Source organism: Metabacillus sediminilitoris (assembly GCF_009720625.1).
In the GTDB taxonomy this organism is placed as follows: domain Bacteria; phylum Bacillota; class Bacilli; order Bacillales; family Bacillaceae; genus Metabacillus; species Metabacillus sediminilitoris.
The window spans coordinates 2,932,030-2,989,700 of the sequence record NZ_CP046266.1 but is presented as its reverse complement, the minus strand read 5'-3'; the positions used below and the strand labels follow the sequence as shown (position 1 = coordinate 2,989,700).

Sequence of the window (57,671 nt, the reverse complement as noted above, 5' to 3'; positions counted from 1 at the left end):
AATCATCGGAGAAATTGACAGAAATTCAGATGACCAATTTGATTTTACACCGATTCATAAAGCGCTTGATTTACTAACTGAACAGGTAAAAACACTTTCGGATACAGAAATTGAACATGCTGATGCATATAACAACATGATAAAAGTAGTTGGTGGAACATTAAATAGACTAATGTTTTCTTATTCCAGCAAGTATGAATACGATAATACCTATCCATTTCAACCATATCCAGGTTTAGCAAAAGTGAGGAATATTTACTCAGGAAACGTATCATCAGAAGATTTTTTGTTTACAAAGACTTATTTTGTTAGGCAAAGAAATCGTTTTGTGAATGAAGTAAGAGAGGTATGTTGTAAGATTGATGATTATATAAAGAGTTTTTTCTGTGTTTCATAATTTGAGATTGGTTTAAATAATCATTATTTATTAGATAGGCTACACTTAGTTGGACTGTTCTTTTAAGGTCAGTAGACTACATATAATACATTTGAGGAGAATCTACAATGACTAAAAAAGAACGTTGAACATTTACTGAAGAATTTAAACAATAGATTCCAATTTTATTAACAGGGGATTTCAATACTAGTCCTAATAGGCTTCCACATCAAACACTAACAAGTGATGGAGCATTTGCTGATCTATGAGTAACTGCTCAAACCTGAATTAATGAAGATCTTGGCTTGGAACTTTCAATGGTTTTGATGATCCTACAGAGTGCGGACCGGAAAGACGACTTGATTGGATTTTTGCAAAAGGAAATGTCTTAACAAAAACTATTGAAATAGTAAATTTTTATAAAAAAGGCTAATTCCCAAGTGATCATTATCTTGTTATTGTTAATAAGTGGAAATGTTTTTTGATTTGTCTTTCGTACTTAGCTAGCGTGCTTTGGTTCATTGCCTAGCAACGGAGCAAGCGTACAATAACAGTTTTTTGTGATAATCGTAATGTTCAAAACTTGCTCTAAGATTTAGCAGCTCATAAATTGATAGTAAAGGTCACCATCAATTTATGAGCTGCTTATATATGTCAAGTCTGCTAACGAAATTCTACTATCAATTGTAAACAATTCACATTGCTTTTGGTCACATCGAATTACTAAAAACCTTAATAAACATATTTAAAGCACAAACTCTTTGTTTTAATCCACTTCTAGCAGCTCCCATTCAACCGAGGTAACAATTCTTGGGATGATATCGAAAGGTATTGTTCGTTCAGAATATGTATCATTTTGGTTCCCATCATAAAGAGTAAATGTGATACCCTGTTTCATCATTTGCGACTGCATAGAAAAATTTCTCTCTGTTACCTCATCAATTCCCATTCTAGAAAATTGTTGAAAAAGTTTCTCGTATGGCCCTCTTACTTGTCCTTTGTGATCAAACATCTCATCGTAAAATGAATGTTTAACATAATCTGAAAATATTTGTTTGTTTTTCACTGTAAGTACTGTCACCTTTTTATTCCTCCAAATTTTCATCTACAGTCACCCTAAACAATGTTATTTTTAGTTACATTAAGAACAACATTGTTTAGTATAAGGAGTCAAACTAGATAAGTATGTCGAAAAAAGGTCGGAAAATGTGTCGATTTTGTGTAGTTGTATGTTTTAGTAAATAACATGTTCCAAAATATGAGATTTAAGATTGTTAAATTAATGTAAATAGTTGATATTTTGTAAGAAAATATAACAATTGTTGTTATATTTTATAACTTAATAGTTTATAATTTATTTAATTGTTCAGAAAACAAATAAAATTCACTAATTAAGGAAAATCATGATGATACATAGAAGAGGAGGACTTGATGAGGTTTACAATTAGTAAAAAACTAATCATAGGATTTTTGATTGTAGCACTTTTCTTTGGAGCAACAAGCGGAATTTTTTATTATAACTTAAGTAAGGTGAACAACTCCTATTCTGATTTGATTAATCGACGAGTCAATATTTTAAATAATGCTAAAGATATACAAATATTAGCACACCAACAAACTAGTAGTTTAAGAGGGTATCTTTTAACAGAAAGTCCTGAGTTTATAACAGAGCTTCAGAATGCGAATGCTGAAATGAATATGTTAATTAATAAAACAAGCTCACTAGCTATTGAGCCTGAAAGTAAAGCTACTGTTTTAAAGTTAGGAGAACTTAATCAAAACTTTAATAATAAATATGAAGGTTTATTAATGATGTTTGAAGAAAATGCCAGTAAACAAGCAGCTTCAGAATATTTTAAGACAGATGTGCTACCTATCGGGACTCAGTTTTCTCCATTAACGAAGTATCTTACTGAACGACAGCAGCAATTGATGAATGAATCAAGAGTGGAAAATACCGAACATGTAAAACAAATGAAAAAGATGACTATTTTTTTCAGTGTACTAGCATTATTATTAAATATTTTGATTGGACTTATTATATCTAAGAATATTACAAATAATCTTACTAAAATTACAAGAGTTATCAAAAGGTTGACTACTGAATCTAACGCTGTTAAGCAATTGCCCCAGATTGAGGTAAAATCACGTGATGAAATTCAAGATATTGCTATGGCGTTTAATAATATGACACAATCCCTCAAGGAAAAAAGCTGGTTAGAAACAAGTATTGCAGAAATGGCAACTATGTATCAAGGAATTCATGATCTTCAAACATTGGGGCAACAATTTATTAATAAAATCACACCAATGATTGGAGCAAATTACGGTGTTTTTTATGCTAGACAAGGAACAGTAGAACAGAGGTTTTATACGATTGCAGCATATGCATTTAATGGACAAGAGATGGGGGCATCAAGCTTCCGTTTCGGTGAAGGAATTGTAGGACAAGCAGCCCTTGAAAAGCGGACGATTCATCTAACAGATATCCCTGAAAATTATATAAAAATTGCCTCTGGTGTAGGTGAAGCTGCACCAGCAAGCATAATTGTAATACCGGTTGAATTTGAAGGAGAAATTACAGTCGTAATTGAAATAGCATCATTTAAGAAATTTACTGCTATTCAAGAAACCTTATTACAACAAGTAGCTAACCAAATTGGGATCACAGTAAAAAGTGTTAATGGACGTATGCAAGTAGAAACTCTACTAATTGAATCGAAAGCATTAACGGAAGAATTGCAAAGTCAGTCTGAAGAGCTGCAGCTGCAACACGAAGAATTAATTAGTATGAATGAAAAGCTTGAAGAACAATATAAGAGGTTAGAGCAAAAAACGAACGACCTAAACAATACAAAAATAGAACTTGAAGAAAAGGCTTTACAATTGGAACTTAATTCGAAGTATAAATCTGAATTTCTTGCCAACATGTCTCATGAATTACGTTCACCGTTAAATAGCTTACTAATTCTTGCTCATTTGCTTACAGAAAATAAAGAAGGAAATCTAACAGATCAACAAGTTATTTTTGCAGACACAATATATAAGTCTGGAAATGAACTTTTACAGCTAATCAACGAAGTGTTAGATTTATCGAAAATTGAATCAGGTAAGATCGACATTTTTCCTAATAAAGTCAATTTGAGGGATGTCTGTCTTTTTGCAGAACGTCAATTTCTTCAACTTGCTAATCAGAAAGGACTAAAGCTATCAATTTCTATTGAGGATAATCTCCCGGAAAGTATTTGGACTGATCAGCAGAGATTGCAACAAGTAATAAGAAATTTACTTTCAAACGCTTTTAAATTTACAGATAAAGGCGAAATCACAATGCATATCCATAAAGCAAAGATCGATATTCATCCTGCGATTCATACGATCAAAACGATTTTGGCCTTTTCAATAAAAGATACTGGTATCGGGATCTCAAAAGAGAAACAATCGCTAATTTTTCAAGCTTTCCAGCAAGGAGACGGGACAACAAGTAGAAAATATGGTGGAACAGGATTAGGTCTATCCATTAGTCGAGAAATTGCTCACTTATTAGGCGGAAGTATTGATGTTGAAAGTGTTCCTGAAAAGGGAAGTACCTTTACACTATACTTACCAGTCTTCGAGAAAAATAGCTTGAAAGAAACAGATCCTCATAGATTAGAAGCGGCAACATCATTAGAGATTGTTGATGAAAACAAGGAGCAGGATATCACTTTACAAAAAGAAGATTCCTTGTTAAATGGTAAAAAAATTCTTATCGTAGATGATGATATGCGTAACATCTTTGCTATCACGACGGCACTCGAAAGTAAACAAATGACCGTTGTCTTTGCTGAGAATGGTAAGAACGGAATTAATGTTTTAAGACAAAATCCGGACGTTGATATTATTCTAATGGATATTATGATGCCTGAGATGGACGGATATGAAACAATACGTACAATTCGTAAGATGCCCGAATTCGAAGACTTACCAATTATTGCATTGACGGCTAAAGCCATGAAAATTGACAAAGACAAATGTATTGAAGCCGGTGCATCTGACTACATTAGCAAACCAATATTTTTAGATCAGTTACTGTCATTAATTCAAGTTTGGTTATACAGATAGGTGGTAACAATGGTTAAAATGATAACGAATGAAATAGAACCTAACGATCTTGAAAGAATCGAAATTGACTTATTATTAGAAGGTATTTATCGACATTATGGATTTGATTTTCGAAATTATGTGTTATCTTCGATACGCCGACGCATTTGGCATCGGATGTATACTGAAAATTTATCAACAGTTTCGGCGTTACAAGAAAAGGTACTACATGATCCATTATTGATGAAAAGTCTTCTGGAAGATTTCTCAATTACTGTAACTGAGATGTTCCGTGACCCTAGTTTCTACATAGCATTTCGAAAAAAAATTATTCCGATATTAAAGAAATATCCTGAGTTTCGGATATGGCATGCAGGTTGTTCTACAGGTGAAGAGGTTTATTCTATGGCTGTTCTTTTATATGAAGAGGGTATTTACAAGAATGCTAGAATTTACGCTACTGATATAAATGAGTCAGCATTAGAAACAGCTAAGCAAGGTGTCTTTCCACTAAAAAAAATGAAAATATACACTAAGAATTATTTACACTCTGGTGGGACTAAAGCATTTAGTGAATATTACACCGTCAAAGATGAGAACGCAATTTTTCATACTTTTTTAGGAGAAAATATTGTTTTTGCTCAACATAACTTAGCGGTAGACCACTCATTTAATGAGTTTCACGTAATAATTTGCCGAAATGTCATGATTTACTTTAATTCAACATTACAAAATCGTGTGCACGAATTGTTCTATAATAGTCTTGTTTTATCTGGAGTATTAGGAATAGGTAAGAAGGAAGATATAGCATTTACCAGCCACAGTATGTGTTATGAGGAGATGGATTCTAATGAGAAACTATACCGAAAAATGGATCAAGCCTGATAAAAAAATAAATATATTATTAGTAGATGACCGTCCTGAAAATTTACTAGTGCTTGAAAGTGTACTTTCCTCACCGGAATATCATTTAATTAGTGTTAATTCAGGAGAAGAGGCATTAAAGTATGTACTAATGTACGATATAGCGGTTATTTTACTTGATGTACAAATGCCAGGATTAGATGGATTTGAAACAGCAAAAATGATAAAGTCTCGTGAGAAATCAAAACAAATTCCTATTATTTTCATAACAGCTATTAGTCAGGCTTTAGAGCATGTTAAAGAAGGATATCATGCTGGTGCGATCGATTATATATTTAAACCATTCCACCCAGAAACATTAAAGATGAAAATTGAGGCTTTCATTAAAATTTACAAATACCAAGAACAAATTAAGATGCAAAATGAAGTATTGAATGTAATCGGTGAGACGTTGGAGGATACACTTGTTACATTTGATGAAACAGGCAGAATGGTAACAATTAACCCAGCAATTACAAAAATGTTTGGCTATACAGAAGAGGAATTAATTGGTCATCCAATTAAAGTTATTGTTCCGGATTTATCAAGATTTTTTACGAAATCAAAGAAACTAGGGAGAATTATTGAAGTTTCTGCTTCTCGAAAGAATAAATCCATCTTTCCTGCAGACATCCAAATAGGTGAGGCAAGCATTGAAGATCAACTTATTTATGTTTGTTCAATTCGAGATGTCACTGAGAGAAAACTGCTTGAGGAAGAACGTTTTCGTAAAATATTTGAAGCAACACCTTGCCTTGTATCGTTACAATCAGTAGTTGATTGGCGCTATATTAATGTAAATAAGAGTTGGTTAACATATTCTGGTTATAACGAATATGAGGAAGTAATTAATCAAACATCTGTATCTCTAAAATATATTTTTCATTTAAATGAAAGTGGTGAAACAGTTGTCGATATGTCAGATCTTCACCATCCTGTCCAGAGTAGTAGGATTAAATATCTAAACAAATCTGGAGAATTACGAGAAGGGTTATTGTCGACTGAGTATATGGATTTACACGGAGAAAGATGCCTTTTATCTGTCATAACAGATATTACTGAAAGAGTATTGGTTGAAAAAGAAATGGCTCGATTAGATCGTCTAAATTTGGTCGGTGAAATGGCATCAGGGATCGTTCACGAAGTACGCAATCCGATGACAACTGTTCGTGGATTTTTACAAATGTCTAAGGATTTTCCGTCACATGAGTTTATAGATATTATGATTGAAGAGCTTGATCGAGCACATAATATTATTACTGAATTTCTTTCTGTATCAAAAACGAACAGCGTTGAACGAATTTCAAAAGATCTTAATGAAATTATCGAGCTCTTGTTTCCACTAATCCAGGCGAAAGCCCTGTACTCAGATCTTCAAGTGCATCTTGATTTGAATTTATGCCCTGTATTACAAATAAATGAAAGGGAAATCCGACAATTAATCTTAAACCTTGCACTTAATGGACTTGATGCAATGTCAGCTGGAGGTACATTGACAATCAAAACATTTCAAGAAGATAATGAAGTAATTTTGGCTATACAAGATGAAGGTTGCGGAATAAAGAAAGAAGTTATAGATAAAATTGGTACACCTTTCTTTAGTACTAAGAAAGATGGCACAGGTCTTGGTTTATCGATTTGTCATAAAGTTGCTTCTGAACATAACGCTACAATTAAGATTAATACGAGTAACCAGGGGACAACATTTTTTGTTCATTTTATCATTAAAGGAAACCAAGTTAATGTGGTATCATAATCCATATGTCAATCTTTAGTGATAAACTTTAAAGAATTAGATGGAATTTTATATAAAATTATAATTTCATTGTTTTTATTATGTAAAATAATGAGAACTAACCAATCAATAGAATGACTAAGCCGCTAATTAAAAAAGCACTGCCTAAGGCGTGCTTTTTTGAGTTCCTTTCCTCTATCAGCTTCGAAAAATAAGTACTCTTCATCTAAATTGGATTTATATTTGCTTTCAAATTTAATCGTGAAGAATTGTTAATGTGTGTGATAAAAATATGGTTCGTAACTTTTATATATAAGTGATTCGAAAAATCGTACTATTTTGATTTATGCTAATAAAGAAACAGTTTGGAATGCTATACTCATGAGGAAAATATTTCTCAATGCTATTCACCTGGGTACACTTGAGATATTCCCAGCTTGAAAGTTAGAGAAAAAATGTCACTTTTACTTAATGCCTAGCATCCAGAATAATCTAACTGAACAACTTCCTATGACAGCAATAATACAAAATTAATCGTGAATTTACTATTTATTTTGACTCGCAACAAATTCAGATAACCTTTCTATTAGCTGGAGAAAGCAATAGAACAAGAGTGACAATTAAGGGAAAGAGATCCATAATATGTAAACATTTCATAATCAAATACTTACATATAGACCATTCAAGTCACGCTCACGGAAAGTGTATCTACCAAAACGATCCGAATCCTTTTGATAACCAATTTATTTTCATTCTTTAATCGTTGAGTTGACTTCCAAAAAAGTGAATAAATTATTAAAAAATCAAAGAAATAATAACAAAAATAAATTGAAAGTGTGCAGTGAAGTATCCATCCCTAGATTTTTCAAGAAAGGAAATGTACAATATATAATGCGGAAAGTGTAATTATGAAAAAATATATAAATGAGTAGGGGAAAAAATGATTGCAAAGACAGAAGAAGATTTTAAATGTTTGAAAGAAATAGGCGCAATAGTAGCAGCCATTCGTAATGAATTGGTTAAAAGAACAGTTCCTGGTATAACGACCATAGAACTTGATGATCTTGCCGGAGAGCTTTTTGAAAAGGCCGGTGCAATATCAGCTCCAAAAGGTGAATATGATTTTCCAGGTTATACGTGTATAAGTGTCAATGACGAGGTGGCACATGGTATTCCGGGTAAACGCGTTATTCAAGAAGGGGATCTTGTTAATATTGATGTGTCTGGTTCTAAGAACGGTTATTTCGCAGATACAGGGATTTCCTTTGTTGTTGGTGAAGGTGAAGAAATTTTAACTAAAGTTTGCGAAGTGGCTAAAAAAGCATTTGAAGCAGGACTAAAAAAAGCAAAGCCTGGTTCTAAAAAGAGCGGAATTGGAAAAGTCGTATATCAAACAGCTAGAGAACATGGATTAACAGTGATCAAAAACCTAACTGGACATGGAATTGGGCGCAGGATTCATGAAGCACCTGATCATATTTATAATTATAATGATACATGGGACGATGAGTTATTAAAGGAAGGTATGGTTATTGCATTTGAACCATTCATTTCCACTCTTGAAGAAGAAGTATTTCAAAAAGATGACGGGTGGACATTTGCTACTGAAAAAAGCTATGTAGCACAGTTAGAACATACTATTATTCTATCTAAGAATGGACCCATTATCATAACATTGTAATTTTTCATTTGAAATTATCTGATTTCTTTTCTTATTAAAACAAATCAATGAAGATAACTCATCTTTCAGTTAAGACCGCTATGATATACAGTTTTGTCTTCCCCCATATATTCTAACCTCTAGGAGGTATGGTAGATGAGAGAGCAAGTAGGCCGATGTGTTAAATGCAATAAAACAATCTATTGCTTGGATGGTTTTTTAGACGGAATTATAACAGAAGATAAGATCCTTTATTGTTTTTCATGTCGTTCAGATTCTTATGAGATTTTAGAAGAGTGAAGTTTTATTTGCATTAGAAAAGTTAATAGGGTTTTTATCTTAGGCTCTTTTCTCCCGAGCGAAAACATTTGAGATTGATTGGAGCAGATTGCGAGACTCCTGCGAGAGCAGCGGGGAAGGTGAGACTCATGCAGGCGTTTACGCCGCGGAGGAAAGCGAGCAACTGAAGGGAAATCAACCACACCGTATTACTTGGTAAATAGCAACAAAGTATAAGAAAAAACAACCTTATCTTATATCATTTTTTGTTGAAGCTATATACTTATTTAATAGCACGTTAACGACATTAGATACTGGTTTGAAAAATTACTTTTCAGACCAGTATCTTTTCGTTTTACATAAACTCTTTATTTACATGAATGGATACATATTTAGGTAAAATAAGTGTATGATTCATTAGAATTTTAATGAATAAAGGCAATTAAGCTATTTTAAAATTTCAAATTTTAGATAAGTTTAAAGTCCTTAAATAAAGTGTATAGAACAATAAGGAGTGATAAAGATTCGAAAATGGTTTAGTAAAATAATATCATTACTATTGATTATCTTTATATCAATTGCCATCATCATTCACGTAAATATATCCAAAGCCTCAGAAGCATCTAAATTTGCCTCAGAGGAAGAAGCGATCATCACGATTTATTTAGCAGGGGATTCTACCGTTTCACATTATGGAATTACTTTAGCTCCTAGAAAAGGATGGGGGCAAGAAATAGCACAATTGTTTAATGAAAATATTATCATTAAGAATCATGCGGTTCCAAAGCGAAGTTCAAAAAGTTTTATTCATGAAGGCAGATTAACTGATTTACTCAAAAACATTAAAAAGGGAGATTATCTTTTCATTCAATTTGGACACAATGATGAAAAGGAAGAAGATCCCACAAGATATACATTACCTGATACAACATATAAAAGTTACTTAAAACAGTATATCAATGGTGCTCGGTCAAAAGGTGCAATACCAGTGCTTATTACCCCTGTCGAGAGAAGGCGTTTTTCTCCGGATGGACATGCTTTATATTCTCATGGAAAGTATCCTCTTGCTATGAAGGAGTTAGCAAAAGAAGAGAATGTTCCTCTTATCGATTTAACAGAAAAAAGCAAAGCGATGTATGATCGATTAGGGCCCAAAAAAACCAAAAAGGTTTTCATGTGGTTAGATGCTGGAATGAATCCTAACTATCCAATGGGGATAACAGATAATACACATTTTCAAGAATATGGGGCCCAACTTATCGCTTATTTAGTTGTTGAAGGAATCTATGAAGTAGATTTGCCTCTTAAACATAATATTGATCAGGATATAATCATAAAATTAAACAGCAAAAAATAACTAGTAATAGCTGTGATATTTATTTCTATATATTATAATAAGAAAATCAACAGCTATTTTAAAAGGAGATTTTAATATGCAAAATAACGATCAAAACCAAAATGCAGATACACAACCAACAGAAAAAAAGAAAGTTAGCTTACAGGAATTAATGAAAAAACAACTTGAAAATAAAAAACAAGCTCAAGGAAATGGGAAACAATTAAATAAGGGAATGGCTGCAAATCAAAAGATGAAAAGCCAGCAAACAAAAAAGGCTAGTAATACACGTAGAAAAATGGGAAGCTAATGATGAGTAACTGAAAAACCGTGAGGATGTATAATCTTCACGGTTTTTTTAGGCGTATAACTATTTATGTACGACTTTAAGATCGATACTGGCTAAAGCTGTAGGTAAATCTGCAAATGTAGTGATCCCCTTAAAGTTAACACCTATTGATACGATGGTTTGAGCAATTTCTGGTCGTATTCCTGTAATAATTGTCTCTACACCCAACAATCTAAGCGCGTTAATAACCTTAAATAAATTATCAGCGACCATTGTATCAATTACAGGGACTCCCGTTACATCTAAAATTAAATATTCGAGTTTGAGTCTTGAAGATTCTTCCATGGTTACTTCCAGTATTAATTGAGAGCGATGTGTATCTATTTCACCAATAATCGGAACAACAGCCACACTTTTATTTATTGGCACAACTGGTACGGAAAGCTCTTCCAAGGCTGTATAGGCAATTTTCATTAATTTATTACTATATTCTTCATAAACCCTGCCAAATTCTGCACTAATTTCATCAAGTAATGGGTCAATGATTTTACTAACATCTAACATGGTGATAGCAGCAAATTGTTTTTGTTCTAATTCAACTGTAAAAACATCCCAAATCACTGTTCGATAAAATGCAAGTGATCTTAGTGCTCTTGATAATGAAATGTTATTGACCAGATAACCCGCTTCAGAAGTAGCCCAATCCTTTAATTCCTCTGATACTTGCTGAGAATCTATTAGTGATTTACCCAATATTTCAATCAAATTAGACGAATGTTTATTAAAACTTTCATCTTCGAGGTTCATAAATTTATTTACATCATTAGAATATAACTCATTAAGTAATTCAGAAACATTGTTAGCTAAAATTTCTTTATTTTTGATTATTTTCTGACCAATATAATATAATTCGTCTTTCAATTTACTCACCCTCTATTTTTTATCCACGATATTATCATAACATAATTACCATTATTATATAGGAGAGGATGTGAAAGAAAAATTCATTTTGTTGTGTACTAATTAATAATGTAACAAAAACTGAAAAATACTAATCAATATGCTATAGTAAGTAAGCCTTTGTATGAATGGACGTATTACTAAAAGAAATGAGACGTGATTACCTTGACTGATTTTTTACAACTCGGAATTAGAAAAGAAATAAACTATACATTAAAATCATTGGGACTAGTGACACCTACTCCTATTCAGGAAAAAACAATTCCTACGATTATCTCTGGGAAAGATGTTATTGCACAAGCACAAACTGGTACAGGTAAGACACTAGCTTTTGTCCTGCCAATTTTGGAAAAGATTGATACGAACAGCTCTGATATTCAAGCACTTATCTTAACTCCAACACGTGAATTAGCGCAGCAAATTACAAAAGAAATAAAAAAAATGATTGAGAACTTAGATGAAGTGAATGTATTAGCTGTTTATGGCGGTCAGGATGTAGCACATCAGCTGAAAAAATTAAAGGGTGCCCAGCATATTGTCGTTGCGACTCCTGGACGGTTATTGGATCACATACGTCGTGAAACAATTGATCTTTCTACTGTTCAGATGTTAGTTTTAGATGAAGCTGATCAAATGTTGCATATGGGATTTTTACCAGAGGTTGATGATATTATTTATGAAACACTGTCTACTCGTCAAACGATGTTATTCTCTGCAACGATGCCAAGTGAAATCAAAAGTCTTGCAAAAAAATATATGATCGAACCTGAAAATATTCAAGTGAAAAAGACACGAATAACAGTTGACGAGATTAAACAAGTGGTCGTCGAAACAACTGACCGTCGAAAACAGGCAACATTATTTCATTTATTACAAGAACACCGTCCATTTTTAGGAATTATCTTTTGTCGAACTAAAATTCGTGCGAAAAAGCTTTATGATGCTTTAATTGCAAACGGGTATGAAGCTGACGAACTACATGGTGATTTAACTCAAGCCAAACGTGAAAAAGCAATGAAGCGTTTCCGCGAAGCAAAGATTCAATTTTTAGTCGCTACAGATGTGGCTGCAAGAGGTATTGATGTAGAGGGTATAACACATGTATTTAACTATGATATACCTCAAGATGTTGAAAGCTATGTGCACCGCATTGGGAGAACTGGACGTGCAGGAGGAGACGGAGTTGCTTTCACGTTAGTTGCTCCAAAGGATTATGACTTCTTACATATGATTGAGAAGGGAATTAATCAAACGTTAGAAAAACAAGTAATTAAAGGGATTAGCATTCCTGATCGTGAAGACTATCAAAAAGAGAGACAAGAACAAACGAAAAAAGCAGGCCGTTCCATAGCTATGAGGAATGAGGGAAGAAAGGATTCTCATAAAAATTCAAATAAGAAACCGATTGTTCAAAGACAAAATAAGAAGTCAACAAATTCCAAGAATTCAAGAAGAAGAACTCGTTAAATAAGTTTAAAAAGAGGATGTCAAAAAATTATTTGACATCCTCTTTTCTTATCCCGTAATAAACGGCAGTAGGGATAACAGTTCAGTAAATGTAAATGTCCAACAACGCAGACAAGCTACAGGATATGGCATTTTAAGCGTGATAAACTAGCTTTATTTTTGCATATCCTTCTTAGTTATTTCACTTCTAATATTTGTATCCTTTGAAAATTCTGTATCCTGTTTTTTGTTGTTAGGATACTTGTTTTTACGTTCACGGTTATCGTTTCGGTTTGTCATCTTGCTTACCTCCCCTCAGGTAGTTTCATCACTAATTTGCCCAATGAGGAGGTTTTTATTTATTATAGAAACTGTCTTTATGTCGCAAGCTTTGTCCTAAAATCCACCTTCACCTGGAGTAAATGGTAGACTGAATTTTTGTTCAACAGCACGAAGTCGTTGATTTAATCGATTGAGACGACGTGTATGTTGTTCAACTCTTTCATTTATTTGTGTTACTTGGTCATTTAAACGGTTGATTTCGCGGTTTATTCTATTAATTTCTCTATTCATGCGGTTATTCTCTTCATTTTGTCTTTTCACTTCATTATTAAGTCTTGTTAATTCTCTTGCTTGTCGTTCATTTTGTCTTTCAAGTGCTGATAGTCTTCTTTCAACTGCTGGTGGCTGTCTAAAGGAATCAACATTGGCTTGGTATGGAAGATAAGGATCAGCTTGATAATGAATATATTGATTATCTTGCAGCGGATAAAAGTGATTATAAGGACCATATGGATTCATGAAGGAAACACTCCTTAATTTTTAATTGGATGAAATCCATATATGTGTATGTAGGTGAGTGCGGAGTGCCACGGCAAATGCCTAAAAAAGCAAACAAGATGAATCACTTGTTTGCTTTTTTTACTTTGAGAATTTACCAAATTTTCTATTGCTGTTCTTTTTGGACGATCATTTTTTCCTTTTGCTTTCTAAATGAGATTGCTCTCTTTTTCATCGACTTTGTTAAATAGCCGCCTTTGAAAGATCGTATCTCATACGACATTAGAAATGCTGTGGGTTCATAACTGTTAATTATTTCCAGTAGCTCATTTTCTCGAGACCGCTTTGCAACGATATCTAATCGATAGCGTACTGTATTGATGCCTTCTCCTTCAAAAACAGTAACACCAAAACCAGCTGTACGTAACGCATTTATAAGGTCAAGATTTTTATTAAGAATATTAGCTTGATAGGTAATAAAACCAATGGCTAATTTTCTTTCCAGCATGCCGCCTAATAGTAAGCCAATACTGAAACCTACAACATAAGCAATGATGTTATATAAATTAGATAGATCTTGAAAAACGATTGCTAAGCTAACGATATAAATGATTCCTTCTAACAAACCGACGCCAGCTGCTGACTTTGTTTGGTTTTTTACAAGAAGAATTGTCCTAATCGTTAAAATTGGTACATAAATTAGCTGAAGGATAAAAATCAATAAAGCTTCTAATAACACGATGGAATAACCCCTTCTTTATGTAATAATGAACACATATTACATTTAAATGAATTGGAAAAAATGCTAGAACTTCAAAAGCAGATCTACATAGATTACTCTTTTTTATAGCATTAAAGTCCTAAGATCATACTAATAATTTATTGTAAAAACAAGTGAATTAATATTTATATTCATTTAATAAAAAACTAGTCATTTTAACAAGTGTATTTTTACTTATTTTATTTTGTACGAATAATGGTCTTTCGCATAGGGACAAATCTTAAAATTGAAAAATATTATTAGAAAAACCTTGCTTAATCTCGAAAAATGGTATAATCTAAACCTCAAGTTTTAATATTTCAAAATTTAATAATGTTCAGGCAATGGGTGTTAAATGATTAAATTCTTTTAACTTAAAAGGGAAGTCGGTGTAATTCCGACACGGTCGCGCCACTGTAAAGGGGAGCTTCTTATCATAAACCACTGTTTCATAAAGAAATGGGAAGGGATATGAAGTGAGGAACCTAAGTCAGGAGACCTGCCTATTGTATGCACTTATTACCTACGCGAAATAGGGAGAGTGGTGGTCATGTTGAAAAAATCGATTTATTTCAACTCTAGTTAATTATGTCTATCAATCGTCTCTCTATTCATTAGAGAGGCTTTTTTGTTGGATAAATTGACATGGAGGAGTAAATAAGATGAAAATAAAAAATTCAAATATAGGTTATCCAAGAATTGGTGAGAACCGCGAGTGGAAAAGGGTTTTAGAATTATTTTGGTCAGATCAAATAAATGAAGAACAGTTCAACAATGAAATGGTAAAAATACGCTTATCACATCTTGAAAAACAACAAGAAAAAGGAATCGATCTCATTCCAATTGGGGATTTTAGCTACTATGATCAAGTATTAGATACTGCCGTTATGTTTGGTTTAATACCTGAGCGATTTAAAAATGAAGTGCAAAACGTAACACTAAAAACATATTTTGAGATTGCAAGAGGCAGCAAAGGTAAAGTGGCTGCAGAAATGACGAAGTGGTTTAATACGAACTATCATTATATTGTACCTGAGCTAGAGCACGCAAAACCTAGATTACTAGAAAATCGTATATTATCATTATTTCAAGAAGCAAAAGAAAAGTTAGGTATTAATGGAAAACCAGTTATTCTTGGTCCAATTACCTTATTATCTTTATCTAAAGGATATAATGAGCAACAAAAAGCGGAGTTATTACATTCGTTAATTCCGTTGTATCTTGAGGTATTTAATCAGCTTAAGGATGCTGGGGCAAAATGGATTCAAATTGATGAACCTATTTTAGTTAAGAATGTTGAGAAAGATTTAATCAATGAGTTTAAAGAAGTTTACACTGTTTTTCATGAAGGTCTAAAGGATGTAAATATTATCCTTCAAACCTATTTTGAAAAAATTGAATTTTATGAGGAAATTATTCAATTACCTGTGCAAGGTATCGGTCTTGATTTTGTACATGATGACGGGGGCAATCTCGAACAAATCAAGAAACATGGATTCCCAAGTGATAAAGTCTTGTTTGCAGGTGTCATTGACGGTCGTAATATTTGGAAAGCTAATCTGGTGGAAAAATCAACATTACTTTCAACTCTTACGGAATTCATTGATGAAGAACGTCTATTTATTCAACCATCATGTAGCCTGCTACATGTTCCAGTAACTGTAAAAAATGAGCACTACTTAGACACTCAAGTGAAAAATGGACTCTCATTTGCAGATGAAAAATTAGAAGAAGTTGTACTGTTAACAAATTTTGTAAATAAAAAAATATCTGTTACTGAACTGGATCAGCATGATCATTCCATACGTTCTCTAAAAAATTCTGCCCATCGAAACGTAAAAGATGTAAAAGAAAAATTGAAAAATCTTAAAAGCTTTTCTGCAACACGTATTGATGCTGCTGAAAGAAAAGAATTACATGAAAATCGCTGGAATTTACCTATCCTGCCTACGACAACGATCGGAAGTTTTCCGCAAACAAAGGAAGTTCGCAGCCAGAGGTTAAAATGGAGAAAAGGTGAATTATCTAATGATCAATATGAAGAATATATTAAAAAAGAAATAAAAAAATGGATCGAAATACAAGAAGAACTTGGATTAGATGTCTTAGTTCATGGTGAGTTTGAGCGAACAGATATGGTAGAGTTTTTTGGAGAGAAATTAGAAGGAGTTGCCATCACCAAATTTGGCTGGGTTCAATCATATGGTTCACGATGTGTGAAACCACCTGTTATTTTTGGTGATGTGTATTGCTTAGAAAATATGACTGTTAAGGAAACCGTATATGCACAATCACTTACCAAAAAACCTGTAAAAGGAATGTTGACAGGTCCTGTTACCATCGTAAATTGGTCATTTGTGAGGGATGATATTAGCAGGGTTGATGTGTTAAACCAAGTAGCATTAGCAATACGAAAAGAAGTTGAAGCACTTGAGGAAAATGGAATTACTATGATTCAAGTTGATGAAGCAGCATTACGGGAAGGGTTGCCCTTAAAAGAAGAAAAGACAGAAGATTACTTAAATGCTGCTGTTTATGCGTTTAAATTAGCGACATCCTCTGTAAATGATGATACACAAATTCATACGCATATGTGTTATTCAAATTTTGATGATATCATTCATGCAATTGATGCACTTGATGCTGATGTTATATCCATTGAAACATCACGGAGTCATGGTGAATTAATTACATCTTTCGAACAACATCATTATAACAAAGGGATTGGTTTGGGCGTATACGATATTCATAGTCCGCGTGTTCCAACATTAGAGGAATTATCACAAAATATAAAACGAGCTCTTGAAGTCTTGGATTATCGTGCTTTTTGGGTTAACCCTGATTGTGGGTTAAAAACAAGAGGTGAAGTAGAGACAGTTGAGGCGATTAAAGTTATGGTTAAAGCTGCACAAATTTACCGTGAAAAACTTAATACAGTTTCTATATAGAAGGAATATGCTTGCACCTTTTAACACTACTACTATTAAGTAAGTAGTGTTTTTTTTTTTTTTTACAAGATAGGGAAATCATTTTTCAAGTATTACACCAATAATGTAGTAATAGAGTTCTGTTTCTATTCATAGTATAAGTAGTGTTTATCAAAAAATTGGTAATTTAAAATGATTTAATAATGATTTTAAATATTAAATTATAATTATTATAAAAAAGTATTGATTTTTAATTAATAGATGATATTATAATACACATATTCAAAAAATTTATGAGGTGATTTTTACATGACTAATAATAAACTTACTACAAGTTGGGGTGCTCCTGTAGGGGACAACCAAAATTCAATTACAGCAGGAGGGCGCGGCCCAACATTAATACAAGATGTACACCTTTTAGAGAAATTAGCACATTTTAATAGAGAACGTGTTCCAGAGCGTGTTGTTCATGCGAAAGGTGCTGGAGCTCACGGTTACTTTGAAGTAACAAATGATGTGACAAAATATACAAAAGCTGCACTTTTTTCTGAAGTAGGAAAGCAGACTCCTTTATTTGTTCGTTTTTCAACCGTAGCTGGTGAATTAGGATCAGCAGATACTGTTCGTGACCCACGCGGATTTTCAGTTAAATTTTATACAGAAGAAGGTAACTATGATATTGTAGGGAACAATACACCAGTATTCTTTATTCGAGATGCTATTAAATTTCCTGACTTTATTCATACACAAAAAAGAGATCCACAAACACACTTGAAAAATCCAACTGCTGTATGGGATTTCTGGTCATTATCTCCAGAGTCTTTACACCAGGTAACAATTCTAATGTCTGATCGTGGAATCCCAGCTACATTACGCCACATGCATGGTTTTGGGAGCCATACATTCAAATGGACAAATGCCGAGGGTGATGGTGTGTGGATCAAATATCACTTTAAAACAGAACAAGGTGTTAAAAACCTCAGTCCAGAAGTAGCTGCACAAATCGCAGGAGAAAATCCAGATTATCATACGGAAGATTTATTTAATTCAATTGAGAAAGGCGATTTCCCAGCATGGAAATTATATGTTCAAATTATGCCTTTAGAAGATGCAAACACATACCGTTTTGACCCATTTGATGTAACAAAAGTATGGTCACAAAAAGACTATCCATTAATTGAAGTTGGTCGTATGGTATTAAACAGAAATCCAGAAAACTACTTTGCAGAAGTAGAACAAGCGACATTCTCACCTGGTACAATTGTTCCTGGTATTGATTTTTCACCAGATAAAATGCTTCAAGGTCGTTTATTCGCATACCATGATGCACATCGATACCGTGTAGGTGCTAATCACCAAGCCCTTCCGATCAACCGTGCAAGAAATGAAGTAAAAAATTATCAACGTGATGGTCAAATGCGTTTTGATGGTAATGGTGGTAAGTCTGTATACTATGAACCTAATAGCTTTGGTGGTCCAACTGAATCACCTGAAGATAAACAAGCTGCATTTCCTATTACTGGGGTAGCTGAAAGTGTTACTTATGATCATAATGATCACTATACACAAGCTGGTGACCTATATCGTTTAATGACTGAGGAGCAACGTGCACATCTTGTCTCTAACATTGTTGGGGCTATGATGCCTGTAACAAAAGAGGATATTAAACTTCGTCAAATCGCTCATTTCTATAAAGCAGACCCGGAATATGGAACACGAATTGCTGAAGGATTAGGATTATCTGTTCCAGAAGCAGTAAAATAATTTACTAGATTAGTTGATCATAAAATTATTATCTTAATTCTCAATAAATACTCATTTATTCTCATTTAAAAGCACCCAATTTGATTAGGGTGCTTTTGATTATGGAAAAAGATAACAGAAAAATGAGCTTTTTCAGCTTCGTTTTGTGGTGAAATTAATGAATTTCAATTAAACTTCGTATCTAAATATGTAAGGAAGATTTTCCCCCATGTATAATAATAGACAAACAATAAATTTTTTATGAATACAAAATAGGAGGGTAATATGAAAAAGCTTTTTGTTGATAAATCAATTGAAATAAATACACCTGCAGAAAAGATTTGGGAAATTCTCACCATGCCTGAATATACAACAAATTGGGCGAGTGAATTTTCAAGTGGAGGCCCTCAGTTCCGTTTAGAGTCTGAATGGAAACTAGGCAGTTCTGTTCTATGGAAAGCGCAGGATGGCACAGTTATTGTAGAAGGAGCTGTAACATCTATTGAAAAAAATAAACTTCTTCGTTTTACTGTTTTTGATGTAAGAAGTGAGGAGAGACCAAAGGTTACTGATGAAGATGGGATTACCTTTCAATTAATTGGAAATTCAACTAAAACGACACTACATATATTACAGGGAGATTTTTCTGTCATGAAAGATGGAGAGAAGTACCGTGATTTAAGTGCAGAAATTTGGGACAAAGTCTTACCGATTGTAAAAGAGCTGGCAGAAAAGGGAGAAAAATAGTTAACCTAATTAGAATAAATTAGTTATTTCCAGTGTGAAGGATAACCACTCAAATGGTAAGTCTTCAAAAAATGCTCGTGTGTTAAATCTTAAAAAAATTTTCTTCTATATTTAAGGTGTAGCAAGCCAAATTCTCACTAATTAGCAATCGTTTGAGAAGTTTGGCTTTTTGTTATCAGATTTAATGATAAAATCTCTTATTATTACATATTAAAATCTCAGTTCATAATGTTACTACAGCAGCAAATGCTTCACTGTGTTCGCGACGTTCCTGGCGGACTTTAGTTCTCTGCGGTGCCGTATTATACAGCATGATTTCTTCATCAGATTCCGGGATGACTTTTGGAACTTGCACGGGTTTCCCTTGTTCATTTAATGCTACAAACGTTAAAAACGAAGTTGCTGCAAGCTTGCGATCACCTGATTTTAAATCCTCCGCAATAACCTTGACAAAAACCTCCATTGACGAACGGCCAACATATGAAACATATGATGTAACACTGACGGAATCGGTTTGCCGAATAGGCCTTAAAAAATCAACAGAATCTGTTGAAGCTGTGACAACATCAAAGCGTGAGTGTTTTGCTGCTGAAATGGATGCCACATCATCTATATAACTCATAAGTTTTCCCCCAAATAGGGTATTGTGATGATTTGTATCCAACGGGAATACTCGGCTAGTCTTAATGACAAGTGATTCTTTACATGTTTTAGCTGTTCTTTCATTCATGTGTGCTCGCTCCTGGTATATTTATATTTTTTAGAACGTCCAATACTGCGTTTATTGTTATTTTTTATGTTTTTGTGATTTTACCCCGAGTGGTAGCGAACCATTCGGGGTCTTCTTTTTATTATTTCCACCAAGTATCGAACATAGAAGCTGGAAGTTGACGTTTATGTTGAGTAATTAAATAGCGATTTTCAATTTTATCAGCAATTTCTTTCTCAACCTTCTTGCCTTCTAGGTAGTCATCTAATTGATCATAGGTAATGCCCAGCTCAGTTTCGTCAGCTTGTAGGGGAGTATGATCAAGTAAATCTGCTGTCGGTATCTTGAGATATAATCGCTCAGGTGCATCTAATTCTTTGAGCAAGCTTTTTCCTTGTCGTTTTGTTAAACCTGTCAGCGGAAGGAGGTCAGCTCCACCATCGCCATATTTTGTGAAAAATCCTGTAACAGCTTCTGCTGCATGGTCTGTTCCAATAACTAAGAGTCCATTTTGACCTCCAACTGCATATTGTGTGATCATTCGAACTCTCGCTTTTACATTCCCTTTATTAAAGTCTGAGAGGGCATCGTCAGTCGTTGCTTTATAGCTTTTAGTGAAAGAATCAACAGTTTCCAATATATCAAATGCAATGCTTTTATCAGGTTTAATGAAAGATAATGCTAATTGTGCATCATCTTCATCTTTTTGAATCCCGTAAGGAAGGCGAACTGCGATAAATTTAGCATCATAACCTTCTGTACGTAAATCCTCTACAGCAAGTTGTGCAAGACGGCCGGCAAGGGAAGAGTCTTGACCGCCGCTAATCCCTAATACAAACCCCTTTGCACCTGTTTTTCTTAAGTAATCTTTTAAAAATGTAATTCGAGCTTTTATTTCTTCTTTTGGTTCGATTGTTTCTTTTACATGCAATTCGCTCATAATTTGTTTTTGTAAATTCATTTCTGATTCCTCCTAAATGTATAAGGATTGTTCTTTAATATATCTGTAACACGCTTCAGGTAATAGATATCGCGGGTCTCCTCCTAACGAAAACTCGTCTCTGATATAGCTGGAACTTATTTCCATCGCAAGACCCTTGTCAATTAAATGAAATGTTTCGCCATCATCATTATTTCTTAAAATCGGAGAAGTACTAATGGCTTTCAACATGTTAATTCCATTTCTCGCCATGACAATGAACTTATTTTCTTTTACTAAAAGATCTGAATTACCCCATTTACCATTTCCGATATCAATTAATAAATCTGCACCCATTATAAAATAGATCGTATCATGTTTATATTTGCTCTTAAAGTATTTCAGTGTTTCGTAAGTCGAAATATTCCATGCATTTTGGTTCATTTCGTAATCATCAGCAATAAACTTTTCATTGTTCTCAATAGCAAAATGAAGCATATTAAGTCGGTGAACATCTTCTATCTGCATTTTTTTATCTCTCCGCTTACTTGAACAAGGTAAGAAAATAACTCGATCAAGTTTGCATCTGTTCAGGATTGTATTTGCAGTCCAAAGGTGTACATTTGTAATTGGATCAAAGGACGATCCGTAAATTCCGATTTTCCCCATTGTTCTCCTCCAAAATGTTGGTCATAACGAAAAAAGTCGAAGTATACTAGAAAGTCGGATTAATAAATCGATCTATTGCTTCATTTTGTATTTCTTGAGATCATCTCTGAAACCTTTTGTTGAACCTCATTAATATTTTTCATTTTGTTATCCCAGCATGCTTGACTTAAATCTACTGGATAATCTTCAGGGTGAAGGGAGCGCTTATATTCATCCCAGAGTAATTGTAAATTTTCCAGTGTATAATTTTGCATTTCCAATAAAGAGGGGGTATCGTATACGAGTTTCCCATTTTCAAATATTTTGTGATGTAGCTCTTTTGCATAAAAATTTGTAACAAATTTACTGACGAAAGTATGGACAGGGTGAAACATCTTTATTCTTTGTTCTCTTTCTGGGTTTTCATCGGAGAGAGTAATATAGTCACCTTCAGATTTATTATTTAACCTATTAATAATTCGATAAACTTTTTTCAGGCCGGGTGTCGATACCTTTTCTGGATTTGCGCTTATTTTAATTGTATCAATCATTTGTCCATCTTCATTCTCGATTGAAACGAGTTTATAAACAGCACCTAGAGCTGGCTGATCATATGCTGTAATTAATTTTGTTCCGATCCCCCAAATATCTATTTTTGCATCTTGTGATTTTAAATTGATTATTGTATTCTCATCTAAATCATTTGATGCAACAATTTTTGTATCTTGGAAACCAGCTTCATCTAACATAACTCTTGCCTTTTTTGAGAGGTAGGCTAAATCTCCGCTATCAAGACGAATACCGATAAAGTTTATTTTGTCTCCTAATTCCTTGGCAACTCTGATTGCATTTGGAACACCTGATTTTAATGTGTCATAAGTGTCGACTAGAAAAACACAATCCTTATGACGACGAGCATACTTATGGAAAGCAATATATTCATCTTTATAAGCTTGGATAAAAGAATGAGCGTGTGTGCCAGAAACAGGGATACCGAACAATTTTCCTGCTCTTACATTTGATGTCGCTTGAAAACCACCTATAAATGCAGCCCTAGTACCCCAGATAGCAGCATCCATTTCTTGTGCTCGACGAGTTCCAAATTCCATCACAGTATCGTTGCCGGCAACTTGTTTAATTCTTGCCGCTTTCGTAGCTATTAAGGTTTGATAATTGACAATATTTAATATTGCAGTTTCAATTAGTTGTGCTTCTGCTAGTGGTGCTTCAATACGAACGATTGGTTCATTTCCAAAAATCATTTCGCCTTCTAAGACAGAATAAACATTTCCAGTAAAGCGAAGGGTTTTCAAGTAAGATAAAAAATCTTCATCATAGCCTAATTCATCACTTAAATAGGCGAGGTCCGTTTCACTAAAATGAAAATTATTAAGATATTGAATAATTCTCTCAAGTCCGGCGAAAACAGCATATCCATTTCCAAACGGAAGCTTTCGAAAATATACTTCAAATACCGCTTTACGGTTGTGGATATCATCTTCCCAATATGATTCAGTCATATTGATTTGATAAAGATCAGTGTGAAGCGCTAAACTATCATCACTATAAGTGTTTTTCATAAAAATGTCCTCCAAGAGTTTCTAATTAAAAAATAGTAATGGGGATACCTAAACATATAAAATCAGTATTATACGACTTTTGCATTTAAACATGCTTTAAAATGAGTTATTGCCCAAAGATGACCTTGCTCTTTAAAGCTTGCAACTGCATTTTCATGTATAACAATTGAAAAACCTTTGTTATATGCATCAACAGCTGTATGAAGGACACAAATATCAGTACAAACACCAACAAGGTGGACTTCAGTAATTCCACGTTCTCTTAGTTTTATTTCAAGATTTGTTCCCGCAAACGCACTATAGCGAGTTTTATCCATCCAAAACACATTCTCTTTTTCTTTATTTTTTTCATAAGTATTAGCAAGTTTTCCAAATAGATTTCTACCTTCAGTGCTTTTTATATTGTGGGGAGGGTATAATGTGGATTCTGGGTGAAATGTATCATCGTTTTCATGCATATCGATTGCAAATACAACAAAATCCCCGTTTGTAATAAAATCATTTGTTACTCGGACAATTGCCCCTTCAATTTCCTGTCCGGGTTTACCACACGTTAATGCACCTTGATCAGCGACAAAATCATTTGTGTAATCAATATTAATTAATGCTTTTACCATCCTAAATACCTCCTCTTAATATCTTGCGGTATAAATCGGTCTAACAATATTTATATCATCAGCAAATCGATATAATTGGGTAGGGGTCTTAGAAGTTCGCTGCGTTTTTTGCCCTGAAACTTCCTCAATAAAGGGAAGAGTTTTGATTTTTCTAGAAAATGCTTGTTCACTTAAAACAGCAGGATCATTTGTAACAGTTTTTAATACTGCTTGTAATTCTGAATACGTAAATTGTTTCTGTAAAAAGTTTTTTGCAACAGTTGTGTGCAGTAAATCATGTTTAATAACGGCGATTGCGTCTTCAATAATTTCTTGATGATCAAATGCTAAATCAAGGTTTAAAACTTCTTCAACGGAAAATAATTTGACATCTTCTGCATCATCATTTGCTTTACGTCTTGATAATTCGTGTTCAGGTACGATGGCATAGTGTGCATTCGTAATAATCCATCCACGGGGGTCTCTACCTGGTTTATCATATACCCCAAAGTGCTTTAGATGAATGCAGTTTACATTTGTTTCTTCTTCTAGCTCACGCTTGGCTGCATCAAATCCTGATTCATCCGGCTGTACAAATCCACCTGGTAATGCCCATTTTCCGGCTTCAATGTTAACTTGACCTTCTGCATTATAGAAAGATCTTTTTATTAGCATAAGCATTAATGTCATATGCGGTGGTTTAAATTCACCAACCTTTGATGAAAGTATGGTAAAAACAGCAATGTCAGAAGTGTACCCATCAGGTGTGCGGAATGGTGTTTGATCATAACTTTCTAAAGCTTCTTTATTAGACATGGTACAGAGCTCCTATTAACCTAAAATTATTAATTAACAAACTGTTAATTGTTAATTGGATTATATGTTAAATTTTGCACAAAGTAAACCACAATAAACAAAAATAGGTGAAAAGTTTTGTTTGATCATATAAAAGTTGAGTTCGGAGAGATTTTTGTCTAATTACGAGGAAAGACGTTGATTTAGTTTATGTTAATTAGCATGATTCATACAAACATGTGAACTGCATTTTGAATAAGAATACATTAATCTTCGTTTTTATACATTAAAATGCACGCGTTTATCATGCATTTTAATAGAATTGAGTGGTTATTGGTAAGGTAAGCGCTTTCTATTAGAGAATTATAAAAATACAGAAAATATACTAGAAAAACTCTTGTCAAATCGACAAACATTAAATATAATAAACCCATGTTATAAAAATAGACATATGAATGAGAGGTTTTCTAACATGGCAGAAGCGGTTATTTCAAATGCAAAAAACGATACAGAAGTACTAGCACAAATTAAAGAAATTATAAATGTTAAAAATGTTGAATTAATTCATCTTCAATTTGTAGACATAGAGGGTATTTTAAAAAGTATTACAGTGACTGTTGAGCAATTCGATGATGTTGTTCAAGGTAAACAAATGTTTGACGGATCATCTGTTAAAGGATTTTCTCCAATCAATCAATCAGATCTTTACTTAATTCCAGACTATTCTACGTTTGCAGTATTACCTTGGACTGTTGAAGAAGGATATTCAGAAGCACGTTTCCTTTGTTCGGCAGCTAATCCAGACGGAACTCCTTTTGAAGGCGATACTCGAAACGTATTAAAAAAGACTGTTGAACGTGCAGCAGATAAAGGATATACAATTTCTGTAGGTCCTGAATTAGAATTCTTTTTATTCAAAACGGATGAAAATGGAAATCCAACAATTGAATTAAGTGATAATGGTGGATATTTCGAACCATCACCTAAAGATCTTGGTGAGCGTGTTCGTTTAGAGATCTACCGAGCTTTGAAAGCAATGGGCTTCACAATTGAAGCATCACATCATGAGGTGGCAGAAGGACAACATGAAATTAACTTTAAGTATGCAGATGCACTCGGTGCGGCAGACTTAGCGACTACTTACAAATGGGTTGTAAAAACAATCGCTCAAAAATTTGGATTACATGCATCGTTTATGCCAAAACCTGTTTTTGGAATTAATGGTTCAGGTATGCATGTTAATATGTCATTTTTCAAAGATGGTGAAAATGCATTCTATGATCCGACAGATGAACTACAATTATCAGAAGAAGCTTACAAATTCATTGCTGGATTAGTAGAAAACGTAAAAAGTTTTGCGGCTATTACAAATCCACTAGTAAACTCTTATAAACGTTTAGTTCCGGGATATGAAGCACCATGTTATATTGCTTGGTCGGCTTCTAACCGTTCTGCATTAATTCGTATTCCAGCTAAAAAGGGTATGGCAACTCGTGTTGAACTACGTTGTCCAGATCCATCAGCAAATCCATACTTAACTTTTGCTGTCATTGCTGCTGCGGGACTTGACGGAATTGAAAAAGATCTACAAGTTACAGCTTCAATTAATGAAGATATTTTCCATATGACGGAAGAGCGTCGAGCTGAATTAGGAATTGAAAATCTTCCAGGAAGCTTAGAAGATGCTGTTAAAGAATTAGTAAATGGTGAAATTGGTCTTAAAACACTTGGGCAACATGTGTTCGGTGAGTATGTTGCAGCTAAGAAATCAGAGTGGGACAGCTACCGTACTGCTGTACACACTTGGGAACTAACAAACTATCAAGCTAAATTTTAATTCTTTGAGTGATATGCTGGGAGCTAAAACTCCCAGCATATTTTTTTATTAATAATTAATTGAAACAACCGACCTTTTTCAACATATATTGTTAGAAAAGGGGTTTGGCTAATGGAAAAATATTATTGTGCAAAATGTATGCTATTGAATGATGAAAACATATCTTGTATACAATGTGGTAATCGCGAACTTAAACCAATAAGAATAAGTGTTCAAAATCAACAATCAAATGATGATAAAATAAAATGACAGTTATTGACTGTCATTTTTATGTAAAAAGGCCTAGCCAATCAGGAATTAAAAATGTATTATTCCTGATCGACTATTAAGGTATATGATAGGTTAAGGTGGTACTCCTTTTTGATCCTTTGTCAGCTATTAATCGTAATTTTGATGTTTTTATGATTCAATTGACCATCTTTGCAAATTTTGATCTCTAAAATTCCGTTAACTAATGTTGCTTTAATCACTTTTTCTTCTACTATAAATGGAAATTTAATGTTCCTTGATAATTCATCATTGATACTCTGTTCTTTATCTTGATTATTATTATCAGGACAGACTAAGATTTTTATTTTTTCATTACAAGTCGTAATTTGAATATTTTCTTTTTTTATCTTTTCTCCTAGTTCTGCTTCTATTATATATTCTTCACTCGTTTCAAATAAGTCGACTCGAAATGTGTGCTCATCCAGAAGGGTTGTAAACGGATCTGTAAAGAATTGAGTCATCCATTCTTCAATTCCATCAATATTCATTGGATTTGAACACTTTTTCATATTCATTTTGCTTGACCTCCATCGAACGAAAACTCCCTTTAATCAAAAAAGTAAATACCCCCAGTACCAATAATATTCAGAATCTTTTTTTGTGTGAGCGAAATTGTCCAAAGGAAAGTTAAATGAATAAATCGCTTAGAAGCAAGAGTTAATGATTTTAAATGAAGGCTGTTTTAGCATACTTTGTTGCCATTTACCAAGTAATGCGGTGTGGTTGATTGCAGCGAGAGATGCTCGCTTTCCCGCGGGGCGGGCGGTGAGCCTCCTTGGCGTAAACGCCTGTTCCGCTGCTCCCGCAGGAGTCGCGCAATCTGCTCCAATCAACCTTAAATAGTTTTCGTTTTAAAAACAACAATCTTTACGAAAAGAGCCTAAATGAAAAAGAAAAGGAACGGGGAGGCCCCATTCCTTACATATCGTGACTTGAATTATGTTTTTGACGTGTATGATTTGCGTTTTTAACTTTTTTTGAGCCATCTAGAGGTTCTGGTTGTCCAGGATTGTTCCCTTTAGGAGCGTTTTTTCTCATGTCTTTACCTGTATTTTTATTTGTCAATTTAATCCCTCCTAACAATTAGAATGGTTTAACTTCGTAAAAACATTCATATGAAAATGTGAATATTTTTTGTGTGAAAAGGACATAATAATATATGGTTTTATACATGCAATGAAAGGAATGTGACAATCAATGCCTTACAATAAAAACAAGCAACAATCTTTCCAAGCCGCTCAACAAGGCGCAACTGATGCGTTTGATGCATATGAAAATATTGTGAAAGATGGAGCGGATTATGGATCACAACTCAAACATTTGACAGAAGAAGTGAATGAAGCATATCAACAAATTAATAATGCTTTAGAAAATGCATCTGAAACACAAAGACAAAGACTTGAGCAATATCAACGAGATCTCCAAAAAATTGTAAATGATGTTAATCAGTCGAACACATAAAACAAAAAACGACGGTAATTCCGTCGTTTTTTGCCGATTAAGTACTATTAAAAGAAATATTATTGATTTTTCTTGCGTTTTTTATTATTTTGTTTTTGTGCTGCTGTTAAGGGCTCATTTGAAAACTCTTCATTATAACCTGTACCTACCCCTTGAGCGCTGGCATTATTCATACCTTGTATTAAGTGATTTGCTTTACGTTTAGCCATAAGTGTAACTTCACCCCCATAAAACTATTTTGCGTCAAAGGATAAATTACGATACAAAAAACTTACGTTTTTGTAAATTTTAGATATTTTTTTGAACAAACTATCCCTATATAGTTAAAAATTTGATATAGTAAAAAAGTAAAATTGTACGCTTACATAAGTAAAACTTATTAATATCAATAACATCATTGTTATTTACTTATGTTATAAGGTGTATTAAAATTTTATTGTAGAATTAATAAAATTCGGGGTATCATCCTTCGACAAGAGTCGATCTTGATCTTATTAAGGGGGAGAAAGTAAATGACTAATCAAGTAACTACAAAAACAGATGCTTACCAAGCACGTAAAAACTTCACTGTAAACGGAAAAACATTTAATTACTATTCATTACAAGCATTAGAAGATGCGGGAATTGGAAACGTTTCACGTTTACCATATTCAGTAAAAGTTCTTTTAGAATCTGTATTACGTCAAGTAGACGGAAGAGTTATTACGAAAGAACATGTTGAAAATCTAGCAAAATGGGGAACAAGCGAGCAAAAGGAAATCGATGTTCCATTCAAGCCTTCCCGTGTTATCTTACAAGACTTTACAGGTGTTCCAGCTGTCGTTGATTTAGCATCACTACGTAAAGCAATGGCTGATTTAGGTGGAGATCCTGATAAAATCAATCCGGAAATACCAGTTGACCTAGTTATTGACCATTCCGTTCAGGTTGATAGAGCTGGAACTGCAGATGCACTACAATTCAATATGGACCTTGAATTTGAACGTAATGCAGAACGTTACAAATTCTTAAGCTGGGCGAGAAAATCATTTGATAACTATCGTGCTGTTCCACCTGCAACAGGTATTGTTCACCAAGTAAACTTAGAATACTTGGCAAATGTAGTTCACGCAGTTGAGAATGAAAATGGTGAATATGAAGCGTTCCCGGATTCATTAGTTGGTACAGATTCACATACAACAATGATTAACGGTATTGGTGTTCTAGGATGGGGTGTTGGTGGAATCGAAGCAGAAGCAGGAATGCTTGGACAACCTTCATACTTCCCAGTGCCAGAAGTTATCGGTGTTAAATTAATTGGAGAACTTCCAAATGGAACAACTGCAACAGATTTAGCATTAAAAGTAACACAAGTATTACGCCAACAAGGTGTAGTTGGTAAATTTGTTGAGTTCTTTGGTCCAGGTGTTGCACAGCTTCCACTTGCAGATCGTGCGACAATTGCAAACATGGCTCCTGAATATGGTGCAACATGCGGATTCTTCCCAGTTGATGAAGAAGCACTTAACTATATGCGTTTAACTGGCCGTGACGAAGAACAAATTCAAATCGTTGGAGAGTATTGCAAAGCAAATGGATTATTCTTCACACCTGAAAATGAAGATCCTATTTTTACAAAAGTTGTAGAAATTAATTTATCAGAAATTGAAGCAAATCTTTCTGGTCCTAAACGTCCACAAGATTTAATTCCTCTTTCTATGATGAAGGATACATTCCATGAGCATTTAGTAGCTCCAGCAGGTAACCAAGGTTTTGGTTTAGAGCCTACTGAAATTAACAAAGAAATCACTGTTAAATTCAATACTGGTGATGAAGTTAATATGAAAACAGGTGCGATTGCAATTGCGGCAATCACAAGCTGTACAAATACTTCAAATCCATACGTATTAGTTGCTGCAGGTTTAGTTGCGAAAAAAGCAGTTGAATTAGGTCTTGAAGTTCCTAAATACGTCAAAACATCATTAGCACCTGGTTCAAAAGTAGTTACAGGGTACCTAGAAAACTCTGGCCTTCTACCACACTTAGAAAAATTAGGTTTCAATCTAGTTGGTTATGGTTGTACAACATGTATTGGTAACTCTGGACCTCTTGCAGATGAAATCGAAGAAGCAGTAGCTGCTAACGATTTATTAGTAACATCTGTATTATCTGGTAACCGTAACTTTGAAGGTCGTATTCACCCGCTTGTAAAAGGCAACTACCTTGCTTCACCACCATTAGTTGTAGCTTACGCATTGGCTGGTACAGTAGATATTGATTTACAAAGTGATTCTTTAGGTAAAACAAAAGATGGTAAAGACGTATACTTTAAAGATATTTGGCCTTCAACAAATGAAATCAATGAAGTTGTTAACAAAACTGTAACACCTGAACTATTCAGAAAAGAATATGAGCAAGTATTTGATGATAATGCTCGTTGGAATGAAATTGAAACAACGGATGAAGCGTTATATGTATGGGATGAGTCTTCAACATACATTCAAAACCCTCCTTTCTTTGAAGGTTTAGATGCAGAGCCAGGTAAAGTTGAAACATTATCTAATTTACGTGTTGTTGCGAAATTTGGTGATTCTGTAACAACTGACCATATTTCTCCTGCTGGTTCAATTGGTAAAGATACACCTGCTGGTCGTTACCTACAAGAGAATGGTGTAACACCAAGAGAATTTAACTCTTATGGGTCTCGTCGTGGTAACCACGAAGTTATGATGAGAGGTACGTTCGCAAATATCCGTATTAAAAATCAAATTGCACCTGGTACAGAAGGCGGATATACAACTTTCTGGCCAACAGGTGAAGTAAAATCAATTTATGATGCATGTATGAATTACAAACAAGATGGTACTGGACTTGTTGTATTAGCTGGTAAAGATTACGGAATGGGAAGTTCACGTGACTGGGCAGCTAAAGGTACAAACCTTCTTGGTATTAAAACTGTTATTGCTGAAAGCTTTGAGCGTATTCACCGTAGTAACCTAGTTTTAATGGGTGTTCTTCCACTTCAATTTAAAGTTGGAGAAAGCGCAGATGTATTAGGTCTTACAGGTAAAGAAACAATTGAAGTTGAGATTGATGAAACGGTTAAGCCGCGTGATTTTGTAAAAGTTACAGCAACTGATGAGGCTGGCAACAAGAAAGAATTTGAAGTATTAGTTCGTTTTGATAGTGAAGTTGAAATTGATTACTACCGTCATGGTGGAATTCTTCAAATGGTATTACGTGACAAATTAAAAGGCTAATTATGATCGTTAAAAGGAGCGGAAATTTCGCTCCTTTTTTCTATTAGCAAAAGCTCAAGAACTTTAATATGCTTCTGATTAATTAGTTTTCTGTGTCTACCTTATAACTAATCTTACTGGTTAACACGCTTATTCAAGTAAGTGATATACATTGTCCTTTTTAATTATCCATGATTAAATAAAAGAAGTAATAATTTCTTTCATATACATAAAGCTCATTTTTTCTTTTGGTTAAGGAGGTCATGATAAAAATGAAGAAAATAATAGCCATTTCAGTATTAGTTTTATTAGTGGGATACGGAATTTATCATGCCATTTCACCTGCTGATGCAAAGGTAGGTGTGGCAGAAGGAAAAGCTGCACCAGACTTTGAATTAACGACATTAGAAGGAGAACAAATAAGTTTATCGAGTCTAAAGGGGAAAAAGGTCATTATAAATTTTTGGGCAACTTGGTGCCCTCCATGTCGTGCCGAAATGCCTGATATGCAAAAAATCCATGATACTTATGGCGATAAAGTCGTCGTTGCAGCAGTCAATCTTACAAGTTCGGAAAAGAGTATAGATTCTATTAAGGGATTTATCGATGAACTTGGGTTATCATTTCCTGTTTTATTGGATAAAAAAGGTGATATTAATAAACAATATGAGGTAATGTCGTATCCAACATCGTACATTGTAAATGAAAATGGAATAATAACTACTAAGTTCATAGGTGCTATGAACTATGAACAGATGAAAGATTTTCTAAAGCTTAAGTAGATCGAGTATATGTCTCGGTCTATTTTTATTGAAAATAAAACAAAATGGATACTTCAAAAGTAAATTATCTATATCATCACACTTTCATTTATTTTCTAAAAATTGTATTAAATTGTTAAGATTTTGGGAATCCTTCTATTTACATAAGTGGAGGTGAACAGTTTGAGAAAAAATAAGAAAAGAACATTTGAAGAATTAGTCATGGAAAATAAACAACAACTTTTACAAGATCAAGCGGCACTCGAACGTATTGAGGATCGATGGGAGCAACGAATGCTAAAGAAATTAGATTAACAAGCTTTTCTAGTCATTTAATACCTTATAGAAGGGTATTCTATCCTTTGAGGAGGCGATAAAAATGACAAATTCAAATGATAAACAATCACATTTCAACCCAAATCATATTGGAACTAAATCACGTGGATTTGGTGGAAATAAAGGAAAAAAAATGCAAGATAAGTCCGGACATCATCCTCAAGTTATGCAAACAAAAGGTGAGTAATTTCTTTTAAACGTGTTTAAATATCCCTTCAAAATAGCAGACTAAAATTGTTCCATAGGTTATGATGAAAGGAAGGATGCATAATGACAAAACAAAATCGTCCAAACCCAGATGATCGTACAGACAACGTTGAAAAACTTCAAAGTATGGTCCAAAACACGATTGAAAACATTGAAGAAGCACATGATACACTACAATTTGCATCACCAGAGGAACGGGAATTAATCGAAGCAAAAAATGCCCGTCGTGAAGAAAGTATTCATGCTCTACGTGAAGAAATTAAAGATGAGGCTCAAGCACGAGAAAATGGTTATCGTAACGATCAATAAAAAATCAGGCTATAGCCTGATTTTTTTTATTACGTGAATTAGAACCCTCCGATACTTTGTAAAAGTCATTTTCGTTCATTAATAATTTGTTGTATGGTATGATAGTTAGAAGAATTTTCAAAATGTGTGCAACAAGGAGAGAAAAACATGCTTGTATCTAAAAAAGAAATTGAAGTACGATATGCTGAAACTGACCAAATGGGTGTCGTTTATCATGCAAATTATTTAATATGGATGGAAGTTGGCAGGACAAAGCTAATTCAAGACCTAGGATTTTCCTATGCAGGTATGGAAGAAGAAGGGATTATTTCGCCTGTTGTTGACCTTGAAATTTCTTATAAAAAGCCACTTCGGTATGGTGATATAGCAATAATTCACACATGGATCGATGAATATAACGGTTTAAAAAGTGTCTATGGTTATGAAATTTATACCTCAGCTGGGGAATTAGCGGTACAAGCTAAATCTAGTCATGTTTGTGTAAAAAAGGACACATTTAAACCAATAACTCTTAGAAAACGCTTCCCAGATTGGCATGAAGCATATGAAAAGGCGAAGAAATAAGTGGCTTTTGGTATTTCTCGCAAGGAGTTAACAAAGTGGAAAGAAGAAGTTCAAAAGGGTGAAATTTCATTTCTTACTCATTTTTGGCTAGATGATCGATTTCCGAATTCACACTGTGTAACAAAGGTAGGTTGTAAAGATATCGAAAAATTAGCTAATTGGGGTAAAAAATTCGGCTTAAATAAAGACTGGATTCATCATTATGATAACTATCCACATTTTGATTTATTAGGCGAAATACAATTAAAAATCTTAAAATTCTACGGACTTGATGATCATATTAAGCGTTTTAATTTACATAATGAAAAATGACTTATCAAATGTTTATGCGCAAGATGGTAAAGATCAATCATGTGTAATGAAAAACATAGGAAAAGAATGTGAACATTCAATTCTATTCATTTGCAGAGTTACGTGACATTAGAATGATGTATGGAAAATTGAGTGAATTAGAATCCTTAATAAAAAAGGTCAAAATCTATTTTTTATATAGACTTTGACCTTCATTTGGACTAATTTACAGGTTCTATGTAGTTAAATATTGGTTCATCAACTTCTTCATCAAGTTCAACTTGCAGGTTATGGTTGTCAAAATACCATAAATCACGATTTTCAACAAAAAAAGTGATACCTTGGGCAACGATACTAGAACCTACATCTTCAGGTTCTTGCTTGACAACTCCAAGTGAAAATCCTTTTTGGACATTACTACAACCGCCATAGCGCACAAAAAATTTTACAGTATCACCTTTTTGAAGCTGTAATTCATTTATATACCAGCTTGCAGCTTTATCATCAACAAATAATTCCAACGTTTTCACTCCTTGTACCTCAATACTTATTAATACCTGACAAACTTTTTAACAAAGCTATTTTGTATTTACAATTTTATATTAACATAAAGAATGATTATCGAAACTAATAAGGTCTTAAATCTTTAAATGAAATCGTTAAACTAGATAATTATTTATTTTTATTAAAAGATAACCATTTTACTTTTGGTTCAGTTTTATTCATAATTCTTTTAATATTAGCCCGATGTCGATAAATAACAAAGATCGTTAAGAGGGAAATAACGATTATTAATGGGATATCTTTTGTAAACAAGCTATATACAATTCCGTATACACCAGCAAGCATTGATGATAAAGATACATATTTTGTAATAAAAAGAATTAGGAAAAAGAATAAAATCATGGTAATAAACATGATTGGTTCACTAAACAAAAGCAATCCAGCAGAGGTAGCTACAGCTTTTCCACCTTTGAATTTCGCAAAGATCGGATATGTATGGCCAATTACTGCAAAGATCCCAACCAGCAATGGATGTAAATCTACATTTAATAATATTGGTAATGATGCTGCAAGAGTTCCTTTTAAAATATCTGATATGGTAACGATTAGACCTGCTTTAACTCCAAGCGTTCGAAAAGTATTTGTACCGCCTAAATTGCCACTACCATGTTCACGAATATCAACTCCATAGCCTACTTTTCCAACAATTAGTCCTGAGGGAATTGATCCTAGTAAATAAGCTAAAATAAATAGTAAGATTTCAATCATTTTGGTGCTCCTTTTTATAATCTCCCTATATTCTATCACGAGATATGAGAAAAACTCTATGAGAGAATAAAAAAACATGAAAAGATACAGTTTAATTGATAAGATAGTATAGAAAAGGAATTCACTCATATTATAAGTTTTTCCATACGAACTAATACATGACAAAAATTAAAGTAATCACAAATGAATAGTAAATATGTTGAATCGAACATGTGTTCCTGGTATGATAATTGAAAGGAGCTTGATGATTATGGCTATTGAATATCCAACAAGAGAAGAAACGGGTAATATTTTAAAAAAGAGTAAAACAATTGCTGTTGTAGGCTTATCAGATAATCCTGAAAGAACCTCTTACATGGTTAGTAAAGCGATGCAGGATGCAGGTTATGAGATTATTCCTGTAAATCCAACTGTTGATAAAGTCCTGGGTGTTAAAGCTGTAGGTTCTTTGAAAGATATTGATGGACATGTAGACATAGTTAATGTTTTTCGCCGATCTGAACACTTGTTAGATGTTGCGAAAGAATTTCTTGAAATTGATTCAGATGTTTTTTGGGCACAATTAGGACTTGAGAACGAGGAAGCATACGATTTATTGAAGAAGAATAATAAAACTGTTGTCATGAATCGATGTATTAAGGTTGAGCATGCTTTGACGAAATAAAGTTTATGTTCAATTTTGGAAAAATCCTTGTAATAAACAAGGATTTTTTACTTTATTACACGAATAATCTTTGCTAAATGTAAATTACAATATACAATAAAGCGTGGATAAAATGTAATTTGACCTAATCTTAATAAAAGTTGCGTAAGGATGAAAAGCCTTTCATTGAAAGTGCGGGTTGTCGTAAGATAAATTATTGTATAAAATACTAAAACATGCGTTCTAATGTTGAGCGTTAATTGATTGTTTGTTAGTTGAAAGGGGTTTAGTCGTTTGGGAAATAAGCAACAATTTGATTATAATGATGATGCTATACAGGTTCTTGAAGGACTAGAAGCCGTAAGAAAACGTCCCGGTATGTATATTGGAAGTACCGATAGCCGAGGTTTGCATCATCTCGTATATGAGATCGTCGATAACGCTGTTGATGAAGCTTTAGCAGGTTATGGTGATCAAATCATTGTAAAAATACATAAAGATAACAGTATATCTGTTCAAGATAAAGGTCGTGGAATGCCAACAGGCATGCATAAGCTTGGGAAGCCTACACCTGAAGTAATATTGACGATCCTTCATGCTGGTGGTAAGTTCGGTCAAGGTGGCTATAAAACAAGTGGAGGACTGCACGGTGTAGGTGCTTCTGTTGTAAATGCCCTGTCTGAATGGTTAGTTGTAACGATTCAACGTGATGGATTTATGTATGAACAACGATTTGAAGATGGTGGAAAACCTGCTACTACCCTTGAAAAAAAGGGGAAAACAACTAAAACCGGAACAAAGATTCATTTTAAACCAGATCCGGATATATTTAGTACAACAGTCTATAATTTTGAAACACTGAGTGAACGATTAAGAGAGTCGGCATTTCTGTTAAAAGGTTTCAAAATTGAGCTCATTGATGAAAGACATGACCAACACGAGGTTTATCATTATGAGACTGGTATTGAAGCTTTCGTCACTTATTTAAACGAAGAGAAGGATAGCCTTCATCCCGTTGTTTCTTTTGAAGGTGAGCAAAACGGAATTGAAGTTGATTTTGCCTTTCAATTTAATGATGGTTATTCGGAAAACATTCTGTCTTTTGTAAATAATGTTCGAACGAAGGATGGCGGTACACATGAAGCTGGAGCAAAAACTGCCATAACAAGAGCATTTAATGAATATGCAAGAAAAACTGCCCTGTTAAAAGAAAAGGAAAAAAACTTAGAGGGTTCAGATATACGTGAAGGTCTTGCCGCAATCATATCAGTCCGTATTCCGGAAGATCTTTTGCAGTTCGAAGGACAAACGAAAGGTAAGCTTGGTACAAGTGAAGCAAGGTCTTCTGTAGATGCGATCGTCTCAGAAAACATTTCTTATTTCTTAGAAGAAAACCCTGATTCAGGAACACTGCTTGTAAAAAAAGCTATTAAAGCGTTCCAAGCAAGGGAAGCGGCCCGTAAAGCTCGTGAAGAAGCAAGAAGCGGGAAAAAACGGAAACGTTCGGAAACAACATTAAGCGGAAAGCTAACACCGGCTCAATCCCGTAATCCATTAAAAAATGAATTATATCTTGTAGAGGGTGATTCTGCAGGTGGTTCAGCTAAGCAAGGACGGGATCGCCGATTTCAAGCTGTATTGCCACTAAGAGGTAAAGTTATTAATACGGAAAAGGCAAAGTTAGCTGATATTTTTAAAAACGAAGAGATTAATACAATCATCCATGCCATCGGCGGTGGTGTCGGTTCCGAATTCTTAGTTGAGGATATAAATTATGATAAGGTTATTATAATGACTGATGCTGATACAGATGGTGCACATATTCAAGTCTTACTCTTAACTTTCTTTTATCGATATATGAAGCCGTTAATTGAAAATGGAAAAGTATTTATTGCATTGCCGCCTCTTTATAAGGTCAGTAAGGGTTCAGGAAAAAAAGAAGTTATTGAATATGCATGGTCTGATGATGAATTAAATGATGCCATATCCAAAGTCGGTAAAGGGTATATGATCCAGCGTTATAAAGGTTTAGGTGAGATGAACGCTGATCAGCTTTGGGAAACAACAATGAATCCAGAATCACGAACATTAATTCGGGTAAAGATTGATGATGCAGCACGTGCTGAGCGTCGGGTTACTACCCTTATGGGAGACAAAGTAGAACCGCGACGTAAATGGATTGAAAATAATGTTGCATTCGGTCTTGATGAGGATACAAACATATTAGAAAACGAGCATTTATCGGTCGCAGAGGAGGTATAGATTTTGGCAGATTCAATTGAAATATTTCGTGATTTACCTCTTGAAGATGTAATAGGTGACCGTTTTGGACGTTATAGTAAATACATCATTCAAGATCGTGCACTTCCAGATGCACGAGATGGCTTGAAGCCTGTACAACGAAGAATCTTATATGCAATGCATGTAGAGGGAAATACAAATGATAAAAACTATCGTAAGTCAGCTAAAACAGTAGGTAATGTAATTGGTAACTACCATCCGCATGGAGATTCATCCGTATATGAAGCGATGGTTCGAATGAGTCAGGATTGGAAGGTTCGAAATGTACTTATTCAAATGCATGGAAATAACGGTAGTATTGACGGTGATCCACCGGCTGCTATGCGTTATACAGAAGCAAGGTTATCTGCCATTGCTTCTGAATTGCTTCGTGACATTGATAAGGAAACAGTTGAATTTGTCCCAAACTTTGATGATACAAGTAATGAACCATTAGTATTACCTGCTATGTTTCCTAATCTACTCGTAAATGGATCAACAGGAATATCAGCTGGATATGCAACAGATATTCCCCCTCATCACTTAGGTGAGGTGATTGATGCTGTGATAAAGCGAATGGACCATCCAACATGTACAGTTGATGACTTAATGACGGTCATGAAAGGTCCTGATTTTCCTACAGGTGGGATTATTCAAGGTATTGATGGCATTAAGAAGGCATATGAAACTGGTAAAGGCAAAATCATTATCCGAGCTAAATCAACGATTGAAGAAATACGCGGCGGAAAACACCAAATTGTCATTACCGAAATTCCTTATGAAGTGAACAAAGCCAATCTTGTAAAACGGATTGATGAATTCCGAATTGAACGAAAAGTTGAAGGAATTGCAGAAGTACGTGATGATACGGACCGTACTGGTTTACGAATCGTTATTGAATTAAAGAAGGATGCAAATGCGGAAGGTGTCCTAAACTACTTATTTAAAAATAGTGACCTGCAAATCACGTATAATTTTAATATGGTTGCCATCCACAATCGCCGACCAATGCAAATGAGTTTACCGGCAATCCTTGATGCTTACATTGGACATCAAAAGGAAGTTGTTTCAAATCGTTCAAAATATGAACTTCGAAAAGCACGTGAACGTCAACATATTGTTGAAGGTTTAATGAAAGCTTTATCGGTTTTAGATGAAGTGATTGCAACTATTCGTGCGTCTAAAGATAAACGCGATGCAAAGGACAACTTAATCAATAAATTCCAATTTACTGAGCCGCAAGCTGAAGCAATTGTTTCTTTACAGCTTTATCGTTTAACAAATACAGATATTACAGCGTTGCAAAACGAATCTGAAGAGCTTGCAAAAAAAATAGAAGAATTAACAAGTATTTTAAACGATGAAAAAGTATTATTAAAAGTCATTAAAAATGATTTAAGAAGAGTGAAAAAAACGTATGCAGATGAGCGTCGTTCTGTGATTGAAGCGGAAATTTCTGAAATTAAGATCAATCTTGAAGTTATGATTGCGTCAGAGGATGTAATCGTGACAGTTACAAAGGATGGCTATGTGAAACGTACAAGTCTCAGATCTTATGCAGCATCAAACGGACAGGACTTCGGAATGAAGGATACAGATCGCTTGTTAGCTCAATTTGAAATAAATACGACAAATGTTGTGATACTCTTCACGAATAAAGGTAATTACTTATATTGTCCTGTTCATGAATTGCCTGATATTCGTTGGAAAGATGTTGGGCAACATATCGCTAATATTATCCCGATCGATAGAGACGAAGAGATTATAAAAGCTATACCTATTAAGGATTTTGAAGAAAAGGCCTTTTTAACCTTTATTACAAAAGATGGTATGGTGAAAAAATCTGAACTTATACAATATAAGGCACAAAGATACTCTAAACCACTTGTGGCGCTTAATTTAAAGGGTGATGATATTCTTGTTGATGTCCATGTGACTTCAGGAGAAAATGATTTATTTCTAGTGACACATCTTGGGTATGGTTTATGGTTTGCAGAAGAAGAGGTTAATATTGTTGGACCTAGAGCAGCTGGTGTAAAAGGTATTAATTTAAAACCTGATGATTATGTTGTAAGTGGAAAAATAGTTGAACGGGATCAAAAAGAATTCTTAATTATTGCTACTCAAAGAGGTGCAGTAAAGAAAATGAACTTGACTGAGTTTGAAAAAACATCACGTGCAAAACGCGGTTTAATTATGCTCAGAGAATTAAAAAACAATCCTCACAGAGTAGTCGGGGCAGAGATCGTACATGCTCAAGGAGAATTTTATATTGAAACAGAAAAAGGTGTTATTGGAAGTGTTGATGTTTCAAGCTTAAGAGCAAATGATAGATATAGCAACGGATCATTTCTCATTGATGAACAAGAAGCTGGTACAGTAAATAAGGTTTGGTTATCGATTACTGAAGATGAAAGCAAAAAAGAAAGTTAACATTTCAAAAGACCGAGGCTGACTCAAAACAAATGGTAAGACCCTACAGAGGCACTATATATTTTACTTTTTACCTGTAAAAAGTAAAATAGATGTGTGTTAGTTTGTGGAGTCGAACCTTTTTGAGACAGCCTCTTTTCGTTCTTATTAATGGTTTCCATTTTCATGTAGCACCGATTATTATCTAGTCTGCCATTTACTAATTTTTATAAAACTAATAGATTATCATTGTATGTTTTTAGTAAGAAAAAATTAATATGAATTGTTTAAATCCAATATTAAGCGATTTCATGATAACATAAAAAGGATAGAGTAGGAGGATAAAAATATGATGAATATTTTAGTACTAGGTGCAGGGGCACTTGGAGCTTATTTTGGCGGGAGAATGCTTGAGGCCGGTGTTAACGTATCTTTTTTTGTACGAGATAGAAGAGCCGCTCAATTAACGAAGGAAGGGTTGACAATAACGAGCCCTGAAGGAAACTTCGAATGTAAAGATGTAACTGTTTATACATCAACTGATCAAGTGAATGATATAGATTTGGTCATCCTTGCAGTAAAAGGGTACCATCTTGATCAAGTAATCCCACAGGTTCATGCTATTGTTAGAAAAACAGGTGCATTCGTACTGCCTTTGTTAAATGGAATGGAACATTTAGAATTGCTGCAGACTGAGGTAGGTGAACAAAAAATATTAGGAGGGTTCGCTTCAATCATTGCAACATTAAATGAACAAGGACATGTTGTGCATTCTAACAATAGTAGTGCCATAAAATTTGGAGCTCTTCATAATGAGCAGATCCAAATTTGTGAGCAATTAGAAAAAATACATCACCTGGTTAAAACAAGTCTCCTAAGAGAAGAAAATATATTAAAACATATGTGGAAAAAGTATATTTTTATCACAGCATTGTCAGGCATAACTTCAGCTATGCAGCTTCCAGCAGGTTTTATAGCCAGTTCAGAGGCTTCATTTCATGTTGCTAGAAACGTAATCTTTGAAATGAATACGCTTGCAAAAGAAGTAGGGATTCATTTATCAGAGCAGGAAGTGGAAATCATGGCAAATAGATTAAGGGGATTCCGCCCAGAAGCAACATCTTCCATGCATCAAGATATGAGAAAAGGACTGCCATTAGAAGTTGAGCACTTACACGGGGGAGCACTTCGATTGGCAAGTAAATACAATCTGAATATTCCAGTTATCGAAACATTGTACGGCATTCTTAAGCCATATGAAAACGGAAAACCGAATTAAATAGCTTGAAAATCATATGCTGTCGAAACAGCTCAATTTTTTATATTATTTTTAACTAGTAATTTAACCTTAAACACTCGAATGGATCCATAAAAATCGGGATAAAACATTGTATTCCAACTTTGTTAGGTTATTTAAGTATCGGGCTGGCAGCAGGTATTGTACAAAAGACTGCTGGTTTTACTATTATTGCAGTAAGCAGTTCCCGAATCATCTATACCAGGCTGTCAATTTTGATAGATTTTTTCTGTTTATAGCTTCTCACAACTAAAAATATCAGTAGTAAGATATAAAACTGCTATTGCTTATTTAAAACAATTAAAGTCTATATTAATAAAATCCAGACAAGAAAAATAGAAGTTACTTACAACTCCTATTTTTCTTGTCTACTTGAGTTGATAAGGTTAGACTTTATGAAACCCTACGATCATACTATTCCTGTTCGGAATAAACGCCTACAGTTTCCTGTGAAGATATTTGCTTTTGCGCTTCTGTAACATGATTTATATTTTTTTGATATTCCATTTTGATTTGAGTATCAACATTTTTGAATTCATTTCGTTCTGTATTTCCTTTAGTAAAATGATTTGATTGTTTCTTCATTTTCATAGCTCCTTACATCAATTTATCGTGAGGTTATACCCTTTTATTTTCTCATTTAGGATATGTAAACATTGAATCTTTATCCGAAAAATAAATTACTTAGTCTAAGGTCGTAATTTCAGAAAAGTAACGATTAGGTAATGAGAGGTTCAACATGTGAAAACTATAATTTAAGTACAATTCCTAGTTCCTGGTAGAAGGACGGACTCCGAATTGATTTGATTTAGACAACGCTTCAACAGATATACCTATAATGGTAAAACGTACATGTTTCCATATTATCTCTGTAAATAGTAAGGAGCTTGAAATTGCTGGCATTACAAAGGACACACCAGATCCTGAAGGTGGGCAGATAGATCGAGATGTCTTTGTCGAACCAACAGGAGTTTTGCGTGAACAGGCTCGGTTTTTTTAATTGAGAAGCGTATTCCAGTACCTGAAGAAAAGGTTTATATTGATATGCTTGTCAACTTGTTCAAAGCAATTAAGTGCATACGGTATTACAAGTATGACAGAAATGTACGAAGAATCGGAGCCGACTGATTAGTTAACTTTATATCGTCGGGCTTATGAAGCGGGCTTAAAACAGAAGACGCCCATGTACTATCATTTGAATGCTTTAAAGGTTAAAAATCTGTTAACACCAGATTATATTTCACCTGATGATCCTATTTTTATTGCTGGTATTAAACTGCTGGCAGATGGAAGCGTATCAGGTCGAACTGCATGGCTAGCAGAACCGTTTGTTTGAAGGAGAAGCAGATAACTACGGTTTATCAACGACAACACATGAAATATTAGAAGAAGCAATTTCGGAAGCACGAGAAAAAGGTATACATGTTTCTGTACATGCAATGGGTGATCATGCGGTTGACCAAATTGTGAATGTATTTGCAAAAGAGGAACCATGGGTAAAAGACGCACCAACATTCCATGTAGAACATGCAGCAATGCCGACAAAAAAGCGATTGCATCATATGTGGAATTAAAGATGTGTGTTTAGTTTTGGTACATAAGAGGTAGTGGAAAGGAACAAAGTGCAGAAAGACAACCTGAATGACTAAAAATATAAATGAGGCTGACTCAAAACAAAGGGTCAGACCCCAAAGTGCACAATTTACGAACTTTTTATAAGTAAAGTTCAGTAAATTTGTGTATGTTTGAGGGGTCAGACCCTTTTCACTGAAAAAGCTTATTTTTTTTGAAATAAATTTGTAAAAGCGTGAAAAATTTCAATTCCTTGATAAGTGAATAGACTTAGTGCCGTAAAAGAAAAAACTACAATCGGAATTAATCTTAACCAAAACATCATTTAAAACCTCCTATTAAATAAAATATTAGTAGTTAGGTAATAAATGACTTTTAGAAAAATAGGATGATTGATAATAAACTGAGTAAAGGAAATGTCTCATTTTTCGCTTGGATTTATAGCTAGCGAAAAAGATGAGTGATAAAATCATGAGAACTAAGATTAATGTATCCTTTACCGAATTGCTGTTCGAATGAAGGTAATGCTTCTGATCATCTTCATCTAGATTAATTGTAGTTAATGATGCTTCAGCTTCAACAGCTACCTCTTTGCCAGCATGTAAAGGTTGACTAGAGTGATGTATTGAAACGAAATGAAATCCTGCAAATATTAATAAAAGCATCATCATTAATTTAAGCAGCAAGCGAAGTTTCAATGCCGTCACCCCTTTGCCGTATAATATGAATATCATAACGCTATATTTTAGTTTTGAAAAGAACTATTTTTGTAGAGTATTGTCAAATTAGATGAGAAAAAGAGAAAACGGAAACCCACGCTTATGAATTGGTGTGGTCTTCCGTTCTTTTTGGAATATATTTGAAAATTTCTTCTGATTCAAAGCTATCGATCAATCTATTGAGCCACTCATAATAATCTAGTGCTTGATGGAGCTTATCAATATCACTTTTAATTTCACTTTTCATCTCTTCTGAAATTCCAGGTGATTCAATTAGCTGATTTAGTTCAGTCAAAGATTTATCAATGGCATTAACATTATCTGCAACACTGTTTCTCCATTTTATCGAAAAGAAGTCAACAAATGTCTTATACCAATCTTCTTCAGCAACATATAAATCTTTTCTATTCCCCTTTTTCCAGACCTTGTCAACCATATTTAAATCCATTAGATGTCTAACAGATGTACTCATACTTGTTTTACTCATACCTAATTCGTTTTTCATTTCATCTAATGTCATTGGATGATTTTGAAAATAAAGGAGACCCCATAATCTTCCTACAGATGGTGTTACACCATATAAATTCATATTTTGAGATATTTCATCTATTACTCTTTCTCGAGCTTTCTCAAGTTCGTCTTTACCTTGCAAACCTTGTCACATCCTATTAATACGATATATATACAGACTACATATTAATAAATTGTTTGTAAAGTCTTTGTAAAAAAAGGAATCCGGAGGAAATGTAAGCATAAAGTATATAAAGTACGTACAGTATTTTCTGTACAAAGTTTACGACTGAATATGAACCTATATGCAATTTGTAATCATTTTTTACTATTTCTATAATTAATAAGGCAGAGTGTTCGTGACAAATATATCAATGAAAGAGGGAATGAATTTCGTAGTTATAGATGATTCGTCGCGTTTTAATGAATCAAGGTAGAGGTGAAAAGATGAAGAAAAATGAAAGAACGGTAAAAATCACTGTTCGAGAAGTATCGAAAATTTTTGGGAAAAATACAAAAAAAGCTGTTCAGCTTCTCAAACAAGGAAAATCAAAACAAGAAATTTTAAAAGAAACAGGATCTACAGTCGGTGTTAATCGCGCTAATTTTGAAGTGTATCCTGGAGAAATATTCGTCATAATGGGCCTATCAGGGAGCGGTAAATCAACACTTGTTCGGATGTTCAACCGATTGATAGAACCTACAAGTGGTCAAGTATTAATAGATGGTGAAGATATCGTTGCAATGAGTAAGGAAGAATTGCGTGATGTTCGACGTAAAAAGATGAGCATGGTGTTTCAACGTTTTGCCCTTTTCCCGCATCGAACCGTCTTATCTAATACAGAGTACGGATTAGAAGTACAAGGTGTTTCAAAAGAAGATCGTCAAAGAAAAGCATTAGAAGCACTTAAACTAGTTGGTCTTGAGGGGTATGAGCATCAATTTCCTAGCCAATTAAGTGGCGGAATGCAGCAGCGGGTAGGTCTTGCAAGAGCACTTGCCAATGATCCTGATATTTTATTAATGGATGAAGCATTTAGTGCACTTGATCCATTAATAAGAAAAGATATGCAGGACGAATTACTAGATCTTCAATCGACAATGGAAAAAACAATTATTTTCATTACACATGATCTTGACGAAGCTTTACGAATTGGTGATCGAATTGCATTGATGAAAGATGGAAATATTGTGCAAATTGGCACACCTGAAGAAATATTGATGAATCCATCGAATGACTATGTTGAGAGATTTGTAGAAGATGTTGATTTATCAAAAGTATTAACAGCCAGTCATGTCATGAAGCGTGCAGAAACCATTCATCTTGATAAAGGGGCAAGAATCGCTCTTAAGGTGATGAAGGATAATGGAATTTCAACAGTTTATATCGTTGATAAACAAAAGAAATTATTAGGAGCTGTAACAGCTGCTGATGCGAAAGAAGCGATTGAGAAGAATCTTCCATTAGAAGAAGTTGCAACTAAGGATGTTATAACCGTTCAACAAGATACACTTCTTATTGATCTATTTGATGATGTTTCAAGCGCAGTAATCCCTGTTGCAGTAATAGATTCTGATAATAGATTAAAAGGTATTATTGTTAGAGGAGCAGTTATTGGGGCACTTGCCGGAAATGAAACGTATATTAATGATAAAGAGCTTCCTATAACGGATGAAAGGGAGGTGCTTTAAGATGGAAGGATTATTACCAAAGCTGCCAATTGCAAGCTGGATCGACATGATGATTGATTGGCTTGTCGATAACTTTGAACCTTTTTTTGAAGGAATAGCAACAGGGTTAGAAAGCTTTGTAGATGGAATTGTCACCGGATTAGGATTTATTCCTGTTTTCATTCTAGCTTTACTAGTAGGTTTACTTGCATGGAAGGTTGTTAATTGGCGAATTGCTTTATTTACATTTATAGGATTATTACTAATAGATAATTTAGGTTACTGGGAGAATATGCTTGATACCATTGCACTTGTGTTAACCTCAGTTGGTATATCAATAATTCTTGGTATTCCGATTGGAATTTGGTCATCTCAAAGTGAAACAGTTGGCAAAATTGTTACACCTATTCTTGATTTTATGCAGACAATGCCTGCATTCGTATATTTATTACCAGCCATCTTTTTCTTTAATATTGGTGTAGTTCCAGGTGTTGTAGCATCTGTCATATTTGCCATGCCACCAACAATTCGCTTAACGATCTTAGGAATTAAGCAAGTGCCTGAAGATTTAGTTGAAGCAACACAAGCATTTGGTTCTACAACTAGTCAAAAATTATTGAAAGTTCAATTACCACTTGCTTTACCTACAATTATGGCTGGCATTAATCAAAGTATTATGCTTGCCTTATCAATGGTTGTTATCGCCTCAATGGTAGGTGCACCAGGATTAGGTGCTGACGTCTATCGTGCTGTTACTCAGTTACAGACTGGGACTGGATTTGAAGCTGGGTTAGCAATCGTAATCATTGCGATTATATTGGACCGGATTACTCAAAATATAGGGAAAAGAAAAAAAGGGGGAACAGCATAATGGTTACAAAAATTTCAAAGGTATCATTCGTATTAGGCTTATCATTCGCTTTAGCTGCATGTAGTGGTGGTGAAAAAAGCAACGGGTCTGCAGAATCAGGCAGCAATGCATCAATTGGTGAAGCAGTTGAATACAAAATTACAGGTATTGACCCAGGTGCAGGAATCATGAAAGCTACTGCAAAAGCGATTGAAGATTATGATTTAAACGATTGGGAATTGGTAGAAGGATCTGGTGCTGCTATGACAGCTTCACTGAAAAAAGCGTATGATGATGAAGAGCCAATTATCATAACAGGATGGACACCTCACTGGATGTTTTCACAATTCGACTTAAAATATTTAGAAGACCCTAAAGGTTCATATGGTGAAGCAGAAAACATTAATACAATTGTACGTAACGGATTAGCTGAAGAGCTTCCTGGTGTACACACTGTTTTAGATCAATTTCACTGGACTCCAGATGAAATGGGAGTTGTTATGAGTAGTATTCAAGAAGGTACATCACCAGAGGAAGCAGCTGCTACATGGGTTGAAGAGAATGCTGACAAAGTAGCAGAATGGACCAAAGGTGCTAAGGAAGGCAAAGGAGAAGAAGTAAGTTTAGCTTATGTCGCATGGGATAGTGAAATTGCTAGTACAAACGTTGTTGCAAAAGTCCTTAATGATCTAGGTTATGAAGTAACGATGAGTCAAGTCGAAGCAGGTCCAATGTGGGCAGGTGTTGCTGATGGAAGTGTAGATGCACATGTTGCTGGATGGTTACCACTTACTCACGCTGATCAATACGAAAAATACGAAGGTGACTTCGAAGACTTAGGTTCAAACCTTGAAGGTGCTAAAACCGGATTAGTTGTCCCGTCATATATGGAGATTGATTCAATTGAAGATTTAAAAGAATAAATTTCTTGAAATCCCTATGTATTTATCATATATAGGGATTTTTTTGTTGCTTGGATTGTTTACAAATAAAAACAGATCATTCAAGATAGTATTAGATTAAATGCAGGAGGGAATGTATGTTCGAATTAAAAGATGTCAGGTATAAAGATATATTACATATTAAAAGTATGAAAATCCCTGATAAAACGATCACATGTCTTGTCGGAGAAAGCGGAGCTGGTAAATCGACATTACTAAAAATGTTGAATATCATGCTTTCACCTGACCATGGAGATATTTATTATCAAAAAAACAATCTAAAGCTACAAGACCCAATTCAACATCGAAGACATGTAGTTATGCTGGCGCAACAGCCTACAATTTTTGAAGGGACGATTCGCGAAAATTTACAAATAGGATTGGTTTTTTCCGAACAAAAGCTGAAAGAAGAGCAAGAATTGGAAGAAGCACTAAAAATTGTGCATTTATCTAAACTCTTAAATGACGATGCAGAGACACTTTCAGGCGGTGAAAAACAACGACTGGCACTAGCAAGAGTTTATCTCATGAATCCAGAGTTTTTCCTTCTTGATGAACCAACGTCAGCTCTTGATGAAGAAACAGAGGAAGAGGTTATTGGAAATTTCATTAAAAAGGCCAAAGAAAAAGAACAATCGATTATCATGATCACTCATTCACAAAAGATAGCAGAAAAATATGGAGAAAATCTTCTACTATTAAATAAAATAGAGGAGGGGCAAGATGGATAATGTCATAAGAGATATTGAATTTTGGAGACTTGCAGCAGCATACATTTTTATCCTAATCCTAATTGTATTTGTTAAATGGCGAGGTATAAAGCGGGAAAAAAGAATTATCATTTCAACAGCTAGAATGACAATCCAATTAATTTTAGTTGGATACATTCTAACCTATATATTTGAACAACCAAATCCTTATCTCATCATTTTAATTGTATTATTTATGCTTTGGTTTGCTATAAACAATACATATAAACAAGTGACAGGAACACTAAGTAAAAAACTGAAGCAGATCATAGCAATCTCAATGGCAGCTGGTTCACTTATTACACTCATTTACTTCAATCTTGTTGTCATCCATTTCCAGCCATGGTATGAACCACAATATCTTATCCCAATCGCAGGTATGATTATAGGGAACTCGATGACTGGAATTACACTAGGTGTGAAAAATTTAATTGAAGGCATGCAAAGAGAAAAACACCTTATAGAAGGTGCGCTAATGTTAGGAGCAAAGCCTGAAATAGCTACAAAATCCATTGTGAATTCAGCATTTGATTCAGCAATTTTACCAACAATAAATAATATGGTAGGAATGGGTATTGTCTTTTTACCCGGAATGATGACAGGTCAAATCTTGGCGGGAATAAGTCCATTAACTGCAATAGAATATCAAATAGCTATATTATTAGGAATTGCCGGAAGTGTGGCATTAACTGTAATGATCTTTACATACTATGGATATCGAGCATTTTTTAATGATAAACAACAGTTTTTAAGCCAAGGGAAATAATTTTACATTATTTCCTGGAGGAATGATGTAAAGTTGAAAAAATTGAACTTGTGAATGGTTTTGCAATAATCCTGATAAGAGAATGCTAAATATTATAAAGGAATAATCATTTATTATGAACTTCATTAATTATCTATAAGTTTAATGATTAAAGATTTATATAATCAGTAAAATAATTCATCACAAATATGTCTAAATTTAAATTCTGTCTCAATTACTTAAGTAATCTTGGTATTTGAGACAGAATTTATAAAAATGTTATTACTTCCTAGAATATATATTATGTAAACTAGAATAAAACATAATAGTACCAAGAGGTTAATTGTACCCCACTTTTTCTCAAGTTGACTAAAATAGTGATAGCTGAGACTCATGATATCTGAGGTTATTCTTATAAATCAGCAAGTTCTCATAATTCATGGTTTCGAACTTAATTCCAAGGGTCTGATTCAACGTGGATAAGTAAAAAAGGAATGCCTTCTCCCCCTTCATTCAATCGTTTGTTTATAACTCTTGCCCTTTAGTAGAACAAACAATACTCACATTTAGTTTAAAAGTGTAAATTTTATTGCGTTTTAAACTCCTCAAAATTTTCTACCTCCGTATATTGGGGGCTTAAATAAGAATTCACATTTGTTATTTCTAATGCTTTTCTTATTGTTATTTGGATTAATGCTGTTCTTGAAAACAATACTTTGATAATTTGGCAATATAATTATATTTGATGCTATATAACTTCTACACATCGATTGTCTGCTCGTCACCTATTGTTACAAATTAACAAACTGTTTTTACTCGTGATATCATCAATTATTTATCATAGTTGAACCATTTTTTATTATTTGAATGTTAATATATATATATATCAATATAATGTTATCGGTATCTAACCCCGTATTTTTTCTCATTTTCATTTCATTTAACTATATTATAATAATGTTTTTGTATGCTAGCTTCTTTTAAAAAAGTTCTATAAAAATTAATTCATTTGCTTGTTGCGCCGTATACCTTTTTTAATCCATCCATCTCCCCAATTGTGCGGCTATGTGGATTAACATGCGCTCCAGGGCCACTGGACGCTTTAAGGGCGTTAGTTTGAATGATACCTAAGCCTTTATAAACGTAAGTTACCATAATCTTCAACTAAATCTGACTCGTTTATTAAAGAAGGATGCCATAATACCGGCACTCCAAACGACATTATAATTAACGTAGTTTTGGTCTTCTTTTTTAATTGTACAATACTTATTGTGCATCATAAAAAATGATGTCAATTGCTATATCTATATTCAATCCGCAGAAACCTCGATAAATAAAAAAATGACGTATGCCAATCTATACGTCATTTCTAGTGTCATTTATTAAGAAAGCACCTGAAAACGGAATCCATTAATATTTTCTCACGGCTTTTATCTATCTTATCTTATTATTCTCCCGTTTTCCCGAAACGTTCAATTCTTTCTCCAATTTCGTCACGGACACGTTGAAAGAAAGCCCATTTTTCTTCTTCAGAGCCCTCAGCTTTTGCTGGATCATCAAAGCCCCAGTGTTCGCGTTTGATATGAGGAGGTGTCACAGGGCAATTGTCTGCCGCATGACCGCAAAGTGTAACGATTAAATCAGCATTATTTAAAATTTCAGGATCAATTACATCAGATGTTTGATTTGAAATATCAATTCCTGTTTCTTTCATAGCTTTTACTGCATTCGGATTTAAACCGTGTGCTTCTAAACCTGCACTTTTCACTTCCCACTCATCACCTAAGTGTTTTTTTGCCCATCCTTCTGCCATTTGGCTTCTGCAAGAGTTTCCAGTACATAAGAAGTAAAGTGTTTTTTTAGACATGTTAAGTGCTCCTTTTTAAGTATGATTAATGAATGATAAGTAACCAAAAATATAGACCAACAAGTGTAATGAACATTGTCGGGATGGTTAAGATGATACCAGTTTTAAAATAAGTGCCCCAAGAGATTTTTACACCTTTTAGTGACAAAACATGAAGCCATAATAAAGTAGCTAAAGAACCAATTGGTGTAATTTTTGGCCCTAAATCAGAACCAATCACATTTGCGTAAATAAGAGCTTCTCTAATTACCCCACTTGTATTCGTATCAGATATTGCAAGTGCATCAATCATAACCGTTGGCATGTTATTCATCACAGAAGATAAAATAGCAGCGATAAAGCCCATACTAACTGTTGCAGTAAATAATCCCTGTTCAGCTGTCACTTGGATTAAGTCAGCTAAAACATTTGTCAATCCAACGTTTCGTAAACTGTAAACTACCACGTACATTCCTATTGAGAAAAATACGATTGCCCAAGGTGCGCCTTTGATAACTTTTCTTGTGTTAATTGCAGGACTTCTTTTCGCCATAAATAGGAAGAAGATAGCAACGATACCAGCGATAAGCGAAACCGGAATACCAATGAATTCACTTGCAAAATACCCAACTAGTAATATACCTAATACGATCCATGAAAATTTGAACATCTGTTCATCACGAATGGCTTCAACAGGTTGTTTTAATTGTGAAAGGTCATAATTTCTTGGAATGCTTTTACGGAAAAAAAGAAATAAAACCAAGATACTTGCACCTAAAGAGAAAAAGTTCGGAATAATCATTCTAGATGCAAACTCGACAAACCCAATACCAAAAAAGTCTGCTGATACAATATTTACTAAATTACTAACTACTAAAGGAAGTGAAGTTGTATCGGCAATAAAACCACTAGCGATAATAAATGGAAAGACCATTTTTTCGCTGAAGTTTAAATTTCTGACCATCGCAAGGACAATCGGTGTAAGTATTAATGCTGCCCCATCGTTTGCGAAGAAAGCCGCAACAATAGCTCCAAGAATACTTACATAAACAAACATCTTTATTCCATTTCCTTTAGCTGCTCTTGCCATATGTAGAGCTGACCATTCAAAAAAGCCAATCTCATCTAATATAAGAGAGATAATGATGATGGCAATAAACGCTAATGTTGCATTCCAAACAATAGATGTTACATCAATAACATCTTTAAAATCTACAACACCCACAATAAGAGCTAAAATGGCTCCACCACATGCAGACCAACCTATGGATAGTCCTTTAGGCTGCCATATAACTAATGTAAGTGTGAGTAAAAAGATGACTGATGCCAAAATTACTGAAATCATTTGTCAAACCCTCCATTATTCACACGAAATACGTAAACCTTGTTCTTCTAATTCTTTTATTCGATAATCCTGATTAGGGAGATATTCAAGTATGTTTTGCACAATTGGATAATAATCACTCTTTTTATTTAAAGAATAAATGATCCATTGCCCTCTTCTTGTTTCTCCCACAATACCAGCATCTTTTAATTTACGAAGGTGTTGACTAATGGCAGGCTGACTAGCCTTAAAGATTTCAACAAACTCACAAACACAGCAATCATTTGAATCTAACATTTTTACCATAGTTAGCCTTGTTTTATCACCTAAAAGTTTTAGAATTGTTGCAGCTTTTTCAATTTCAATCGACGTTTCTAACATTATTTACACCTCCAATATCCATGCGTAGATTACTATATAACAATTTACTTATATATTCAATGAATAATGGTGATTTTTATATTATTAGACCCACGTCTTAAGTTATGCTGTTAATGTCATATGATTTTGGCCCTTTGTTGTTCCCTTAGCTTATACACTGGGATTATTAAATAAATTACACTAATGATTAGTATTAGAATTATTTATGAATGTATTTCTCGCTATACTAATCTTATTTAAGACAGTCAAGTGAATCTTCACACCAAATATATTTTTAAATCTGGAATGGATTTATTAACCAACACAAGGTTCATCCTCATAAGCTCTTCTCTATTTAGATATTAATATATAAACATTTACTTATATAATATTTCGCTTATTTAATTTCATCAAGTAAGTTAGTGTAAAGTTTTTGTAAATATTGATTAGATAACTTTTGAGTTTCAAGTCAAGTTCTTTTATTACATTCGATTACTCCTGCATTTAACTAAATATGATTCCCTTTTTATAACTTTACTGCATTTAACAGATAATTAATCGAGTAGAAAACCAATGTGATTTCATATTTGATATAACAACCATGCTTATTCCAACAATGTTTTATTAAAAAAATCAAACAAAAACGTTAATATCCACTCATTTTATGGGATAATAAAATTATCACTTAGAAGAAAGTTGGTTAGTTATGAAAAACAAAAATAAATTTAAAGAAAATGAAAAAGTATGTCTTAAAGCTACAGGTGAAACTGTGACAATAAACAAATGTAGTTATGTTGCTAACATGAAAAGATACTCTTATACCCTTAAAGAGCACCAAAATACCTTTTATTTTGAAGAAGAAATGGATTCCATATAATAATCCTAAAGTTTTAGGTATTTATATATTTTTAATTATTCTTTTGGTGTATCCATTTTATCAACTGTGCTCCATTCATCATCATTTCTAATATTCGTATAAATCATCGCTGTTTTATTGACGAATGTCCTAATTGTTTTCGTATTTTGGGAACATAATTGCTCTCTTTGTGTTATCTAGTTGTAACCGACCTACTTTTCCTGTTCCTCCGATAATCGTTATTTTACTATTATTCTCCATGTCAATCCTCCGACTATACATTTTGTTTGATTTAAAACAAAACAATAGATATTGTCGAAAAAAGAAAGATAGATACTCTGTTAAGGGTATCTATTTTTGTGTACTAATATTAGGTCCTAGGTATCTAGCTTACATCTGAATGTTAATAAATCAATTGGGAACATAAATCCATTGAATTCATCGAAATTTGATTCATGATACCTTAATTTGACCACATTCCTTCTTCCGTTTTTATTATAGTAAGTTTAAGTGTAAAAACTTACAATATTTTATATTAACTAACAAAAATATTCCCTTCACTTTTGCATTTGACCTTTGACAATCTGGCTTGATGTACATTCTTAGAATAGTCCCTAATTTTATATGTGGTATTTTTGAACAAAGATTTCCTGCATTTAAAAGTTTTTATGCAATTTATAATCATCCTATAAAAAAGCTGCGCCTTAATTGTAAGTAGATACTAACAATTAAGGCGCAGCTTAATCATAAATCAAATGATTTTCTTTATCCTGCTTTATGGATATTTATTTTTTTTCCTTCTTTATGCCACTCTTTAAACTCAGCTGCTGCTGTAAAAAGTACGTCTGTTGATGAGTTAAGTGCTGTTTCAAAAGAATCTTGTAACACACCTATGATAAATCCTACACCAACTACCTGCATAGCGACGTCAGCAGGGATTCCGAATAAGCTACATGCTAGGGGAATCAGTAATAAAGATCCACCCGCAACCCCTGATGCACCACAAGCACATATAGCTGACAGTACGCTGAGGATGATTGCTGTTGGGAGATCCACTTGAATGCCAAGTGTATGAACCGCAGCAAGTGTTAAAACAGAAATCGTAACAGCAGCCCCAGCCATATTAATGGTTGCACCTAATGGGATGGAAACTGAATAACTATCCTTATTCAACCCTAGATCTTCACATAATCTCATATTAACAGGAATATTTGAAGCTGAGCTGCGAGTAAAGAATGCTGTAATACCACTTTCCTTTAAGCATTTAAATACAAGCGGATAAGGATTTTGACGCATAACTGCGTAAACAATGATTGGATTGACAACCAGCGCAACCAAGACCATACAACCAATCAAAACGGCAAGTAATTTTCCATAGCTTAGTAATGACTCAATTCCATTTGTCGTAATAGATTCAAATACTAGACCCATGATTCCTAATGGAGCAAACTTAATAACCCATGTAACTAATTTGGAAACAGCATCTGAAAAATTAGATATCATCGTTTTTGTCGTATCAGCTGCATTTCTTAAAGCCAAACCAAGGAGGATCGCCCAAGCTAAAATACCGATATAGTTCGCGTTATAAATTGCTGTAACTGGGTTATCAACAACGTTCAGCAATAATGCTTTGAGAACTTCTACAACACCGCCAGGAGCAGTTACTCCCTCAGCGCCCTTTGCAAGAGTTAAGCTTACAGGAAAAATAAAACTTACAATAACTGCAATTAATCCGGCTAAAAAGGTACCTAAAAGGTAAAGTGTAATAATGGATTTCATATTCGTTTGTTGACCACTCTTATGATGAGTAATGGCTGACATAACCAAGAAGAGTACCAACACAGGTGCAATTGCTTTTAAAGCACCTACAAATAAAGTACCAAAAATCACAACAGGTTTTGCTACATCTGGGATTGTTACAGCCAGAATAATACCAATAATTAAACCAACAATTATTTGTTTTACCAGACTCATTTGACTCCACTTGTTCAGTAGATTTTTCATGGATATTCCCCCATAGTTTAAGATGATATTGTAACATTTCAAATAACGAACTATTCATTTTTTCATAAACCTACGAGAGATTTAAGACTCTTACAAATAGTTACGATCGATTAATACTAGATGACTTTTATTTGATACGTACCAAGAGATTGGTTTTTGATTTTCTCCTTCGGTAGACTTGCAGCGTATCACCAAAGATATCTAATAGAGATCCTTACTAAAATTAAATAGGTTTCTAGATGAATAATTTCTTCATTGGATGGACATTCCCATAACATTCCACCACATAAAGACAAGTGTCTTTCGGATAAATAGTATTATAATGATTTTTTTGATATATTACAATATTATTTTCTTTATTAAGAAATGTTGTAATTATTAAAATATTCAAACAAGTAATTGCGCAAACCAATCCATATAGCAATCTCTTTGCTAGTTATTAAGATTTTTAAGGGTTCATAAATCCCAACACTATCTGAAAATGTTTTTTCAATAAAAATAATGATGCCACTTTAAAATAATATTTGATCAATTTGATACTAATAACCTTGATAAACAAACAAAAGAAAGAGCATGTTTTGAAAAAGGATTGATCAAAACATGCTCTAAATCTATTTTATTAAACCAGTATTCTGTTACTTTAGGATTCTTTTTTATTTTAGTAAGTTTGTTGTTTTGCCTTTAAGATCGTGATGCAGCTCTGTGTTTGGAATGGTTAGTTTTGGTATTTGTCCTTTTGCAACAGGTTCTTTTACATAGACGAAATTTCCTGTTCCATCAGGCGCGCTTCCTGTTGCCCAAGGACCCTCTCCTGATTCTTCACCTTCAGATAGATTCCAAAATTCATATGCTTCAGGTTGAGATTCCATTTCTGCTTCTGGTGGGAATGAGGCTGGAACGACAACACCGTTCTTTTCTTCTAACTCCTCAATTGCAGCCATCCACTGATATTGATGGTATCGATCACGTGCAAGCATTTTACGGAATGTTGCTCGGACACCTTCATCCTTTGTCATATGGTATAACCTTGCGACTTGAAGTCGTCCTTGACTTTCTGCATGTAAATTAGAACGCATGTCGGCTAATAAATTCCCA

55 protein-coding genes, 2 pseudogenes and 1 riboswitch (2 of these 58 only partly in view) are annotated in these 57,671 nt (G+C 33.9%); of the genes and pseudogenes, 33 read left to right on the top strand and 24 right to left on the bottom strand.

Translation table 11 applies throughout. The features are described from left to right. Positions 1–397 carry the final stretch of a hypothetical protein gene (locus GMB29_RS14120; RefSeq protein WP_136354591.1) on the top strand. It extends 467 nt beyond the left edge of the window, so 397 of the gene's 864 nt are visible here — the last part of the coding sequence; its start codon lies off the left edge, out of view; it ends in the stop codon at positions 395–397. Between the two features lie 745 nt (positions 398–1,142). Here GMB29_RS14120 and GMB29_RS14115 read toward each other — a convergent pair. Further along, complete coding sequence (locus GMB29_RS14115; RefSeq protein WP_136354589.1) at positions 1,143–1,457, bottom strand: hypothetical protein; 315 nt, start codon at positions 1,455–1,457, stop codon at positions 1,143–1,145. Positions 1,458–1,807: 350 nt separating this feature from the next. Between GMB29_RS14115 and GMB29_RS14110 the strand changes: the two genes are divergently transcribed. The 7 genes from GMB29_RS14110 (at position 1,808) to GMB29_RS14085 (ending at position 10,682) form a co-directional block, all read left to right on the top strand. Next, the gene (locus GMB29_RS14110) at positions 1,808–4,480 is read left to right on the top strand and encodes an ATP-binding protein (protein WP_136354588.1); all 2,673 of its coding nucleotides are present in this window, start codon (positions 1,808–1,810) and stop codon (positions 4,478–4,480) included. Between the two features lie 18 nt (positions 4,481–4,498). Next, positions 4,499–5,344, top strand: a complete 846-nt coding sequence (locus GMB29_RS14105; RefSeq protein ID WP_136354855.1) for a CheR family methyltransferase — start codon at positions 4,499–4,501, stop codon at positions 5,342–5,344. Continuing rightward, positions 5,310–7,118 carry a PAS domain S-box protein gene (locus GMB29_RS14100; RefSeq protein WP_168733859.1) on the top strand — a complete coding sequence of 603 codons (1,809 nt, stop codon included), beginning with the start codon at positions 5,310–5,312 and terminating at the stop codon, positions 7,116–7,118. The genes GMB29_RS14105 and GMB29_RS14100 overlap by 35 nt, the downstream gene beginning before the upstream one ends. Before the next feature lie 919 nt (positions 7,119–8,037). Next, positions 8,038–8,778, top strand: a complete 741-nt coding sequence (map, locus tag GMB29_RS14095; protein WP_136354586.1) for a type I methionyl aminopeptidase — start codon at positions 8,038–8,040, stop codon at positions 8,776–8,778. A gap of 135 nt (positions 8,779–8,913) precedes the next feature. After that, positions 8,914–9,057: a hypothetical protein gene (locus GMB29_RS27035; RefSeq protein ID WP_168733858.1), complete on the top strand. Its 144-nt coding sequence runs from the start codon at positions 8,914–8,916 to the stop codon at positions 9,055–9,057. A 493-nt stretch (positions 9,058–9,550) separates the two neighbouring features. Continuing rightward, positions 9,551–10,393: a rhamnogalacturonan acetylesterase gene (locus GMB29_RS14090; RefSeq protein ID WP_319941357.1), complete on the top strand. Its 843-nt coding sequence runs from the start codon at positions 9,551–9,553 to the stop codon at positions 10,391–10,393. Between the two features lie 76 nt (positions 10,394–10,469). Continuing rightward, positions 10,470–10,682, top strand: a complete 213-nt coding sequence (locus GMB29_RS14085; protein WP_136354584.1) for a hypothetical protein — start codon at positions 10,470–10,472, stop codon at positions 10,680–10,682. A gap of 60 nt (positions 10,683–10,742) precedes the next feature. Here the strand turns inward: GMB29_RS14085 and GMB29_RS14080 are convergent, their stop codons facing one another. Then, positions 10,743–11,582 (bottom strand): STAS domain-containing protein, encoded by an 840-nt coding sequence (locus GMB29_RS14080; protein WP_227551338.1) that lies wholly within the window; start codon positions 11,580–11,582, stop codon positions 10,743–10,745. 204 nt (positions 11,583–11,786) lie between these two features. Here GMB29_RS14080 and GMB29_RS14075 point away from each other — a divergent pair, with 204 nt between their 5' ends. Then, positions 11,787–13,088 (top strand): DEAD/DEAH box helicase, encoded by a 1,302-nt coding sequence (locus GMB29_RS14075; protein ID WP_136354582.1) that lies wholly within the window; start codon positions 11,787–11,789, stop codon positions 13,086–13,088. A 153-nt stretch (positions 13,089–13,241) separates the two neighbouring features. Here the strand turns inward: GMB29_RS14075 and GMB29_RS27710 are convergent, their stop codons facing one another. From GMB29_RS27710 to GMB29_RS14065, 3 genes are all read right to left on the bottom strand, one after another. Beyond that, on the bottom strand, positions 13,242–13,367 hold the full coding sequence (locus GMB29_RS27710) for a hypothetical protein (protein ID WP_264766576.1): 126 nt from the start codon (positions 13,365–13,367) through the stop codon (positions 13,242–13,244). Between the two features lie 96 nt (positions 13,368–13,463). After that, entirely contained in the window at positions 13,464–13,868 is a 405-nt protein-coding gene (locus GMB29_RS14070) for a hypothetical protein (protein ID WP_136354580.1), read from the bottom strand. A gap of 145 nt (positions 13,869–14,013) precedes the next feature. Continuing rightward, positions 14,014–14,589 (bottom strand): DUF2179 domain-containing protein, encoded by a 576-nt coding sequence (locus tag GMB29_RS14065; RefSeq protein ID WP_136354578.1) that lies wholly within the window; start codon positions 14,587–14,589, stop codon positions 14,014–14,016. A 347-nt stretch (positions 14,590–14,936) separates the two neighbouring features. After that, positions 14,937–15,128, top strand: a riboswitch (cobalamin riboswitch). A gap of 141 nt (positions 15,129–15,269) precedes the next feature. Here GMB29_RS14065 and metE point away from each other — a divergent pair. The 3 genes from metE to GMB29_RS14050 all read left to right on the top strand — a co-directional run bounded on the left by metE (position 15,270) and on the right by GMB29_RS14050 (position 20,024). Beyond that, positions 15,270–17,555 (top strand): 5-methyltetrahydropteroyltriglutamate--homocysteine S-methyltransferase, encoded by a 2,286-nt coding sequence (metE, locus tag GMB29_RS14060; protein ID WP_136354576.1) that lies wholly within the window; start codon positions 15,270–15,272, stop codon positions 17,553–17,555. A 288-nt stretch (positions 17,556–17,843) separates the two neighbouring features. After that, positions 17,844–19,298 (top strand): catalase KatA, encoded by a 1,455-nt coding sequence (katA, locus tag GMB29_RS14055; protein ID WP_136354574.1) that lies wholly within the window; start codon positions 17,844–17,846, stop codon positions 19,296–19,298. 264 nt (positions 19,299–19,562) lie between these two features. Next, on the top strand, positions 19,563–20,024 hold the full coding sequence (locus tag GMB29_RS14050) for an SRPBCC domain-containing protein (protein WP_136354572.1): 462 nt from the start codon (positions 19,563–19,565) through the stop codon (positions 20,022–20,024). Between the two features lie 223 nt (positions 20,025–20,247). Here the strand turns inward: GMB29_RS14050 and GMB29_RS14045 are convergent, their stop codons facing one another. The 6 genes from GMB29_RS14045 to GMB29_RS14020 all read right to left on the bottom strand — a co-directional run bounded on the left by GMB29_RS14045 (position 20,248) and on the right by GMB29_RS14020 (position 25,292). Beyond that, positions 20,248–20,754, bottom strand: coding sequence for an acyl-CoA thioesterase (locus tag GMB29_RS14045; protein WP_136354570.1), 507 nt, complete (start codon positions 20,752–20,754; stop codon positions 20,248–20,250). Positions 20,755–20,875: 121 nt separating this feature from the next. Then, the gene (gene nadE, locus GMB29_RS14040; RefSeq protein WP_136354568.1) at positions 20,876–21,694 is read right to left on the bottom strand and encodes an NAD(+) synthase; all 819 of its coding nucleotides are present in this window, start codon (positions 21,692–21,694) and stop codon (positions 20,876–20,878) included. A 12-nt stretch (positions 21,695–21,706) separates the two neighbouring features. Further along, entirely contained in the window at positions 21,707–22,321 is a 615-nt protein-coding gene (nadD, locus tag GMB29_RS14035) for a nicotinate (nicotinamide) nucleotide adenylyltransferase (RefSeq protein ID WP_136354566.1), read from the bottom strand. Positions 22,322–22,401: 80 nt separating this feature from the next. Beyond that, a complete protein-coding gene (locus GMB29_RS14030) occupies positions 22,402–23,880 on the bottom strand; it encodes a nicotinate phosphoribosyltransferase (RefSeq protein WP_136354564.1) in 1,479 nt (492 codons plus the stop codon). A gap of 68 nt (positions 23,881–23,948) precedes the next feature. Further along, a complete protein-coding gene (locus GMB29_RS14025; RefSeq protein WP_136354562.1) occupies positions 23,949–24,497 on the bottom strand; it encodes a cysteine hydrolase family protein in 549 nt (182 codons plus the stop codon). 15 nt (positions 24,498–24,512) lie between these two features. Next, positions 24,513–25,292, bottom strand: a complete 780-nt coding sequence (locus GMB29_RS14020) for an NUDIX hydrolase (protein WP_136354560.1) — start codon at positions 25,290–25,292, stop codon at positions 24,513–24,515. A gap of 451 nt (positions 25,293–25,743) precedes the next feature. Between GMB29_RS14020 and glnA the strand changes: the two genes are divergently transcribed. After that, positions 25,744–27,108: a type I glutamate--ammonia ligase gene (glnA, locus tag GMB29_RS14015; RefSeq protein WP_136354559.1), complete on the top strand. Its 1,365-nt coding sequence runs from the start codon at positions 25,744–25,746 to the stop codon at positions 27,106–27,108. A gap of 371 nt (positions 27,109–27,479) precedes the next feature. Here glnA and GMB29_RS14010 read toward each other — a convergent pair whose 3' ends face one another. Together GMB29_RS14010 and GMB29_RS14005 are read right to left on the bottom strand one after the other, a co-directional pair. Continuing rightward, the gene (locus GMB29_RS14010; RefSeq protein WP_136354557.1) at positions 27,480–27,893 is read right to left on the bottom strand and encodes an Hsp20/alpha crystallin family protein; all 414 of its coding nucleotides are present in this window, start codon (positions 27,891–27,893) and stop codon (positions 27,480–27,482) included. A gap of 403 nt (positions 27,894–28,296) precedes the next feature. Further along, positions 28,297–28,443 (bottom strand): small acid-soluble spore protein P, encoded by a 147-nt coding sequence (locus GMB29_RS14005; protein WP_136354553.1) that lies wholly within the window; start codon positions 28,441–28,443, stop codon positions 28,297–28,299. Between the two features lie 132 nt (positions 28,444–28,575). Here GMB29_RS14005 and GMB29_RS14000 point away from each other — a divergent pair, with 132 nt between their 5' ends. Next, positions 28,576–28,839 (top strand): Rossmann-fold NAD(P)-binding domain-containing protein, encoded by a 264-nt coding sequence (locus tag GMB29_RS14000; RefSeq protein WP_136354551.1) that lies wholly within the window; start codon positions 28,576–28,578, stop codon positions 28,837–28,839. 59 nt (positions 28,840–28,898) lie between these two features. Here the strand turns inward: GMB29_RS14000 and sspO are convergent, their stop codons facing one another. Continuing rightward, the gene (gene sspO, locus GMB29_RS13995; protein WP_136354550.1) at positions 28,899–29,048 is read right to left on the bottom strand and encodes a small acid-soluble spore protein SspO; all 150 of its coding nucleotides are present in this window, start codon (positions 29,046–29,048) and stop codon (positions 28,899–28,901) included. Positions 29,049–29,351: 303 nt separating this feature from the next. On the opposite strand from sspO, the gene acnA reads away from it, so the two are divergent. From acnA to GMB29_RS13960, 7 genes are all read left to right on the top strand, one after another. Then, the gene (acnA, locus tag GMB29_RS13990) at positions 29,352–32,078 is read left to right on the top strand and encodes an aconitate hydratase AcnA (protein WP_136354548.1); all 2,727 of its coding nucleotides are present in this window, start codon (positions 29,352–29,354) and stop codon (positions 32,076–32,078) included. A gap of 251 nt (positions 32,079–32,329) precedes the next feature. Beyond that, on the top strand, positions 32,330–32,839 hold the full coding sequence (locus GMB29_RS13985) for a TlpA family protein disulfide reductase (protein WP_136354546.1): 510 nt from the start codon (positions 32,330–32,332) through the stop codon (positions 32,837–32,839). A gap of 153 nt (positions 32,840–32,992) precedes the next feature. After that, positions 32,993–33,133, top strand: a complete 141-nt coding sequence (locus GMB29_RS13980) for an FbpB family small basic protein (RefSeq protein ID WP_406600265.1) — start codon at positions 32,993–32,995, stop codon at positions 33,131–33,133. 64 nt (positions 33,134–33,197) lie between these two features. Then, positions 33,198–33,341, top strand: a complete 144-nt coding sequence (locus tag GMB29_RS13975; RefSeq protein ID WP_136354542.1) for an acid-soluble spore protein N — start codon at positions 33,198–33,200, stop codon at positions 33,339–33,341. Positions 33,342–33,424: 83 nt separating this feature from the next. Further along, positions 33,425–33,670: a small acid-soluble spore protein Tlp gene (gene tlp, locus GMB29_RS13970; RefSeq protein ID WP_136354540.1), complete on the top strand. Its 246-nt coding sequence runs from the start codon at positions 33,425–33,427 to the stop codon at positions 33,668–33,670. A 147-nt stretch (positions 33,671–33,817) separates the two neighbouring features. Further along, positions 33,818–34,234 (top strand): acyl-CoA thioesterase, encoded by a 417-nt coding sequence (locus tag GMB29_RS13965; RefSeq protein ID WP_136354538.1) that lies wholly within the window; start codon positions 33,818–33,820, stop codon positions 34,232–34,234. Further along, entirely contained in the window at positions 34,235–34,546 is a 312-nt protein-coding gene (locus tag GMB29_RS13960) for a hypothetical protein (protein WP_136354536.1), read from the top strand. Positions 34,547–34,746: 200 nt separating this feature from the next. On the opposite strand, the gene GMB29_RS13955 is transcribed toward GMB29_RS13960, so the two are convergent. Both GMB29_RS13955 and plsY read right to left on the bottom strand, forming a co-directional pair. Further along, entirely contained in the window at positions 34,747–35,046 is a 300-nt protein-coding gene (locus GMB29_RS13955) for a HesB/YadR/YfhF family protein (protein WP_136354534.1), read from the bottom strand. A 151-nt stretch (positions 35,047–35,197) separates the two neighbouring features. Next, positions 35,198–35,797, bottom strand: coding sequence for a glycerol-3-phosphate 1-O-acyltransferase PlsY (gene plsY, locus GMB29_RS13950; RefSeq protein ID WP_136354532.1), 600 nt, complete (start codon positions 35,795–35,797; stop codon positions 35,198–35,200). A gap of 250 nt (positions 35,798–36,047) precedes the next feature. Between plsY and GMB29_RS13945 the strand changes: the two genes are divergently transcribed. The 4 genes from GMB29_RS13945 to GMB29_RS13930 all read left to right on the top strand — a co-directional run bounded on the left by GMB29_RS13945 (position 36,048) and on the right by GMB29_RS13930 (position 42,411). After that, complete coding sequence (locus GMB29_RS13945) at positions 36,048–36,461, top strand: CoA-binding protein (protein WP_136354530.1); 414 nt, start codon at positions 36,048–36,050, stop codon at positions 36,459–36,461. 273 nt (positions 36,462–36,734) lie between these two features. Continuing rightward, the gene (gene parE / locus GMB29_RS13940; protein WP_136354528.1) at positions 36,735–38,702 is read left to right on the top strand and encodes a DNA topoisomerase IV subunit B; all 1,968 of its coding nucleotides are present in this window, start codon (positions 36,735–36,737) and stop codon (positions 38,700–38,702) included. A 15-nt stretch (positions 38,703–38,717) separates the two neighbouring features. Next, the gene (gene parC / locus GMB29_RS13935) at positions 38,718–41,153 is read left to right on the top strand and encodes a DNA topoisomerase IV subunit A (protein ID WP_136354847.1); all 2,436 of its coding nucleotides are present in this window, start codon (positions 38,718–38,720) and stop codon (positions 41,151–41,153) included. 328 nt (positions 41,154–41,481) lie between these two features. Beyond that, complete coding sequence (locus GMB29_RS13930; RefSeq protein WP_136354526.1) at positions 41,482–42,411, top strand: ketopantoate reductase family protein; 930 nt, start codon at positions 41,482–41,484, stop codon at positions 42,409–42,411. Positions 42,412–42,843: 432 nt separating this feature from the next. On the opposite strand, the gene GMB29_RS13925 is transcribed toward GMB29_RS13930, so the two are convergent. Further along, complete coding sequence (locus GMB29_RS13925) at positions 42,844–43,014, bottom strand: hypothetical protein (protein WP_155443896.1); 171 nt, start codon at positions 43,012–43,014, stop codon at positions 42,844–42,846. A 232-nt stretch (positions 43,015–43,246) separates the two neighbouring features. Between GMB29_RS13925 and GMB29_RS13920 the strand changes: the two are divergent. The 3 genes and pseudogenes from GMB29_RS13920 to GMB29_RS13910 form a co-directional block, all read left to right on the top strand. Then, positions 43,247–43,429 (top strand): annotated as a pseudogene (locus GMB29_RS13920) (amidohydrolase family protein); the annotation flags it as partial. A gap of 183 nt (positions 43,430–43,612) precedes the next feature. Further along, positions 43,613–43,765: a hypothetical protein gene (locus tag GMB29_RS13915; RefSeq protein WP_155443895.1), complete on the top strand. Its 153-nt coding sequence runs from the start codon at positions 43,613–43,615 to the stop codon at positions 43,763–43,765. Further along, the gene (locus tag GMB29_RS13910) at positions 43,758–44,003 is read left to right on the top strand and encodes a hypothetical protein (RefSeq protein ID WP_136354522.1); all 246 of its coding nucleotides are present in this window, start codon (positions 43,758–43,760) and stop codon (positions 44,001–44,003) included. The genes GMB29_RS13915 and GMB29_RS13910 overlap by 8 nt, the downstream gene beginning before the upstream one ends. Before the next feature lie 348 nt (positions 44,004–44,351). Here GMB29_RS13910 and GMB29_RS13905 read toward each other — a convergent pair whose 3' ends face one another. Beyond that, entirely contained in the window at positions 44,352–44,699 is a 348-nt protein-coding gene (locus tag GMB29_RS13905; RefSeq protein WP_136354520.1) for a hypothetical protein, read from the bottom strand. Positions 44,700–44,820: 121 nt separating this feature from the next. Next, positions 44,821–45,372, bottom strand: a complete 552-nt coding sequence (cudC, locus tag GMB29_RS13900; RefSeq protein ID WP_136354518.1) for a choline uptake/conversion transcriptional regulator CudC — start codon at positions 45,370–45,372, stop codon at positions 44,821–44,823. A 305-nt stretch (positions 45,373–45,677) separates the two neighbouring features. Between cudC and GMB29_RS13895 the strand changes: the two genes are divergently transcribed. From GMB29_RS13895 to GMB29_RS13875, 5 genes are all read left to right on the top strand, one after another. Beyond that, a complete protein-coding gene (locus GMB29_RS13895; protein ID WP_136354516.1) occupies positions 45,678–46,922 on the top strand; it encodes a quaternary amine ABC transporter ATP-binding protein in 1,245 nt (414 codons plus the stop codon). A gap of 1 nt (position 46,923) precedes the next feature. Continuing rightward, on the top strand, positions 46,924–47,772 hold the full coding sequence (locus GMB29_RS13890; RefSeq protein ID WP_136354514.1) for an ABC transporter permease: 849 nt from the start codon (positions 46,924–46,926) through the stop codon (positions 47,770–47,772). Then, the gene (locus tag GMB29_RS13885) at positions 47,772–48,674 is read left to right on the top strand and encodes a glycine betaine ABC transporter substrate-binding protein (protein ID WP_136354512.1); all 903 of its coding nucleotides are present in this window, start codon (positions 47,772–47,774) and stop codon (positions 48,672–48,674) included. Before GMB29_RS13890 ends, GMB29_RS13885 begins: the two co-directional genes overlap by 1 nt. A 116-nt stretch (positions 48,675–48,790) precedes the next feature. After that, positions 48,791–49,423 (top strand): ABC transporter ATP-binding protein, encoded by a 633-nt coding sequence (locus GMB29_RS13880; RefSeq protein WP_136354510.1) that lies wholly within the window; start codon positions 48,791–48,793, stop codon positions 49,421–49,423. Beyond that, positions 49,416–50,207 (top strand): ABC transporter permease, encoded by a 792-nt coding sequence (locus GMB29_RS13875; RefSeq protein WP_136354508.1) that lies wholly within the window; start codon positions 49,416–49,418, stop codon positions 50,205–50,207. Before GMB29_RS13880 ends, GMB29_RS13875 begins: the two co-directional genes overlap by 8 nt. Positions 50,208–51,633: 1,426 nt before the next feature. On the opposite strand, the gene arsC is transcribed toward GMB29_RS13875, so the two are convergent. The 5 genes and pseudogenes from arsC to GMB29_RS13850 form a co-directional block, all read right to left on the bottom strand. Continuing rightward, entirely contained in the window at positions 51,634–52,053 is a 420-nt protein-coding gene (gene arsC / locus GMB29_RS13870; RefSeq protein ID WP_136354506.1) for an arsenate reductase (thioredoxin), read from the bottom strand. 25 nt (positions 52,054–52,078) lie between these two features. Further along, positions 52,079–53,377: an arsenic transporter gene (locus GMB29_RS13865; RefSeq protein WP_136354504.1), complete on the bottom strand. Its 1,299-nt coding sequence runs from the start codon at positions 53,375–53,377 to the stop codon at positions 52,079–52,081. Positions 53,378–53,392: 15 nt separating this feature from the next. After that, positions 53,393–53,737, bottom strand: coding sequence for an ArsR/SmtB family transcription factor (locus GMB29_RS13860; protein ID WP_136354502.1), 345 nt, complete (start codon positions 53,735–53,737; stop codon positions 53,393–53,395). 1,600 nt (positions 53,738–55,337) lie between these two features. Continuing rightward, a complete protein-coding gene (gene sstT, locus GMB29_RS13855) occupies positions 55,338–56,576 on the bottom strand; it encodes a serine/threonine transporter SstT (protein WP_136354500.1) in 1,239 nt (412 codons plus the stop codon). 653 nt (positions 56,577–57,229) lie between these two features. Further along, positions 57,230–57,671: pseudogene (locus tag GMB29_RS13850) on the bottom strand (manganese catalase family protein); it runs 357 nt beyond the window's last position.

Coding starts and splice junctions, on each gene's coding strand:
- GMB29_RS14110 (WP_136354588.1), top strand. CDS start 1,808: ATGAGGTTTACAATTAGTAAAAAACTAATCATAGGATTTTTGATTGTA.
- GMB29_RS14105 (WP_136354855.1), top strand. CDS start 4,499: ATGATAACGAATGAAATAGAACCTAACGATCTTGAAAGAATCGAAATT.
- GMB29_RS14100 (WP_168733859.1), top strand. CDS start 5,310: ATGAGAAACTATACCGAAAAATGGATCAAGCCTGATAAAAAAATAAAT.
- map (WP_136354586.1), top strand. CDS start 8,038: ATGATTGCAAAGACAGAAGAAGATTTTAAATGTTTGAAAGAAATAGGC.
- GMB29_RS27035 (WP_168733858.1), top strand. CDS start 8,914: ATGAGAGAGCAAGTAGGCCGATGTGTTAAATGCAATAAAACAATCTAT.
- GMB29_RS14085 (WP_136354584.1), top strand. CDS start 10,470: ATGCAAAATAACGATCAAAACCAAAATGCAGATACACAACCAACAGAA.
- GMB29_RS27710 (WP_264766576.1), bottom strand. CDS start 13,367: ATGACAAACCGAAACGATAACCGTGAACGTAAAAACAAGTATCCTAAC.
- GMB29_RS14070 (WP_136354580.1), bottom strand. CDS start 13,868: ATGAATCCATATGGTCCTTATAATCACTTTTATCCGCTGCAAGATAAT.
- metE (WP_136354576.1), top strand. CDS start 15,270: ATGAAAATAAAAAATTCAAATATAGGTTATCCAAGAATTGGTGAGAAC.
- katA (WP_136354574.1), top strand. CDS start 17,844: ATGACTAATAATAAACTTACTACAAGTTGGGGTGCTCCTGTAGGGGAC.
- GMB29_RS14050 (WP_136354572.1), top strand. CDS start 19,563: ATGAAAAAGCTTTTTGTTGATAAATCAATTGAAATAAATACACCTGCA.
- GMB29_RS14045 (WP_136354570.1), bottom strand. CDS start 20,754: ATGAATGAAAGAACAGCTAAAACATGTAAAGAATCACTTGTCATTAAG.
- nadE (WP_136354568.1), bottom strand. CDS start 21,694: ATGAATTTACAAAAACAAATTATGAGCGAATTGCATGTAAAAGAAACA.
- nadD (WP_136354566.1), bottom strand. CDS start 22,321: ATGGGGAAAATCGGAATTTACGGATCGTCCTTTGATCCAATTACAAAT.
- GMB29_RS14030 (WP_136354564.1), bottom strand. CDS start 23,880: ATGAAAAACACTTATAGTGATGATAGTTTAGCGCTTCACACTGATCTT.
- GMB29_RS14025 (WP_136354562.1), bottom strand. CDS start 24,497: ATGGTAAAAGCATTAATTAATATTGATTACACAAATGATTTTGTCGCT.
- GMB29_RS14020 (WP_136354560.1), bottom strand. CDS start 25,292: ATGTCTAATAAAGAAGCTTTAGAAAGTTATGATCAAACACCATTCCGC.
- glnA (WP_136354559.1), top strand. CDS start 25,744: ATGGCAGAAGCGGTTATTTCAAATGCAAAAAACGATACAGAAGTACTA.
- GMB29_RS14010 (WP_136354557.1), bottom strand. CDS start 27,893: ATGAATATGAAAAAGTGTTCAAATCCAATGAATATTGATGGAATTGAA.
- GMB29_RS14000 (WP_136354551.1), top strand. CDS start 28,576: ATGCCTTACAATAAAAACAAGCAACAATCTTTCCAAGCCGCTCAACAA.
- sspO (WP_136354550.1), bottom strand. CDS start 29,048: ATGGCTAAACGTAAAGCAAATCACTTAATACAAGGTATGAATAATGCC.
- acnA (WP_136354548.1), top strand. CDS start 29,352: ATGACTAATCAAGTAACTACAAAAACAGATGCTTACCAAGCACGTAAA.
- GMB29_RS13985 (WP_136354546.1), top strand. CDS start 32,330: ATGAAGAAAATAATAGCCATTTCAGTATTAGTTTTATTAGTGGGATAC.
- GMB29_RS13975 (WP_136354542.1), top strand. CDS start 33,198: ATGACAAATTCAAATGATAAACAATCACATTTCAACCCAAATCATATT.
- tlp (WP_136354540.1), top strand. CDS start 33,425: ATGACAAAACAAAATCGTCCAAACCCAGATGATCGTACAGACAACGTT.
- GMB29_RS13965 (WP_136354538.1), top strand. CDS start 33,818: ATGCTTGTATCTAAAAAAGAAATTGAAGTACGATATGCTGAAACTGAC.
- plsY (WP_136354532.1), bottom strand. CDS start 35,797: ATGATTGAAATCTTACTATTTATTTTAGCTTATTTACTAGGATCAATT.
- GMB29_RS13945 (WP_136354530.1), top strand. CDS start 36,048: ATGGCTATTGAATATCCAACAAGAGAAGAAACGGGTAATATTTTAAAA.
- GMB29_RS13930 (WP_136354526.1), top strand. CDS start 41,482: ATGATGAATATTTTAGTACTAGGTGCAGGGGCACTTGGAGCTTATTTT.
- GMB29_RS13925 (WP_155443896.1), bottom strand. CDS start 43,014: ATGAAGAAACAATCAAATCATTTTACTAAAGGAAATACAGAACGAAAT.
- GMB29_RS13915 (WP_155443895.1), top strand. CDS start 43,613: ATGTACTATCATTTGAATGCTTTAAAGGTTAAAAATCTGTTAACACCA.
- GMB29_RS13895 (WP_136354516.1), top strand. CDS start 45,678: ATGAAGAAAAATGAAAGAACGGTAAAAATCACTGTTCGAGAAGTATCG.
- GMB29_RS13890 (WP_136354514.1), top strand. CDS start 46,924: ATGGAAGGATTATTACCAAAGCTGCCAATTGCAAGCTGGATCGACATG.
- GMB29_RS13885 (WP_136354512.1), top strand. CDS start 47,772: ATGGTTACAAAAATTTCAAAGGTATCATTCGTATTAGGCTTATCATTC.
- GMB29_RS13880 (WP_136354510.1), top strand. CDS start 48,791: ATGTTCGAATTAAAAGATGTCAGGTATAAAGATATATTACATATTAAA.
- GMB29_RS13875 (WP_136354508.1), top strand. CDS start 49,416: ATGGATAATGTCATAAGAGATATTGAATTTTGGAGACTTGCAGCAGCA.
- arsC (WP_136354506.1), bottom strand. CDS start 52,053: ATGTCTAAAAAAACACTTTACTTCTTATGTACTGGAAACTCTTGCAGA.
- GMB29_RS13865 (WP_136354504.1), bottom strand. CDS start 53,377: ATGATTTCAGTAATTTTGGCATCAGTCATCTTTTTACTCACACTTACA.
- GMB29_RS13860 (WP_136354502.1), bottom strand. CDS start 53,737: ATGTTAGAAACGTCGATTGAAATTGAAAAAGCTGCAACAATTCTAAAA.
- sstT (WP_136354500.1), bottom strand. CDS start 56,576: ATGAAAAATCTACTGAACAAGTGGAGTCAAATGAGTCTGGTAAAACAA.